This window comes from uncultured Vibrio sp. (genome assembly GCF_947488985.1).
Lineage (GTDB): Bacteria > Pseudomonadota > Gammaproteobacteria > Enterobacterales > Vibrionaceae > Vibrio.
The window spans coordinates 1-57671 of the sequence record NZ_CANLBV010000001.1 but is presented as its reverse complement, the minus strand read 5'-3'; the positions used below and the strand labels follow the sequence as shown (position 1 = coordinate 57671).

Here is a 57671-nt window from a genome sequence, read left to right as displayed (position 1 = left end):
TACTTACGCAATTGAAGCAACAAAAGTGTTCCTAGAAAAAGGCTTACCAATCTTTGGTATCTGTCTAGGTCACCAGATTCTTGCTCTTGCGTCAGGCGCTAAGACAGTGAAGATGAAGTTTGGTCACCACGGTGCAAACCACCCAGTTAAAGACTTAGATCGTGATGTCGTGATGATTACTTCACAAAACCACGGCTTTGCAGCTGACGAAGAAACGCTTCCTGAAAACCTACGTGCGACGCACAAATCACTATTTGATGGTTCTCTGCAAGGTATCCACCGCACAGACAAACCAGCATTTAGCTTCCAAGGTCACCCTGAAGCAAGCCCAGGTCCAGAAGACGCAGCGCCGTTATTCGACCACTTCATTGAACTAATTAAACAGCACAAAGCTTAATCCGGAGTAGTAGACAATGCCAAAACGTACTGACATTAAAAGTATTCTTATTCTAGGTGCTGGCCCGATCGTTATCGGCCAAGCATGTGAGTTCGATTACTCTGGTGCTCAAGCTTGTAAAGCGCTTCGCGAAGAAGGTTACCGAGTTATTCTTGTAAACTCGAACCCAGCGACTATTATGACTGACCCAGATATGGCGGATGCAACTTACATCGAGCCTATCCAATGGGAAGTTGTACGCAACATCATCGCGAAAGAGAAGCCAGATGCGGTTCTACCTACTATGGGTGGCCAAACTGCATTGAACTGTGCTCTAGACCTAGAAAAGCACGGTGTTCTTGAAGAGTTCGGTGTTGAAATGATTGGTGCAACGGCTGACGCTATTGATAAAGCAGAAGACCGTTCACGCTTCGATAAAGCAATGAAAGCAATTGGCCTTGAGTGCCCAACTGCTGATACAGCGAAAACCATGGAAGAAGCTTACAAAGTTTTAGACATGGTTGGCTTCCCTTGTATCATTCGTCCATCGTTCACGATGGGTGGTACTGGTGGCGGTATCGCTTACAACAAAGAAGAATTTGAAGAAATCTGTCGTCGTGGTTTGGACTTATCTCCAACTAACGAACTTCTTATCGATGAATCACTTATCGGTTGGAAAGAGTACGAGATGGAAGTGGTTCGTGACAAAAACGACAACTGCATCATCGTATGTGCGATTGAAAACTTCGACCCAATGGGTATTCACACAGGTGACTCAATCACTGTGGCTCCAGCTCAAACGCTGACAGACAAAGAATACCAACTAATGCGTAACGCATCTCTAGCAGTACTGCGTGAGATTGGTGTTGAAACTGGTGGTTCAAACGTACAGTTTGGTATCAACCCGAAAGATGGCCGTATGGTTATCATCGAGATGAACCCACGTGTATCTCGCTCTTCTGCACTAGCATCTAAAGCAACAGGTTTCCCAATCGCTAAGATTGCAGCGAAACTGGCTGTTGGCTTCACGCTAGACGAGCTAATGAATGACATCACTGGCGGCGCAACGCCAGCATCATTCGAACCAACAATCGACTACGTAGTAACTAAGATTCCTCGTTTTAACTTCGAGAAATTTGCAGGTGCTAACGACCGTCTAACGACGCAAATGAAGTCTGTTGGTGAAGTTATGGCTATCGGCCGTAACCAACAAGAATCTCTACAAAAAGCACTTCGTGGCCTAGAAGTTGGCGCGACTGGTTTTGACGAAATGGTAGACTTAGACGCACCTGATGCGCTAACGACTATCCGTCATGAACTTAAAGAAGCTGGCGCAGAGCGTATTTGGTACATCGCTGACGCATTCCGTGCTGGTATGTCGGTAGATGGTGTATTCAACCTAACGCAAATCGATCGCTGGTTCCTAGTTCAAATCGAAGACATCGTTAAGCTAGAGCAAGAACTGAAAGCGAAAGGCTTTGCTGGTCTTAACAAAGACGAGCTAAACAAGCTTAAGCGCAAAGGTTTTGCTGATGCACGCCTATCTAAGATTCTAGGTGTAGCAGAAAGCGAAATCCGTCGTCTGCGTGACCAATACGATATCCACCCAGTGTACAAGCGTGTAGATACGTGTGCGGCAGAGTTCTCTTCAGATACGGCTTACATGTACTCATCTTACGATGACGAGTGTGAAGCGAACCCAACAGACAAAGACAAGATCATGATTCTAGGCGGCGGTCCAAACCGTATCGGCCAAGGTATTGAATTTGACTACTGTTGTGTACACGCATCACTAGCACTACGTGAAGATGGCTACGAAACTATCATGGTTAACTGTAACCCTGAGACAGTTTCTACAGACTACGATACATCTGACCGTCTGTACTTCGAACCAGTAACACTGGAAGACGTACTAGCAATCGCTCGTGTTGAGAAGCCAAAAGGCGTTATCGTTCAGTACGGTGGTCAAACACCACTTAAACTGGCTCGTGCTCTTGAAGCTGCTGGTGTACCAATCATCGGTACTAGCCCAGACGCAATCGACCGTGCAGAAGACCGTGAGCGTTTCCAAGTTGCGGTAGACCGTCTAGGCCTACTTCAGCCAGAAAACGCAACAGTAACAACAATGGAGCAAGCGGTTGAGAAATCTCGCGAAATCGGCTTCCCACTTGTTGTACGCCCTTCTTACGTACTTGGTGGTCGTGCGATGGAAATCGTATACGACGAGCAAGATTTACGTCGCTACTTCAACGAAGCAGTTAGCGTATCAAACGAATCTCCAGTACTACTTGATAGCTTCCTAGACGACGCTGTTGAAGTAGACGTAGATGCGATTTGTGATGGTGAGCGCGTTGTTATCGGCGGTATCATGGAGCATATCGAGCAAGCGGGTGTTCACTCAGGTGACTCAGCATGTTCTCTTCCTGCATACACGCTAAGCCAAGAAATCCAAGACGTAATGCGCGAGCAAGTTGAAAAGCTAGCGTTCGAGTTGGGTGTTCGTGGTCTGATGAACACGCAGTTTGCTGTTAAGAACAATGAAGTGTACCTAATCGAGGTGAACCCTCGTGCAGCACGTACGGTTCCATTCGTATCTAAAGCAACGGGCGCGCCAATCGCTAAGATTGCAGCTCGTGTAATGGCGGGTCAATCGCTAGAGTCTCAAGGCTTTACGAAAGAAATCATCCCACCTTACTACTCAGTGAAAGAAGTTGTACTTCCATTCAACAAGTTCCCTGGTGTTGACCCACTGTTAGGCCCAGAAATGCGCTCTACTGGTGAAGTTATGGGTGTTGGTGCGACGTTCGCAGAAGCATACTCTAAAGCTGAATTGGGTTGTGGCAACATCTACCCAGAAGGCGGCCGTGCACTTCTTTCTGTTCGCGAAGGCGATAAAGAGCGTGTTGTTGACCTAGCATCTAAGCTATCTAAGCTTGGTTACCAGCTAGACGCAACACACGGTACGGCGGTTATCCTTGGCGAAGCGGGTATCAACCCACGTCTAGTAAACAAGGTACACGAAGGTCGTCCTCACATTCTTGACCGTATCAAGAACAACGAGTACACGTACATCGTGAACACAGCTGCTGGTCGTCAAGCGATTGAAGATTCTAAAGTACTTCGTCGTGGCGCATTGGCTGAGAAAGTTAACTACACGACTACGCTAAACGCTGCATTCGCGACTTGTATGGCGCACACTGCAGACGCGAAGACGTCAGTAACCTCAGTTCAAGAACTGCACGCACAGGTTAAAGCTTCTCAAGCTTAATCGCCTAAAGTGTATCGCTGTTAAGCGGATATAAATGCTCAAAGCCCACTCTTCGGAGTGGGCTTTTTTATGCCTGTTATCTAGCATGAGTTAAATGATGAAAATCAGGAATAGGTTAGAATCTTGTGTTTCGTTGTTGATCGTTTGCTCAGGGTGGTAACTTGTCGCTACACGAGAATTTAAGGCGTTGGGTATATGGAAATCACTCTAGAAATATTGGCTATCTTGTTTGTTGTTGCAACTGCAGCAGGCTTTATTGATGCAATGGCTGGCGGAGGTGGGTTGTTGACTCTACCTGCATTGCTCGCGGCTGGAGTGCCACCCACGCAAGCACTGGCGACCAACAAACTCCAAAGCTCATTTGGCAGCTTCTCAGCGAGTTGGTATTTCGTGCGTAATGGTATCGTTAATATCAAGGAGATGCGCCTCGCTATCTTTTGCACTTTTATCGGTTCGGCTATTGGTGCGGAATTAGTGCAGTACATTGATGCGAGCCTTTTGACCAGCGTGATCCCACTGCTGCTTATCGCTATCTCTCTCTATTTCCTGTTAGCACCACAAACTAGAGCTTCTGAAGGCAAACAAAAGATCTCTGAGGCGATGTTTGCGCTATGTGTGGGTGGCGGTGTTGGTTTCTATGATGGTTTCTTTGGCCCAGGCACAGGCTCAATCTTCACGGTTTGTTTTGTAGCGATTGGTCATTTCTCATTAGTTGATGCTACAGCACGTACCAAAGTACTGAACTTCACCTCGAACATCGCTGCACTGATCTTCTTTATCTTGGCTGGCTTGCCAATTTGGGAATTGGGATTAGTGATGGCAGTTGGTGGCTTTATGGGAGCTCAGCTTGGCGCTAAAGTGGTGGTGACAAAAGGGCAGAAATGGATTCGCCCCCTTGTGATCGTAATGTCGATGCTGATGGCTTCTAAACTGCTTTGGGAACAGCATCAACAATGGATTCTATCAGTGTTCTAACTCTTGGAGACTGGTAGCTATTCGGTCTAACACAGACATGAATCGGTCGAATTAAGCCTGCTAATTCTGGAAAGCTATACAGGTATTGAGGCTCAATATTGAGTGTTTTTACGATAGAGAGTGGGATTAACGCTGGCCCAGTCCCGCCCAATGCAAGCTGCGCTGCTGCGGTGTAGGCATCCATCTCCATCAAGGGTTTTATGCCGAACTTTTCTAACACTGAGAGTTGATAAGAGTTGGCTGGGTTGGTCATATCGTTGGTAATGACCAATGGAGGAAGGGCCTTGAGTGGCTGCTTACTCACAATGTAAAATGGCTCATCAAACAGGTGGAAAGTCATCAATCCATGATGCGGTGGCAATAAGCCTGCGCACAATCCTAGAGTTGCTTTACCTGATTGCACTCGCTCTATGATTCTCGGCGTGTGGTTGGTGGTAATGGTGATGTATTTATCCTGCTGGATAAATTGCCCCATCATCTCACCTAAGTAGCCCGCTATCAGAGATTTAGAGCTGTCTAGGGTAATTAGAGTGGTATCTTCCAACTCTTGCTGTTCATAAATAAGACCACGAAGTTCATTGAACGTAGGGCCGATACTCTCGATCAATGCAACCGCATCTGGCGTCAGTTTTATCTGTCGGCCACTCGGCTCGATGAGCTTTTTACCTAGCTTCTTTTCTAAATTCGCAATCCGTTTGCTGACCGCTGATTGGCTGATATAAAGCAAACTGCCGGTACGGCTCATCGTCTTTGCTTTACTCAATACCAATAGAGTTTCGATTCCTTCGAGTAGCATTTAGTAATATTCATGAAAGTTGGGAATGATTGAATCAAGTTACCTGAAACGACAGTCATTCTCTAGTCTTGAGCTCATAGATATCACACAAGCTACGAACTTTGAACCAAGCTCGCGATGCGTTGACCAAAATAGAAAGCGGTTTTTAGGTCATTCGCATTAACGTTGTTGTTTGTTGAGTCCTCGTCGACACTGGCGACCAAGCCAATGCTCGAACCAGTACGATTCAAACCTAGGTCGTCGATGTGTTTAGATACATCAAGCCCCGCCCAAATCATGCCATGTTGGCAAGCTAGAGTGAAAAAGCTGAGTAGGGTTTGTTGTTGTTCTCCGTTTAGGCTGCCACCGGTGGTAAAGCCTGCAGCAAGTTTGTTCCTCCATGATTTCTTACCGTAGGTATCACTGGTCGCATCCATAAAGCTCTTAAACTGGGCTGCGGGTGACCCCATGTAAGTTGGCGCGCCAAAGACAATCGCATCACAGTGGTCTAATGCTGTGAGCTTATCGTCATTGTCATACCTTCCTTCAATGATTTCAGACGAGAGAACCTCGATGAGCAATGCCGAGCTAGGCAGTTGAGAGTTTACGCCCTCTGCGAGCAGCTCTGTTACTTGCTTGGTTGCCCCACATTTAGAGAAGAAAACAATTCCAATTTTATTACTGCTCATCCTTAAACCCTCGTAGTTAGCATTAGTAAGTAAATGTCTTTATAAAGTAATTTGTTTACTAATATAGTATGGTAATTATATAAGTAAACTAAAAACATTATTAACTGGGTTGGGATTTGGAAACGAGCGAGGGACTTTGGAAAGTAAAATTTAGGAATTCGTATTTAATGACTGATGTTTATGAGTGAATTAGTAGGTGAAGTAGAATTAAAAAAGGCTCCTTACGGAGCCCTTTATCAATTGTGTAGCGCTAGCTTATTTGATGGCGAACGTCGGCAGTGATAAGTGCCAGCGAATAGCCCCAAGCCTAATCAGCAGTGTTGATAACACACCGGCTAAAAATGCGGTTTCCGAATCATGGCCCATAGTAATCGCCAACGTATGGAAACTGCCACCAATGATACAAGCGGTCGCGTAGACTTCACTTCTTAGTACCATCGGCACTTCTCTGGCAAGTACGTCACGGATAATACCGCCACCACAGCCAGTAAGAACTCCCATGATAATGGCGACTAATGGTGAGTCTTGATACATTAGTGCTTTTTCTACCCCAATACCCACGAATACCGCTAAGCCAATGGCATCACAAACAGGGAGGATCCACCAAGCTAAGCGCTTGGGGCGTCTTACGATGAGCATAGTCAGTAGGCAGGTAATGAGAATGACCCACAGGTAGGTGGTGTCGGTGATCCAAAATACGGGCGTCGCGCCCAGTGCCATGTCACGGATAGTACCGCCGCCAATCGCGGTGACACTGCCCAAAACGGCGACGCCAAAGGGATCCATTTTAAGACGGCCCGCAACAAATACGCCAGAGATAGCAAAGATGGCGGTGCCAAATAAATCGATAAAATAAAGCAGCATGGAGTCCATGATACTGGTGCTCTTATGGTTGAAATTGGTGGAATAGGTTGGTGGCGAATTGTACGTAAAAACGCAGTAAAAAGTTAGTAATTTTGCCTAGCTCTATCGAAGTAATCGCACACCTGTTGAATCGCTTTCAACGTTCTTGTTGTTGGGCGATTAATCCAGTCTGAGTTGAGTGCCCAAATCTGGTTTTGAGCGATAGCTGGGATCTCATCTTGCCACGTTTGCCACATGGTTCCATTCTCAATCGCGTGCTGAGAAGTGAAGATCACTTGCGGTTTCCTTAGTACAACTTGTTCAATGCCCACTTGTGGATATGGAGAGGCACTGTCTTCAAAAATATTGCGTCCCCCACAAAACTCAAACACCTCACTTGGCCAGTGCCCTTGAGCCACAGTGATGATCGGCTTCTCACTGAGTTGGTAGAAGTAGTTTACTGGCTCGGCATCTTTGTATTTTTTCCTTAGCGCGTTGAGCTGCTCCCTGTATTGCTGAGCGTTACTTTCGCCGATACTTGGAGCGCTGGCGTATTGGCTCAGTTGTTCAATATTGGTGGCAATACTGTCTAGGCTCTTGGTTTGTGAGTAGTAAATAGTAAAACCAAACTGCTCTAACTTCGCGAGCTCTCTGGGCGGGTTTCCTGCTGGCCATGCGAGTATTAGATCGGGCTGCAATGCGATGATCTTCTCAACCTTGATGCCTTGATAGTTGGCCACTTTTTCAAGCTGGTCGGCGTGTGGCGGGTAATCACTTCGCTCACTAACTGCAATCAAGTTTTCCCCCAAACCTGCGTTGTACGCAAGCTCCGTCGCGTGAGGAGCAAGGCTTATCACCCGTTGAGCGGGTTGCACTTTTTCTTGAGTCAGCGATGTTTCTTGTGCAAATGATAGAGACAGCCATAAGCTGGAAGACACAGCAGTAAGGCTGGTAACAAGTGCTGAAGGTTTCACTTTAAATCCCTTGGTGAATAAAGAGTAAGGCTAGGCTTTGTAACAATACCCAGATAGCGATGCGACCAAAAAGTAGCTTTTGAACCTGAGATAAATGCAGCGCTGATGGGGCGATTCTGCCGCCTAATTTTGCACGAATGGCTTTGGTGTTGTCATAAATCGCAGGGCCACCCAATGATAACTCCAGCTTGTTCCCTACGGCGGTAATTAACCATGCCGGGCCAGGTAGAGGCCAAGAGCGACTTTGAACGAGCATCATCTTAAATGTATGAGACGCTTTATCACCACAGACGATCATTAAGGCAAATAAGCGCATTGGTATAAATTCTAGGGTAGCGACAATCTTGATTGCCGTTGAGCCAAAAGGAGAGAACTGCTTGCGGCTTGGTGACCAAGCTCGAGCTAACTCGACAATCAGGCGATACATCAAAGCGGCGATACCACCACCGATGGCGAACCAGAACAGTACACAAACCACGTTGCGAGCGTAACCCATGATGATGGTTTCTGTGGCGGCTTTGCCTAAACCAAGTGATGAAAGTGATTCGGTCTGACGATTGACAATTGGAGCCAGTAACTGACGAGCGGCAGCTTTATCTTCTCGACCAAGTGCCTTGATCAACTGATTAGCCAGCTTTTCATTATTACGCCAATCAATTGCGAGTAATAGCAGTGCTAACTCAAACAGCTGAGATTGCCAAACCAAAGGTTGCAAGGCCAACAGAATAATCAGAGTTGGCAGCACCATTAATCCCCAGGCTAATGTGCCCGAGATTAAGCTTTGAGAATAGTTTTGGTTGTTATTAACCTTGCTTGCTAAAAGCTCAGCAAACTTATGCCATAAGGTCGTGGGGTGTGCGGCATGAGGGATAGGTAAAATTAAATGAAAAAGCAGTGCTCCCCACATTACAAGGAGCACGCCATTTGCAAATACCTGATCAAACAGTGTTTGCATGTCTAGTCGCTTATTTTAGTAGGGCAACCATTTTGATAACCATTTCAGAAGAGCTTTGTGCTGCTAGCGGCAGGAACTCTTCGAAGCTCATTGGTGATTCTTTGTCTGCAACGTCAGAGATTGCACGTACAACCACGAATGGAACTTGGAATTGGTGACAAGCTTGAGCAATCGCAGAAGCTTCCATCTCTACAGCAACCACTGATGGGAAGTGCTTACGGATGAACTCTTGGCGTTCAGTTGTACATACAAATGCGTCGCCAGTACAGATAAGGCCGCGAACCGCGTGCTTATCTTCCATTTGAGATAGCGCTTGTTCAGCAACTTGCATCAGCTTGTCGTCAGCTTTGAATGCTGCAGGTTGACCTGCCATTTGACCGATTTCGTAACCGAAAGCCGTAACGTCTGCATCGTGGTGACGAACTTCAGTCGAGATAACGACATCGCCAAGGTTCAGTGTTGAATCAAAACCGCCAGCAGAACCAGTGTTTAGAACGACATCTGGTTGGTACTCACTTAGTAGGATTGAAGTACCAACTGCTGCAGCTACTTTACCAATGCCAGATTGAAGCAAAACAACGTCAACACCATTTAGCTGACCAGAGAAAAAGGTACAACCGCCTTTATTAACTTCAGTAATGTCTGAAATTGCTGCTTTTAGGATCGCAACTTCTTGCTCCATTGCGCCAATGATGCCGATTTTCATGTGTAGTCTCTTAATAAAAATATTTAAACAGTAGAGCGAAATTGTAGCATGGAAGAGAAGTGTCGAGCGACAGCCCTGAGGCACTTCTCATCCGAATACAGACGATTTATCTGCGTATTCTTTTATCTATTTGATTAGGCCTTCGCTTTTTAGGCTTGCGCGAAGTTGTTCAGCACGTTTACGGTTCACACCAAAATCAGAATGGCCAGTACGAGACTCAGAACGCACGATCAGTTTGTCATCGGTGATTTTAAGTTCTAAGTCATCGACAAAGCGCATGATGCGAGAGGTACATTCAACACGCAGGTAATCATCGGTTTTGTTGGCCGTTTTCGCGCCCGGCAAGGTCAGAGCTACTTGCTCAATGGCATCAAGGCTTGCTGAATCTGATAACTCAAACGCGGCCAATGTATGCTGCTCACGGTCATCTTGAGTTGATACGCAGTTTGGTTTGTCTCCACAAGGTGATGAAGTTCTGTCTTTCATGTCCGTGATTCCTTGGCTGCAAGCGGTTAACGTTAAAAGTGATAGCGAGAGGAGAGCGGTTTTTTTCATAGTGTTTCCTATGGCGTTTTAGTTCTAATTATAGTTATCGGCTTGTTTGCGATTGTTTTACGTATTTTCGTTATGCTTGTGATAAACGTATCTAATTCAAAAAAGGATCCATGATTGGATCCTTTTTTTATAGTAACGGCTTGAGCAATAAAGGAAACCTTATACTAGGGCGTGTTGACCTTTCGTGGTTAAATTTTGTTCGAGATAAAAGCGTTTTAATCGCGGCGAGGGGGAAGTAGCCTAGTCACACTTCTAGGTAATCCAATATCCCTTCCGCTGCTTTGCGGCCTTCATCGATAGCGGTCACTACCAAGTCCGATCCTCGAACTGCATCACCACCGGCAAAGATCTTGCTGTTGGTGGTTTGGTACTGAAATTCTTGTTTACCGGATGCCTTGATGCGTCCCCATTGATCCAATTCGACACCGAAAGGTTCTAACCACTCCATGGCGTGCGGTTGGAAACCAAATGCCATGATCACGGCATCCGCTTCAAGCACATGCTCACTGCCTTCGACAGGTTCTGGACGACGACGGCCTGCTTCATCCGGTTCACCCAAGGCTGTTTTCACCACTTTGACCCCAGTAACGTGACCTGATGAATCAGTTTCCAGTGCTAATGGTTGAAGGTTGAACATGAACTTCACGCCTTCCTCTTTCGCATTTTTAACCTCACGGCGAGAGCCGGGCATGTTGGCTTCATCTCGGCGATAAGCACAAACAACGTTAGCTGCGTGCTGGCGAATAGATGTTCGGACACAGTCCATCGCCGTATCACCACCACCAAGCACCACCACTTTTTTGCCTTTCATGTCGATGAATGGCGTGGGGTTATTGAGTTCCATGACCTTGTAGGTATTGGAAACAAGGAATGGTAGGGCATCATAAACGCCCGGTGCCTCTTCATTATCCAACCCAGCACGCATGTTTTTATAGGTACCGACGCCTAAGAAGACAGCGTCGTAATCATCGACAAGCTGCTGAAGTTGTATATCTTTGCCGACTTCGGTATTCATTTGGAACTCAACGCCCATCTCGCTGAAGATACGGCGACGATTTTCCATGATGCTTTTCTCAAGCTTGAACGATGGAATACCAAACGTCAGTAGGCCACCGATTTCTGGATAGCGGTCAAATACAACAGCTTTCACGCCATTACGAACTAGGATATCAGCGGCCGCTAGACCTGCAGGTCCCGCACCGATGATCGCCACCTTTTTATCGGTCCATTCAACGTGAGACATGTCTGGCTTCCAGCCCATCTCAAAGGCTTTGTCGGTAATGTACTTTTCAATGTTGCCTATGGTGACTGCGCCGAAATCGTCATTGAGGGTACAAGAACCTTCACACAGTCGGTCTTGAGGACACACTCGTCCACAAACCTCAGGTAAGCTGTTGGTCTGGTGAGACAGTTCAGCTGCTTCGATAATACGCCCTTCATTGGCAAGCTTAAGCCATTGAGGGATATAGTTGTGGACTGGGCACTTCCATTCACAGTAAGGGTTACCGCAATCTAAACAGCGGTCAGCTTGCGCCTTGGCTTGCTGTTTAGTGAAAGGTTCATAGATCTCTACAAACTCAATCTTACGTATCGTGATGGGTTTCTTCGCTGGGTCTACGCGATTCACATCAATAAATTGGTATACATTCTGGCTCATTATGGGCTCCTTCCAATTATTGCGCTTGAACACGAAGTTCAGCTGAGCTGCGGCTTTGGTGGCCGAGCAAGGTGCTGAGATCCGCCGTTTTTGGCTTCACTAAGTAGAACTTCGGAATCCATCCATCAAAGTTCGCCAGAATCGCTTCAGCGTGTACTGAGCCTGTTTCTTCTAAGTGTTCTGCAATTAAGCCACGCAGATGCTCTTGGTGGATAAATAGGTCAGACAGAGAAAGCGCCTCAACTGACTCGTTGTTCACTCGGCCTTGGAAGTCTTCGTTCTTATCCATCACATAAGCAAAGCCACCTGTCATACCGGCACCGAAGTTCACTCCAGTTGCGCCAAGAATGGCAACAATACCGCCTGTCATATACTCACAAGCGTTATCACCTGCGCCTTCAATTACAGCAACGGTACCAGAGTTACGCACGCCAAATCGTTCGCCAGCAGTACCTGCTGCAAATAGTTTGCCTCCAGTTGCGCCATACAGACAGGTGTTGCCTATGATGGTCGCTTCGTTACAAACAAATGCTGTGCCTTGGTGAGGCTTGATAACCACCTTGCCGCCTGCCATGCCTTTACCGACATAGTCATTGGCATCACCCGTGAGGTAAAGCTCTACGCCACCTGCGTTCCAAACTGCAAAAGACTGACCTGCGGTACCGTCGAGGTACAACTTAATTGGTGAACCTGCCATCCCTTGGTTGCCGTATCGCTTAGCAATTTCGCCAGAGATACGCGCGCCAATCGAGCGGTCTGTGTTGATCACGTTGTAGTAAAGGCTGGTGGATTGACGTTTTTCAATCGCATCGAGTGCATCATCAAGGATCTGTTGGTTGAGTTGCCCCTTATCAAATGGTGCGTTTGGCTCGCTCCAATACAGAGGGTGCCCCTCAGGTGATACCGGAGCTTCCAGTATCGATGAGAGATCCAATTTACTCTGTTTCGCTGTGAGGCCTTGAACGACTTCAAGCAAATCAGTACGGCCAATCAAGTCGGTGAGTTTTTCTACACCAAGCTCTGCAAGGTATTGGCGAACTTCATCGGCTAAGCCAGTAAAGTAATTCACCACCATGTCTGGTAGCCCTTTGAAGTATTCTCGGCGCAATGTTTCATCTTGAGTCGCGACGCCTGTCGCACAGTTATTGAGGTGGCAGATTCTTAAGAATTTACAACCCATTGCCACCATCGGTGCGGTACCAAAACCAAAGCTTTCAGCCCCTAAAATCGCGCCTTTAATTACATCGAGACCGGTTTTCAGACCGCCATCGACTTGCAGGCGGATCTTATGACGAAGCCCGTTAGCAACCAGTGCTTGTTGAGTTTCGGCTAAGCCTAGCTCCCAAGGGCAACCTGCGTATTTCACAGAAGTCAGTGGGCTTGCTGCGGTACCGCCATCGTAGCCAGAAATGGTAATCAGATCGGCATAAGCTTTTGCTACGCCAGTTGCAATCGTGCCTACACCCGGCTCCGATACTAACTTCACTGAAACCAAGGCGTTAGGGTTCACTTGCTTAAGGTCGAAAATAAGCTGCGCTAGATCTTCGATAGAATAAATATCGTGGTGCGGAGGAGGGGAGATCAGAGTGACACCTTGCACTGAGTATCTCAGCTTAGCGATTTCTGCCGTCACCTTATGACCTGGCAGCTGGCCACCTTCACCGGGCTTAGCGCCTTGTGCGACCTTGATTTGCAGAACATCGGCATTGGTTAGGTAATGTGGCGTTACACCAAAACGACCGGAAGCGATCTGCTTGATACGAGAGTTTCGATCAGTACCAAAGCGTCGTGGTTCTTCCCCTCCTTCACCAGAGTTGGAGTAACCACCCAAGCGGTTCATCGCCATGGCCAGTGCTTGGTGCGCTTCGGGGCTCAGAGCACCGATTGACATTGCCGCAGAGTCGAAGCGTTTAAACAGATCGCTGTTAGGTTCTACTTGCTCCAGTGGTAGAGGCTGTTCGGCTTTTTTAAGACTCATTAAGTCACGCAGCATCGCGGCAGGGCGAGCATTCACTTGCTTAGCAAAAGAGAGATAATCCGATGTTTCTCCGGTTTTTACTGCGGTTTGCAGAGTGCCGACTACATCTGGGTTATAGGCGTGGTATTCGCCGCCATGCACGTATTTGAGCAGACCACCGTGCTCGATTGGCTTACGTTTAGTCCATGCCTTACGAGATAGGTTATAGATATCTTGTTGGAAATCGCTAAAGCTAGCACCTTGGATTCTAGTGGTCACGCCACGGAAGCAGAGCTCAACAACGTCGGAATGGAGGCCAACGGCTTCGAAAAGCTGCGAACAACGATATGAAGCAATCGTAGAAATACCCATCTTCGACATGATCTTATACAGACCTTTGTTGATGCCGTTTTGGTAGTTTTGCATCGCGGTACGATAGTCTTTATCTAAAGAGCCATCATCCAACATTTTACCTAACGCTTCATAAGCCAAGTATGGATAAACCGCGGTCGCACCGAAGCCAAGTAGCACTGCGAACTGGTGTGGGTCACGAGCAGTAGCTGTCTCAACCACGATGTTGGCATCACAACGCAGACTGGTATCAGCCAGTCTTGTTTGCACCGCACCAACCACCATGGCTGCAGGGATTGGTAGTTTACCTTTCTCTAATCCTTTGTCCGATAGCACAACCAAAACGGCACCTTCGCGGATTTCTTGTTCTGCGCTATCACATACTGCTTTGATTGCTTGCTCAAGGTCTTGATGATTTGGGTCGTAGTGCATGCTGAGAATGGCATGACGGTAATGTTTTTGACTTAACTGCAGAAGCTGCTGCATGTCTGAGTAAAGCAGTACTGGTGAATCAAACGTGACACGATAGGCGTGACCGTCTGTTTCGCAGAACACGTTCATCTCTTTACCAATACTGGTCGCTAAAGACATCACGCGTTTTTCACGTAGTGGATCGATCGGCGGGTTGGTGACCTGTGCAAATTTCTGACGGAAATAATCCGTGATGAGACGCTCTTTCGAAGAGAGCACCGCCATTGGCGTATCATCGCCCATCGAGCCTACCGCCTCTTGTCCCATATCACCAAGCACTCGCAGCACTTGGTCCGACTCTTCGTTGCTCATTGCAAACTGTTTTTGGTAGGTCTTGAGCGTGTCGTTATCAAAACTGCGCTTACCGATTTGCTCATCGGGCAGATCGGAAAATGGTGTCAGTCTGTGAACGTTCTTTTCCATCCACTCTTTGTAGGGGTGGCGACTTTTGAGATCGTTATCTATTTCGTGAGATTGCCACAGCTTACCGCTACGGGTATCGATAACCAGTAGCTCACCGGGGCCCACTCGGCCTTTTTGGGCGACTTCATCGGGTGCATAATTCCAAATGCCAACCTCTGACGCCAATGTGATCAAGTTGTCTTTGGTGATCACATAACGCGCTGGACGCAGGCCGTTTCTATCTAGGTTACATGCAGCGTAGCGGCCGTCAGATAGGACGATACCTGCGGGGCCATCCCACGGTTCCATGTGTTTGGAGTTGAAGTCGTAGAATGCTCGCAGATCTGGATCCATATCTGGGTGGTTCTGCCAAGTGGGCGGAACCAGCATACGCATCGCTCGGAACACATCCATACCACCGGCTAGGAATAGGTCGAGCATGTTATCTAGGCTTGAGGAGTCAGAGCCCGTTTCATTCACGAAAGGTGCGGCCGTTTGTAAATCGGGCAGCAGTGGTGAAGAGAATTTATAGGCACGGGCCTTAGACCATTGGCGGTTACCTTCGATGGTATTGATCTCACCATTGTGCGCCAAATAGCGGAATGGTTGCGCCAGTGGCCAGCGTGGCTGAGTATTGGTTGAGAAGCGCTGGTGGAACAGACATATCGCTGATTCCATGCGTAAATCAGCAAGATCGAGGTAAAATCGCGGAAGATCGGCTGGCATACACAAGCCTTTGTAAACCACGACTTGCGTCGAAAGGCTACAAATATAGAAATCGTTGTCTGTGGTGAGCTGTTTTTCAATTCTACGGCGAGCGATATAAAGGCGTCGTTCAATATCACGTTCACGCCAACCTGCTGGGGCGGAAATGAAGGCTTGCTGAATATTGGGAAGTGAATCTTTGGCGATAGGGCCTAATACGTCGCTGTTTGTCGGTACTATTCGCCAACCTGCAACGGTTAAGGTCTCTTGTGCGAGCTCTTTATTGATGATGTCTTGCGCTGATTGCGCTTTGATTGGATCCTGGCTGAAGAAAATCATGCCGACAGCGTATTGCTTGCTGAGCGTAAAGTTATTCTCTTGGGCAATAATTCTGAGATATGAGTCGGGCTTCTGTAGCAATAAGCCACAGCCATCTCCAGTTTTACCGTCTGCAGCAATGCCGCCACGGTGTGTCATACGGTCGAGGGCTGAAATAGCAGTTCGTACCAACTTGTGACTCGGTTGGCCTTCCATTTGCGCTATTAAACCAAATCCACAGTTGTCTTTTTCAAAACTCGGATCATATAGAGCCATTGCAATTCTCCCTTTGCTGTCATCCAGACAGTAAATGACTAACTATTTATGTGCTTGTTATTGTCTATACTTGTTGTTTACAAAACATTTTTTATAAAATCATCGTTTGTTTTTCTAGTTAACTATCACGCTAAATTATGCATTGGTGATTTTAACAAAATTGATTCATTTTGTTTTCATGAGCCTTACAACGTATAGCGAATTGTGTTTAAGGTCAAGTTGGTGGTTAATTATCATGCAAAAACGCGATTAACCATGTAATAAACTACAATTATCTTTTATATCAATGGGCTACAAATGGTTGGGGCTAGTGGCTTTAACATTTGAATGAAGGGGGAGTTCTGTGGTACTTAAAATAGAGATAGAAAAAAGGCTAGCATCGAGTGCTAGCCAAATATAAAAGTTAGGAAGGGTTTTGCTTTTCCTCTAGGCTAACGTCATTGACGCTAGCCCGAGAAATATTATGCGGAAAGCATGAGTGAATCGGCTTTCGCTTCTAAGTTAGAGTTACCCATTAAGAAGTCATCAATGGCAATGGCACACTCACGACCTTCATTAATACAACGTACAACCAGAGACTGACCTGTACGCATATCACCAGCTGCAAAAACGCCTTTCTGGTTTGTTGCGTAACCTTCAGAAGCAACGTTACCGCGCTCGTCCAGTTTGATATCAAGTTGAGCAAGTACACCTGTCGGCTCTGGGTGTAGGAAACCCATCGCTAGGAATGCTTGGTCACATGGAATCACACGCTCTGAGTTTGCTACTTCATCAAAAGTAGGGCGCTCACCTGGAGCTGCGTCTTTCCAAACGATATCAGCAATACGTAGACCCGTCACTTGACCTTGATCGTTACCGATGAACTCTTTAGTCAAGATGTTCCAGTGACGTTCACAGCCTTCTTCGTGAGAAGTCGTGGTCTTCATGAGCATCGGGTATTGAGGCCAAGGCATGTTTGCTGGGCGTTTCTCTGGAGGGATCGGCATGATCTCAACCTGAGTAATGCTCGCTGCTTTGTGACGGTTTGATGTACCCACACAGTCAGAGCCAGTATCACCGCCGCCGATAACCACAACGTGCTTATCTTTAGCGTGAATCTCTTCTGTTTTTAGATCTAGGTTGTTAGCACGGCGGTTATTTTGGCCAAGGAATTCCATAGCAAAATGAACGCCTTTCAATTCACGACCTGGGATTGGTAGGTCGCGAGGAACCGTAGAACCACCGGTTAGCAATACCACATCAAACTCTTGGCGCAGTTGTTGAGCGTTAACATCAACACCGATGTGTTGGTTAACTTTAAACTCAACGCCAGCTTCAGCCATTAGGTTGATTTTACGATCAATCACGTCCATCCCCAGCTTGAAGTCTGGGATACCGAAACGCAGTAGGCCGCCAACTTTCTCGTCACGTTCAAATACCGTCACCGAGTGACCAGCGCTGTTTAGCTGCTCAGCTGCGGCTAGGCCAGCAGGGCCTGAACCGATAACAGCCACTGTTTTACCCGTGCGAGAGCGAGGTGTTTTTGGTTTTGCGTACCCTTCACGGTACGCAGTTTCTACAATCGTTTTCTCGATATTACAGATAGTGATTGGGTCTTGGTTAATACCTAGTACACAAGCACTCTCACAAGGAGAAGGACACACACGACCTGTAAATTCAGGGAAGTTATTGGTAGAGCTTAGGATGTTCCAAGCCTCTTCCCAGCTGTCACGGTAAACCGCATCATTGAATTCTGGGATGATGTTACCAATCGGACAACCGCTGTGACAGAAAGGTACGCCACAGTCCATACAACGAGATGCTTGAGTATTGATCTTGTCACCAAACTCTTCGTTAAGTACGAACTCTTTGTTGTCTTCGATACGAACTGACGGGTCGAGCTTCTTTGGAAGCTCGCGACCGTGTTCTAAAAATCCAGTAGGCTTACCCATTATACTGCCTCCACTTCTTCCGTTTGTGCCTGTTGTGCTTCAGCTTTACGCTTCTCAAGAACTGCTTTGTAGTCGCGTGGCATAACTTTAATCAGTGATGCAACACTTGCTTCAAAGTTGTCTAGGAAAGACTGAGCAACTTCACTTCCTGTGAATTCAACGTGCTTGGTTAGCATATCTAGTAGAAGATCTTTATCTTCTTGTTCAATTGGATCTAGGTCTACAAGTTCTGGGTTAAGCTTGGTTTCGAAGTCACCTGCTTTGTCCCAAACATAAGCAACACCGCCACTCATGCCCGCGGCAAAGTTACGACCCGTTGAGCCAAGGATAACGGCAACACCGCCAGTCATGTATTCACAACCGTGGTCACCAACGCCCTCAACAACAACCTTCGCACCTGAGTTACGAACACAGAAACGTTCGCCAGCCATACCGCGAATGAAAGATTCACCTGAGGTTGCACCGTAGAAACATACGTTACCAACCACGATGTTATCTTCAGCAACGATAGAAGATTTCGCATCTGGGTACAGTACCAAGGTACCGCCAGACAGACCTTTACCCCAGTAATCGTTCGCGTCGCCTTCTACTTCGAACTTAACGCCTTTCGCAAGGAACGCACCGAAAGATTGGCCAGCACTACCGTGGAACTTAACGTTCATTGGTTGTGGTAAACCTTGGTCTTTGTAAACCTTCGAGATTTCGTTCGACAGCATGGTACCCGCAGAGCGGTCAGTGTTGATGATAGGGAAGGTCGCATTTACGGCTTCACCTTTCTCAAGTGCAGGAATCGCAGCTTGGATCAACTTACGGTCTAGAACATCTTCTAGGTTGTGGTTTTGTTGTGTCTGGTTGTAGATACCATCTTCTGCACGCGCCTGCTCAATGTGCAGTACTGGTGTTAGATCTAGGTTTTTGTACTTCCAGTGGCCGATGTCGTCACGAACTTTAAGTTTGTGCGATTGACCCACCATCTCATCAATAGAGCGGAAGCCAAGTTCAGCCATTACTTCACGTAGGCCTTCAGCCATGTATTGGAAGAAAGTCACTACGTCTTCTACGCGGCCGTCGAAACGCTCACGCAGAGTTTTGTTTTGTGTTGCGATACCAACAGGACATGTATTCTTGTGACACTTACGCATCATGATACAGCCTTCAACAACCAATGCTGCTGTTGCTACGCCCCATTCTTCAGCGCCAAGTAACGTTGCTACTGCAAGGTCACGTGGCGTTTTCATCTGACCATCAGACTGAACAACGATACGGTTACGTAGGCCGTTTTTCAGCAGTGTTTGGTGCGTTTCCGCTAGACCAAGCTCCCAAGGTAGACCAGTGTGACGGATAGAAGACATCGGAGATGCACCCGTACCGCCATCAAAACCTGCGATAAGTACTACGTCAGCTTTCGCTTTCGCTACACCCGATGCAATCGTACCTACGCCAGCTTCCGATACTAGCTTCACGTTTACACGGCCGTTACGGTTCGCGTTTTTCAGATCGTAGATTAGCTGAGCCAAATCTTCGATTGAGTAGATATCGTGGTGTGGCGGTGGAGAGATAAGACCTACGCCCGGAGTCGAGTGACGCGTTGCGCCGATCCAGTCATCAACCTTATCACCAGGTAGTTGACCACCCTCACCAGGTTTCGCACCTTGAGCCATCTTGATTTGCAGCTCATCAGCGTTAGATAGATAGTAAGACGTTACACCAAAGCGACCCGAAGCCACCTGTTTGATTGCTGAACGTTCCCAGTCGCCGTTTTCTTTACGTTCGAAACGTGCTGGATCTTCACCGCCTTCACCTGAGTTTGATTTCGCGCCAATGCGGTTCATCGCGACAGCCAGTGTTGAGTGAGCCTCATGCGAGATTGAACCAAAGCTCATTGCGCCGGTTGCGAAACGCTTAAGGATGTTCTCGATTGGTTCTACTTCTGCTAGAGGAATAGAGCCTGCAGGGTTCTTGATGAAATCAAGTTGGCTACGTAGCGTTGCTGCGTTGTCGCCTTGGTCATCGACGGCTTTTGCGTACTTCTTGAACTGACCGTAATCTTTGTTACGCGTCGACTCTTGAAGTAGAGAAATCGTTTCTGGGTTGAATAAGTGCTTCTCACCACGTTGTTTCCACTGGTAAACACCACCAACATCAAGGATCTGAGCTGGGATCTCACGAGCTGGGTAACCAACACGGTGACGAACAAGTACTTCTCGCGCGATATCGTCGATCGTTAGACCTTGGATACGAGAAACAGTACCTGTGAAGTATTTTTCAACTACAGATTTGCTTACACCAAGCGCTTCGAAGATTTGTGCACCGTGGTAAGACTGCAGCGTAGAGATCCCCATCTTAGAGAAGATCTTCAGTAGACCGCCGTTGACACCTTTACGGTAGTTATCGAAGAACTCACGTGGGTGTACGTTTGGAGCTAGCTTCTTAGTGCGTTGCAGTTCAACAATCGTTTCAATCACTAGGTATGGGTTAACTGCGTTTGCACCGTAACCGATAAGCGTTGCAAAGTGATGTGTCTCACGAGCGTCGCCCGTTTCAACCACGATGTCACACTTAGCACGTAGGCCTTTACGGATTAGGTGGTGGTGAACCGCACCAACCGCCAGCATTGCTGGGATAGCGGCGTGGTTAGAGTTAACTGCACGGTCAGTCAGTAGGATGATAGAGTAGCCATCAATCACTGCGTCTTCTGCGTATTGGCAGATACGCTTAAGTGCGCGCTCTAACTTACCTTCATCACCATTTGCTTGGAATACGATATCCAGCGTCTTCGCTTGCAGGTGCTCATTATCGATGGCACGTAGCTTTTCTAACTCAGAGTTAGACAATACTGGAGACTCAAGTTCTACTTTTTGACAGTGCTCAGGTGTTTCAGCAAGTAGGTTCTGATCCTTACCTAGGTAAGTGTTCAGAGACATAACCATACGCTCACGAATCGGGTCGATTGGCGGGTTGGTTACTTGTGCAAACAACTGTTTGAAGTAGTTTGAAAGGTGCTGCGATTGGTGAGAAAGAATCGCTAGCGGCCAGTCAGCACCCATTGCAGAAAGTGGCTCGTAGCCTGTTTTCGCAAGAGGTAGAATGATTTCGTTTACTTCCTCAGAACTCACACCAAACGATTGTTGTTTGTGCAGGAGCTTTTCTGGAGAAGGTTGGCTAAATTCGTTGCTCGCATCGGGTAGCTTTTTCAAGCTCAACAGGTTCTCTTCAACCCATTTTTCGTAGGGTTGAGCTTTAGCAATGCTGTCTTTCACTTCTTCATCAGAAATGATGCGGCCTTGCTCAAGGTCAGCTACAAAAATACGACCTGGTTGTAGACGACCACGGTACTCAACGTTTTCAGGTGCGATCTCAACAACACCAGACTCAGACGCCATCACTAGGAAGTCGTCTTTCGTTACTGTGTAGCGAGAAGGACGCAGACCGTTACGGTCAAGGGTTGCACCTACTTGAACACCATCGGTGAAACAGACAGATGCTGGGCCATCCCATGGTTCCATTACGTTTGCGTGGTACTGGTAGAACGCACGACGAGTTGGATCCATGTTTTTGTTTTCTTGCCATGCTTCCGGGATCATCATCATTAACGCATGTGGCAGAGTACGACCAGAAAGAACAAGTAGTTCAAGTGCCATATCGAAGTTTGATGAATCCGAGCTACCTTCCTGACAGATAGGCAGTAGCATGTCGATTTCTGCTTGTGTAAACAGATCCGATTCTAGGATCGCTTCACGTGCTTTCATCCAGTTCAGGTTGCCGCGAACCGTATTGATTTCGCCATTATGCGCGATGTAACGGAAAGGCTGAGCCAGACGCCAACGTGGGAATGTATTGGTAGAGAAGCGTGAGTGTACCAGGGCTAGAGCTGTCACCATGGTTGGGTTTTGCAGATCTAGGAAGTACTGAGGAACTTGCTCAGTGGTTAGCTGACCTTTGTACACTAACGTCTTGTAAGACATTGAGTTGATGTAGAAGTCATCACCGATGTTTGACACGCTTTCTAGGCACACGCGAACCGTGTAGTTACGTAGAACATACAGTTTACGCTCAAGCTCTTCTGGTGTAATACCAGGGCCGCCTTTAATAAAGACATGCTCAAACTGAGGTTCAGTGCTTAATGGATCGGCACCGATCATTGAGTTGTCCGTTGGAAGCTCACGGTAACCGATAACTTCTAACTCTAGGCGTTGTGCATTACGTTCTAGAATGTCACGACACTGTGCTCGTTTGTGTTCATCTTTCGGGAAAAGTACAACACCTACGCCATATTTTTCAAAAGATGGCAGTTTGATTCCAAGCTTTACCGCTTCTTCTAGTAAGAATTCGTGCGGCTTCTGCAGCAGGATACCTGCACCATCACCAGAACACGGATCGCAGCCTTGGCCGCCACGGTGTTCCATACGTGCAAGCATATCGAGTGCTTGAGTTACGACATCATGAGATTTGCGATTCTTTAGATGCGCAACAAAACCGATACCACAAGCGTCATGCTCCAATTCAGGAGTATACAGACCCTGTGAGTTCTGCTCTTGATCTACCATAGATACATCCTTCCAGTTAAATCTAGGCACAACTTATTTGTATTTAAGTCAGCCTTGTCCTTTTATATTTATGGGTCTAAACCTGCCTATGCTGGCGGTTTGAATCCTTTCCGTATCTCGCAGGAAAAGTATTGCGAGAAAAACAATCCTTAGTGATATCTGTTTATTTTTAGCCACAAGCTAGTGGTTTGTATAGGTGGGAGCTAGATATCACCGATTTATTAGCAATTTTTATTGTGAGTGAATACGCAATAACCGCTAATATGTGTAAGTATCCTACAATTTTGTCTAGGCGAATTGCAATGAAAGTTGACCTATGTAGACCATTTTTTTCGTTTTATTTTGAGTTTTATGTATAACAAATGCGCAACAATAGGCAAATAGCGCCGATTTTTTGCATGTTTATTGATATTTGTTAGGTTGATCGCAAAAAGTCTTACGTAAACTAATGGGTCGAATTTTGCAGGGATGTAGTTTTTTTCAAACAAAGATTGATATTCATTCTTATTTACTGAGCACTTTGAAAATATGCAATTACACGAGCTAGTCAATACTATTGGCCAAGACCTACAACGTCGCTATGGCGAAAAAGTTCATAAGTTGACGCTTCACGGTGGTTTTAGCTGTCCAAATCGAGACGGAACCATTGGTCGCGGAGGTTGCACTTTCTGCAACGTCGCCTCTTTCGTTGATGAACAAACTCAGGTTCAAAGTATTGCTGACCAGCTGAACGATCGCGCGGGTGAGATAGCTCGCGCTAAGAAGTATCTCGCGTATTTTCAGGCATACACAAGCACTTACGCTGAGGTGCAGGTGCTCAAGAATATGTATGAAGAGGCACTAAAAGCACCCGGAGCCGATATCGTCGGTCTGTGTGTCGGTACCAGGCCGGATTGCGTGCCAGATGCGGTGTTGGATCTGCTCGCGGGGTACGTCAAACAAGGCTACGAGATTTGGCTCGAGCTCGGCTTGCAAACTGCCAATGATACCACCCTGAAACGGATTAATCGTGGCCATGACTTTGCGGTGTATCAAGCGATCACCCAACGCGCACGGGCTTTAGGGATTAAGGTCTGTACTCACCTTATTGTCGGCCTGCCAAAAGAAACCAAAGCGGACAACCTTGAAACGTTAGACAAGGTATTAGCGGTGGGTACCGATGGCATCAAGCTTCATGGTCTGCATATTGTTGAAGGCAGTACCATGGCTAAAGCGTGGAAGGCCGGTAAATTAGAAGCCCCAAGCCTAGAAGAGTATGTTGATATCGCCACTGAGATCATTCAACGTACGCCAGCCAGTGTGGTTTACCATCGAGTATCTTCTGCTGCGAGACGCCCGACCTTGCTTTCGCCTTTATGGTGTGAAAACCGTTGGTTAGCGATGACTGAGATTGGCCGCTCACTGGATAAAACCGGTGCGCAAGGTGTAAAAACGGACTCAACATTTGAATATACGCTACCCGTTTTAAATGCGAGTAAATAATAGAAATCTCTGAGCATAAGCGCGAACAGATAAAAATGCCGAATGATGTTAGTATTTTCTCTAACAGATTGTAGGGTATAGATTGAGAATAAATGGAATTAGCAATGACTTGGTTGTGGGATAGAGCAGATGGCTACGGTATTTATATCGTTCTCATGTTGCTGATTGCTCTCATCTGCTGGCATCTTTATTCACGTTATCAGTCGCATATTGAACAGCTTCTTCTTTCTACTCCGTCACCACTTTATTTCGTCGATGTGCGAAGTGGAGAGACTCTCTATGCCAATCGCCAAGCGATGCAGTTGCTTGGCATCCGCCAAATCGGTGTTAATTTTCGCTTTCCTACCGTGGAGAGTGAGAACAGCTTTCGCCACGATTTAACCAATCACATCAACTCTCGAGCCTTCGAGCAGGTCTCCCTGTGGGCGCTTTCTGAATTTGAGTCGTTTAAGATCAACTTAGTCGGTCGTAAGATCCATTTTAGAAATAAGCAGGCTTGGATGATTCACGCCTCACCTTATAAAAACACCAACGAAGAATTGTCCCGAGAAGTTCGAGAATTGAATGTTGCTCGTACCGCTTTGGATTCTTTGTCTGAGTTGATCTACGTGAAAGATCAAAAGGGTGAGTTGGTCGCAAGCAATCGTTCGTTTAAAAAGTTTTGGCATGGTCGTCCTGAAGAGGGCACTTTGAGTGTGTCTGGCGGTGCATTAAAAGGTCGTGTCAGTGAACGTTCTTGGACAACCGATCAGGACGGCAAAGGGTGTTTGCTCGAAACCTATCAAAGTGTGCTGCTTTCCCAAGATGGAGAAACAATCGGCACGCTCTCTATTAGCCATGATGTGACCGATTGGCATGACATGCAGCAGAAACTGCGTGGCGAAATGGAGAAGCGAAAAGATACCGAGGTGGCTTTAGCGCAGCGTGATACGATTTTACAAAACATCTTAGAGGCGAGTCCGGACTCGATCGGTATTTTCAATCAGAATATGGTGTACCAAGCTTGTAATAAGCCGTTTGTGACAGCGTTGGGTATCTCTCAGGTTTCAGATCTGGTCGGAAAGCGTCTGCAAGATGTGGTGCCAAATAATATTTATTCACGCTTAGCAGACACGGATCATCAAGTACTTCATCAAGGCAAGTCTCTGCGTTATGTCGATAAACTGGTGTTGAGCAGTGGCGAATTGAGTTGGTATGACGTTGTAAAATCACCATTTAGAGATCCGGCATCGGGCACCAATGGTGTGTTGATCATGGCGAGAGGCATTACCGAGCGATACCTCGCGGAACAGAAATTGGAAGAAGCGAATTTTGAGCTTGAGCGCTTAAGCTTTATCGATAGTCTGACTCAGGTTGCGAACCGTCGCCGTTTTGATGAGCAGCTTTCGATCTTGTGGCCTCACCATGTGCGAGAGAAGTTACCGCTAACGATTATGCTGTGTGACATCGATTCCTTTAAAGGCTATAACGATTTTTATGGACACCAACAAGGCGATGATGCGCTGGTACAGGTCTCTCAAGCGTTCCAACAGGTTGTTAGTCGCTCATCCGATTGCGTGGCGTGTTACGGGGGGGAGTTTGGCTTCATTCTACCGAACACGAACTCGGAAGGGGCTTTGCAGGTAGCCACTCGTATCCATCAACAAGTGCAAGCACTTGAAATTGAGCATAAGCAATCAGCGGTGTCTGAATTAGTGACGGTCAGTATGAGGATTATTTCCTACATACCCACGTGTGATGATCAAATTGAATCAGCCATCGCATTGGCCGACAGTGCACTTTATCAAGCAAAGTCTGAAGGGCGAAATCGCTCCAGCGTACATCCATTCTCCATTCTCCATTCTCCATTTGATTCAGGCTGCGTCTTCATTTCCCTCCCTCTCTGTTTTAAACAATACCGTGCCAGTCTCTTGTTGCGTGTGATGAAGCTAGCTTACCTCGTTTCCTTAAACAGGGTAGAATATTGCTAGTCTTATCGCATGGAGCGCTAAATGAAACCAATGAAAAATCTTGCCCAGTATTACGTTGATCTACTCGTAAAATTGGGGATTGTCCGCTTTTCTATTTTACTCGCTCTAGCGCTGGTTGCTTTAGCTGTAGTCGTACAGGTTGGTATTACCCTTGTACTCAAAGGCAATGTTGATGACAGCGATATTATCCGTTCTGTTTTCTTCGGTTTAGTGATCACACCTTGGGCGGTCTATTTTCTGTCCGTGGTGGTTGATCAGCTAGAAGAGTCTCGTCAAAGGTTGGCGAAGCTGGTGTCTAAACTGGGTGATATGCGTGAGCGAGACCAAGAGCTAAATAATCAATTACAGCTGAATATTGAGAAGCTCAATCAAGAAATTGAAGAGCGTGAAAAAGCCGAGGAAGCGCGTGCTGAAGCGATGCAGGATCTCGAGAATGAGGTGTTTCAGCGTGAACGAACGCAAGTTGAATTGGCTGAACGTACGGCACTGCTGCGCTCATTTATCGATGCATCACCCGATCTGATTTACTATCGTAATGAAGAGGGTGTGTTCTCCGGTTGCAACCGTGCTGTGGAAGAGCTCACAGGTAAAACCGAAAAAGAGTTGGTGGGTTTAACCCCATGGGATGTCTACAGCAAAGAAGTGGCACAGCAGGTGGTCGATACCGATGAAAAAGTGTTTGTCGACAACCAGGCGGTGACTTATGAACAGTGGCTAGAGTATCCGGATGGTCACAAAAATTACTTTGAACTGCGTAAAGTCCCTTTCTATAGCAAGGATGGTCGCCATTTGGGCTTAGTCGGTTTTGGTCGTGACATTACCGAGCGTAAAGAGCATCAAGAATCTCTAGAGAAAGCGAGTCGTGATAAAACCACCTTTATCTCAACCATCAGCCATGAATTGCGCACTCCACTCAACGGTATCGTCGGCTTAAGCCGGATGCTGCTAGATAGTCCTTTGACGGATGAGCAGCGTAAGCAGTTGCAAACCATTAAGGTTAGCGCGGTAACGCTAGGTAATATCTTTAACGATATTATTGATATGGATAAGTTTGACCGTCGCAAGCTGGAATTACTCCCAACGCTGATTAACTTTGAAGATTTCGTGGTTGAGATGGAGAGTATTTCAGCGCTGATGGCTGAACAAAAAGGACTAAGGTTCGACCTAGAAAGGTTATCCGATCTGCCAACGGCCGTTAAGGTGGATGGTACTCGCCTTAGACAAGTACTGTGGAATTTGATCAGTAATGCAATGAAGTTTACTAAGGATGGTGGGGTGGTCATGACGGTCAGCGCTGAGCTAGACGGTGACTTTACTAATATTACGCTGGAGGTAGAAGACACCGGAATTGGCATTCCTGACAGTGAAATCGATAAGATCTTTGGATTGTACTATCAGGTGAAATCAGGCTCTGACAACTTACACGCGGTTGGTACTGGCATTGGCCTTGCTGTGTCGAAGCAGTTAATCAACATGATGGAAGGTGATATTGAAGTCACCAGTGAAGAAGGCTTTGGCAGTACCTTTACCGTGTCGATCCGTGTTCCGGTTAATCATGACACGCAAGCCCTGAATAAGACCCCAAGAAAGCAATCGAGCCTCAAGATTTTCATGGTTGAAGATATTGAGCTCAATATTACCGTGGCTCGTTCTCTTCTGGAAAGCTTGGGTCACGAGGTTACGGTAGTGATGACGGGCAAAGAAGCGCAGATTGTTTTCAATCCACAGGATTATGATTTGGTGTTGTTGGATATCCAACTGCCAGATATGACGGGCTTCGATATTGCTCAATACTATCGCGAGCAATACAGCGAGTTGCCACCCTTGGTAGCCCTAACCGCTAACGTATTGAACAACAAGCAAGAGTACCTAGAAAAAGGGATGGATGATGCGATCAGCAAGCCACTGTCGGTTCGCGCAATTCAAGATGTGATCACTCAGTTGGTTGAAGATACATCGCCAAGCCTTGAGAGCGGTAAGCGCATTAAGAAAGAAGAGGACATCAATACACAGTCAGCTTCTATTGGCCCTGTTTCTAGTCACATTACCTCTAGTCATATGGCTTCGATTGACACCACTTTGCTTGATATTGATATGCTAGAGTCTTATGTAGATATTGTTGGCCCGAAACCGGTTTTGGATAGTATCGTGATGTTTGAAAAGATGATGCCGGAATATATGGCAATATTAAACGCCAACATGGCGGCGAAAGATCATGCCAGTATCGTTTTAGAGGCGCACAAGATTAAAGGCGCAGCCGGCTCCATTGGTTTGAAACGCATCCAGCAAGTTGCACAGAAAGCCCAGTCTCCAGATATGCCAGCTTGGTGGGAGCATATTTCAGATTGGGTTAATGAAATAAATAATGAATACCGGAATGATATTGAGGTATTAAAGAGTTGGTTAAACCAAAGGTAGAAGAGTAATGAAAAAATTAGCATTCGCCGCATGCATAGTGGCATTAGCGGGTTGTTCTGCATCGCAAGTAGAATGGCAACAAGATAATCAAGTCAAAGTGTCTTCAGCGACAGTCACCATGAAAAGCAACCTTTGGCTGAACAAGATGCCGTCTATTGGAGAGGCTCAAGATAAGACGCTGCATGGCTCCATTTACCTAGAGTCTGATTCGCAATTACCGGCTACGCTTGCGGTTGAGAGTGTTACGGTTAAACAGGGTGCAGACACCTTGTTGGTAACGGCTGACGATCTTGATTTAAGAACACACAGTGAAACTCAATGGGAAGTCGCGTTTGTATGGCAGCTAGAGATCGACAGCGACAAGTCTGTTGATGTAGCGGTTGAATTGAAAGATGGCGAAACCGTGAAGTGGCTAGTCGAGAAAGACGTTAAGGTGGATACGGTTTACTAAAACCTTATTCAATTAAGAACAATAAAAAGGGAGAATGCGTAGGCACTCTCCCTTTTTAATAACTATTGATGACGTTTCTATTGTTCAAAACACTTACTGGTTAGCAGTGCAAAACGGCAGAAGCGCGAATCGAATTAGTCTTCTAGGTCACCACAAAAGCGGTAGCCTTCACCGTGAATCGTTGCGATGATTTCTGGTGTACCAGAAACTGATTCAAAGTGCTTACGAATACGACGGATTGTTACGTCTACTGTACGATCGTGTGGCTTAAGCTCACGGCCAGTCATCTTCTTAAGAAGGTCTGCACGTGTTTGGATCTTACCTGGGTTCTCACAGAAGTGAAGCAGAGCGCGGAACTCTGAACGAGGTAGCTTGTAGCCTTCGCCATCAGGGCTAACCAGAGAGCGGCTGTTGATATCTAGTACCCAACCGTTGAACTCATACTTCTCAACGCTACGCTTCTCTTCTTGAACAGAGTTTGTGCTCATTGAACGATTAAGAAGGTTACGTGCACGGATAGTTAGTTCACGAGGGTTGAATGGCTTAGTGATGTAGTCATCAGCGCCAATTTCTAGGCCAAGGATCTTATCGACTTCGTTATCACGACCCGTTAAGAACATAAGCGCTACATTTGCTTGCTCACGCAGTTCACGTGCAAGCAGTAGGCCATTCTTACCAGGAAGGTTGATGTCCATAATTACAAGGTTAACTTGGTTGTCAGAGAGCACTTGGTGCATCTCTTCACCGTCGCTAGCCTCAAAAACAGCATATCCCTCTGCTTCAAAAATACTCTTTAGAGTGTTACGAGTTACTTGCTCATCTTCAACGATCAGAATCTGCGGGGTTTGCATTTGGCGGTACCTAAATTTGTGACGACATTGTGCTAATAGAATAAATTCTAGGCAAAAACATAACATAAAGGTAATGTATTTTAACGATAACTTAAAGTTTTCAGAAAAATACTTACTTCTAGCTATCTGCCTTCCTTGAAGTATTGCCCAACAACGTAGATCCAGTACGCCTTTTCATCATTCTGTTAGTGATTGCCGAGGATTCTATAATTTTAACAGCATGCTAACAACGCGAGAATGTTAATTCCATTCACTTTATTGATTTACATCAATTGCCGGATTGCAACAAACTTTAATAGTATGGCTACAACTTGACTAGTGTTAAGGTGATTATTTAGTAGCTAAACTAGAATGGTTATTCGAGACAGCGGTTATATGTGGCCTGCGAAGTAGCTCATTATGAGTCAAGGAGGCGGAAATCTGGCCCTAGATTCTAGTATCTAAATATGTGTAATCTATTTTTTGTTCAGTATTAAACTGGGCGTATATTTATGAAAACAAAGGATTAATTTTAACAACCTATAAAAGCATAGAGGCGAACCTGACTTAACGGGTAATGCCTACTCACGGAGGATATATGCAAGATATAACACCAGACCTATGTGATGAATTTGGGAGCAAAGTCAACTTACTGAACATGCCACTACAGAGCTTCGGTCAGCGTAGTGCGTTTTGGGGGGAAATTGTAACAATTCGTTGCTATCACGATAACTCTAAGGTTCGCGAGGTTTTAGAGACTGACGGACGAGGTAAAGTTCTGGTTGTGGATGGCAATGGCTCATGCCAGAAGGCGCTGCTTGGTGATCTACTTGCCGTTCTTGCGATAGAAAATGGTTGGGAAGGTGTCATTGTGAACGGTGCAGTGCGTGATGTGGTTATGATGTCGCAAATGGATCTTGGCGTTCAGGCGCTGGGTACATCGCCATTCAAAACAGAGAAGCGCGGTGTCGGTCAAGTTAATGTCACTCTCTCTATACATAATCAACTGATTCAGCCGGGGGATTATATTTATGCTGATTGGAATGGTGTGTTAATTTCATCAGAGTTGTTAATTAAGTCGTAACGATATTAAAAGCGAAACCCTAAGCCCAATTCAACCCCTTGCTGCCACTCTTCATAGTCGAGGGTGGCATGCAAGTCGAGATTATCGGTCAGTTGTAGTCGGCTGGAAAGCTCTGCGGCCACCGACTGCTCACTGCCTTCTGTCTCATCTTTATAGGTATGAAGAGAACTGTTAAAAGAGACCCTCTCTGAAAACTGGTAGCTGACACCACTCAGTAACCCACTCTCATATTTCAGTGAAGCGCTGTTGATACGAGTACCCACATAAAGATCGACATCACTAAACAAGCTATAAGCATAGCCGCTATCCACTTTCCAAGTATCAAAGCTTTCATTCGATGCATTTTGCGTTGAGATAAAGAACTTATGGGAGGAGCGATCGCTCTGGCTGGAGAGCTGAGGCAAACTATTCGCTGAACAAACAACAGGCATAGCAAAGGCTAAAAGAATTAGTAATCTCTTCATTTCCCACTCCTGATGTCATTATTATTGTTCTTCGAACGTTATCGTTCAATTAAAGCACAGAACCTGCATGCCCGCTGTACTATCAATATAGCATTTAGTTATGTACATATATAAAATTGATTGCACTTGGTGCAATGGCGCGCAATCTCGACCTGAATTGGAGGTTTGTGTCGGTGTTTTATCCTTGAAATGACGGTTTGCACTAAAAAACGATACGAATGTAAAAAAAACGCAACTTTTCGTTGACGTATAGTACTAAAAATTGATACACGTAGAGTAAAGCACAAGCAGAGTATTTAAGATGCAGCACGTAAGCCACTTAGTAATGACCACGACCATTATTATTACCGACATTAATATTGTTGGGGCAGGCTGCTAAGTAACGGATTTTAAAAAAAAGGCCTGTATCCAACAAGATACAGGCCTTTTTTTGTACCATTTTTATGACTTATGGAGAAAGGGATGCGCGTTTTAAAGTTTGGAGGTTCATCATTAGCTGATGCCGATCGTTTTTTACGAGCGGCTGATATCATTGCTAATAATGCCCAGCAAGAAGAGTTAGCTGTTGTACTATCGGCTCCAGGTAAAACAACCAATAAGTTGGTCGCTGTTATTGAAGCGGCACTGCAAGAAGGTGAAGCCGACCAGCAAATTACAGAGATCGAATCATCATTTGCTGAACTATTTACCGAGATCAAAGCCGTTGTTCCTACTATCGATGGTTCGGCGTTCCAACAACAAGTCGATACCTCTCTTGCACAGCTGAAGCAGTTTGTGAATGGCATTAACTTATTGGGTATGTGCCCGAATCATGTGAATGCTCGCATCATCAGTAAAGGTGAGCGCATCTCCATCCAGTTGATGAAAGCGGTACTTGAAGCCAAAGGTCAACCAGCGAGCCTGATCGACCCCGTTCAATACCTCTATGCTAAAGGTGACCACCTTGAGGCTATGGTTGATGTGGACGTTTCTACTCAGAACTTCCGTCAGTCACCGCTTCCACAAGGTCATGTCAATATCATGCCGGGCTTTACAGCAGGTAACGATAAAGGTGAGCTAGTAACGCTTGGTCGTAATGGATCTGACTATTCAGCTGCGGTTCTTGCGGCATGTCTGCGCGCGGATTGCTGTGAGATCTGGACGGATGTAGACGGTGTTTACAACTGTGACCCACGCTTGGTCGATGATGCTCGCCTTCTTAAATCACTCAGCTACCAAGAAGCAATGGAACTCTCTTACTTTGGCGCATCGGTTCTCCATCCGAAAACCATCGCGCCGATTGCGCAATTCCATATTCCTTGTCTAATTAAAAACAGCTTTAACCCACAAGGTGCGGGAACGTTGATCGGCCAAGACACAGGCGAAGACAACCTAGCGATCAAAGGCATTACAACGCTAAGTGATCTCACCATGGTTAACGTATCAGGCCCGGGTATGAAGGGCATGGTCGGCATGGCGAGTCGTGTCTTCGGTGCGATGTCTTCTGCTGGCGTTTCTATTGTCCTTATTACTCAATCTTCTTCTGAGTACAGCATCAGCTTCTGTATTGAATCAGCTGACAAAGTGAAAGCGAAGCAAGTGTTGTCAGACGCGTTTGAACTTGAACTGAAAGATGGCCTATTAGAGCCAGTTGAGTTCATGGATGATGTGGCCATTGTCACGCTGGTGGGGGACGGTATGCGTACTTCACGTGGCGTAGCATCTCAGTTCTTCTCTTCTTTAGCGGAAGTGAACGTCAACATTGTTGCGATTGCTCAAGGCTCTTCAGAGCGCGCTATCTCCGCAGTGATCCCTGAAGATAAAATCTCAGAAGCGATCAAGGCGTGTCACGAGAACCTATTTAATTCTAAGCACTTCCTTGATGTATTCGTGGTCGGTGTCGGTGGTGTCGGTGGTGAACTGGTTGATCAGATCCAACGTCAACAAGATAAGCTCGCTGAAAAGGGCATCGTGATCCGCGTTTGTGGTTTAGCAAACAGCAAAGGTTTGTTACTCGATGGTGACGGCCTACCATTAGAGCAGTGGCGTGATCGCATGTCGAGCGCAACGGAAGAGTTTAGCCTAACGCGCTTGAGCGCTCTTGTTCAGCGTAACCACATTATCAACCCAGTCTTAGTTGACTGTACGTCTAGCGAAGGTATTGCTGCGCAATACGCGGATTTCCTAGCGGCTGGTTTCCACGTGGTTACACCAAACAAGAAAGCCAACACAGCGAGCATGGCTTACTACCATCAGTTGCGTGAAGTTGCCCGTAATTCACGTCGTAAGCTGATGTACGAGACAACGGTCGGCGCAGGTCTTCCGGTCATCGAAAACCTACAGAATCTAATCTCTGCAGGTGATGAGCTTGAGAAGTTCAACGGCATTCTTTCTGGTTCACTGTCTTACATCTTCGGTAAGCTGGATGAAGGTATGACACTGAGCCAAGCAACCAACATTGCTAAAGACAACGGCTTTACTGAACCGGATCCACGTGATGACTTATCAGGTATGGATGTAGCGCGTAAGCTACTTATCCTTGCACGTGAAGCCGGCATGGCACTTGAGCTTGAAGACGTTGAAGTCGACCAAGCATTGCCACCGGGTTTTGATGATTCAGGCACTGTGGCAGAGTTTATGGCTCGCTTGCCAGAAGCGGATGCTTACTTCCAAGAACAGTCAGCTATCGCAGCAGAAGAAGGCAAAGTACTTCGTTATGTTGGTGAGATTACCGATGGTAAATGTAAGGTTCGTATCGCAGCTGTTGATGGCGATGACCCAATGTTCAAGATTAAAGATGGCGAGAACGCGCTGGCATTCTACAGCCGTTACTACCAACCAATCCCGCTAGTACTTCGTGGTTACGGTGCGGGTACTGAAGTAACAGCAGCAGGCGTATTCTCTGATGTGATGCGTACTCTTGGTTGGAAATTAGGAGTTTAGGAATGAGTTCAAGTGATATGGATGTTGTCGTTTATGCTCCTGCATCAATCGGTAATGTCAGTGTAGGGTTTGATGTGCTGGGGGCCGCTGTGTCTCCAGTGGATGGCACACTGCTGGGTGACCGAGTTATGGTTAAAGCAGGTGATGAACCATTCTCACTTAAAACTGCAGGCAGCTTTGTTTCTAAGCTGCCAACGGAAGCCAAAGAAAATATCGTCTACGACTGCTGGGTGGTGTTCTCTAGAGAGCTTGATAAAAAAGGCGGTGCGCTAAAGCCTTTGGAAATGACACTCGAAAAGAACATGCCTATCGGTTCTGGTTTAGGTTCAAGTGCATGTTCAATCGTAGCGGCGCTTGATGCGCTTAACCGTTTTCATGGTCAGCCACTGAATGAAACTGAACTGCTTGCTCTGATGGGTGAAATGGAAGGTAAGATTTCAGGCGGTATTCACTACGATAACGTTGCGCCATGTTACCTTGGTGGCGTGCAATTAATGCTTGAAGAGCTAGGCATCATTAGCCAAGAAGTCCCATGTTTTGATGACTGGTACTGGGTGATGGCTTATCCGGGCATTAAGGTTTCAACGGCAGAAGCGAGAGAGATCCTACCATCTCAATACCGTCGTCAGGATATCATTGCTCATGGTCGCCATTTAGCGGGTTTCATTCACGCGTGTCACTCAGGTCAGCCTGAATTGGCGGCGAAGATGATCAAAGACGTGATCGCTGAACCATATCGTGAGAAACTGCTTCCAGGGTTTGCTGATGCTCGCAAATACGCCTTGTCGGCCGGTGCGCTGGCGACGGGTATTTCTGGTAGTGGTCCAACCCTATTTAGCATTTGCAAAGAGCAAGATGTCGCCGAGCGTGTTGCACGCTGGTTAGAACAAAATTACGTACAAAATGAAGAAGGATTCGTTCACGTTTGTCGCCTAGATAAACAGGGTTCGATCGTTACAGGAAGTGAGTTATGAAGCTGTACAACATCAAAGAAAATGATGAACAAGTCTCTTTTGGTCAAGCCGTTCGTCAAGGCTTAGGCCGTAATCAAGGTCTATTTTTTCCATCTGAACTGCCTAAGTTTAATGATATCGATGCGCTGCTAGCAGAGGACTTTATCCCTCGTAGCGCAAAGATCCTATCGGCGATTATCGGTGATGAGCTACCGAAAGAGACGATCGATCAGATGGTGGATGCGGCATTCCAATTCCCAGCACCAATCAACCAAGTCAAAGACGGCGTTTACGCGCTTGAGCTGTTCCACGGTCCAACACTGGCGTTTAAAGATTTTGGTGGCCGCTTTATGGCTCAATCTTTAGCAACCGTGTCTGACGGTGGTCAAATCACTATCCTAACGGCAACCTCAGGTGATACTGGTGCGGCAGTTGCGCATGCTTTCTATGGCATGGAAGACATCAATGTGGTGATCCTGTACCCGAAAGGCAAGATCAGCCCGCTGCAAGAGAAGCTGTTCTGTACACTAGGTAAGAATATCCACACCGTCGCGATTGATGGCGATTTTGATGCGTGTCAGGCGCTAGTGAAAGATGCATTTGATGACGCTGAACTGCGTAAAGAAATTGGTCTTAACTCAGCAAACTCTATTAACATCAGCCGTCTAATGGCTCAGATCTGTTACTACTTTGAGGCGGCTTCTCAGCTAACCAAAGAGCAGCGTGAGAACCTGGTTATTTCTGTACCAAGTGGTAACTTCGGTAACCTAACTGCGGGTCTATTGGCTAAAGCGCTAGGTCTACCTGTAAAGCGTTTCATCGCAGCAACCAACGAAAATGACACGGTTCCTCGTTACCTAGAAACAGGCCAATGGGATCCAAAACCGACAGTTGCGACCACATCGAACGCGATGGACGTAAGCCAACCAAATAACTGGCCGCGAATTGAAGAGCTTTGCCAGCTGAAAGGTTGGGGCTTAGATACTCTCGGCAAGGGTAAAGTATCTGACGAGCAGAGCGCTGAATCTGTACGCGATCTAAAAGCACAAGGTTACCTGTGTGAGCCACATGGTGCGATTGCTTACCGTCTATTGGAAGAGCAACTGCAAGAGAACGAGACGGGGCTGTTCTTATGTACTGCGCACCCGGCGAAGTTCAAAGAAGTGGTTGATGATATCTTAGGTACGGATATTGAATTGCCAGGCCCGCTGGCTAAGCACGCAGCTATGGAATTGCTGTCTGAAGATCTAGATAATGACTTTGAAGCGCTGAAAACAGTACTTCGTCGAGTTCAACCGTAACGTACATCTGTATTGTTGAACAAATAAAAACGGCGCTCAATGAGCGCCGTTTTTGTATTCTAATTCAAGCTCTAAAAATTATAGAGACTCAGTGAACGTACGTGCGATAACGTCACGTTGCTGTTCAGTCGTTAGAGAGTTGAAACGTACAGCGTAACCCGATACACGGATAGTTAGCTGTGGGTAGTTCTCTGGGTGAGCAACAGCGTCTTCTAGCGTTTCACGCTTAAGAACGTTAACGTTTAGGTGTTGACCACCCTCGATGCGTGGTGCTGCTTCGATTGCAACTTCGCGGCTTTCGTACTCGCCTAGGTCTGCAGATGAGATCACTTGGTCAGCTTCGAAACCAGCGGTAGCAACAACACAACGAGCTTCATTCTTTTCGCTGTCTAGTAGCCAGATTGAGTTCAGTAGTTCATCGTTTGCTGCTTTAGTAATTTGAATACCTTGGATCATAACTATCTCCTAGTCCACTAAATGTGGTTTGATTATGGTGTTAACTTTTGATTTTTTATTGAGCTGGGTAATATATACCTGATGCCTGTAAGGTTATCATTGATTTAAGTCAAAGAACAACAAAAAACCACACTAAAGCAAAGACAAATATCTTGAGTAAAATCAATAAAACCTTTAAAAACAAGGCATTTAAATATATTTTAAGCTATAAAAAATTTTTAAATGGCATAATTGTTGTAAATTCACTACAAAATTTATGTTTTTGTTGGAAGATAGATGATATGGCCCCACGTTTATAATGCATTCTGAAAGTGTAAAGTGATTTAATGACAAACAATAATTCATCCTTAAAACCTCAAACAAACGTTAAGTTTATTGGGGCTCATGTCTCTGCTGCAGGCGGTGTTGATCAGGCGCCGATGCGGGCGCGAGAAATTGGTGCCAATGCTTTTGCGTTGTTCACTAAAAACCAAAGGCAATGGGCGGCTAAGCCACTCGAAGCGAAAACCATCAGTGCATTCAAAGCCAACTGCCAAATGTTGGGCTTTGCTGCAGAGCATATCCTACCTCATGACTCTTATTTGATAAATTTAGGCGCGCCAGAGCCAGAGAAGCTAGAGAAATCACGCGCCGCTTTTATTGATGAAATGGAGCGCTGTAACCAACTCGGGTTAACGCTATTGAATTTTCATCCTGGGAGTCATTTAAAGAAAATCTCAGAAAGCGAATGCTTAGCGAAGATCGCGGAGTCGATTAACTTAGCTCATCAAGCTGTGCCCAATGTTATTGCCGTGATCGAGAATACGTCAGGCCAAGGCAGTAACCTAGGTTGGAAGTTTGAGCATCTGGCAGAGATCATCGAGCAAGTCGAAGACAAAGAGAGGGTCGCTGTTTGTTTAGATACCTGTCATACGTTTACTGCGGGTTATGACTTACGTACAAAAGAGGCGTGTGAGCAGACGTTTGCTGAGTTTGACCGTATCGTGGGCATGCACTATCTAAGAGCAATGCACATCAATGATTCAAAAGCTGAGTTTGCCAGTCGAGTCGATAGGCATCATTCTTTAGGAAAAGGTGAAATTGGCTGGGAGTGTTTCGAATATATTGCTTCAGATCCACGCTTTAACGGTATCCCTCTGATCTTAGAAACCATTGATTCGACGGTCTGGAATGAGGAAATTCAACAGCTTAGAATGTTTCATCGGTCAGCAATGGTGGCGAGTGAAGCCATACAATCATAAAAAGCAAAATTAATTTTCTGATATTGCTCACAATTGGCATCTTTCTTTCATAGTCTTAAAGTGAATATGTAGTTCACGATGTCTTAGAGGAGGTGCCTTTTATGTATTCAATCGCCCAAACTTCATCTGTTGCTGTCGCCAGTCGTTTACCGACACCAAATCGCCATGTACATAGCCCGGGTCACCACCGTACTCAACAAAAAAGTGGTTAATTGACCTTACGTTGCAGGATTACTGTGATGATTTAAGAAGCTGCGACCATTTAAGAAATTGTGACTTATCAAGACGCGAGCCCTACACATCATGTTTATTGATAGCTGTATGAGGTATAACTAGAGCCTTAATTTAGGACAGTTAGCCGATACAGCTATTTTTTGTTTGACGGAAGACCCTAGAAACCTTGATTATTGGGAAGTAAAACGATGAGCGCAGCAAAGACTTGGGAATCCATTATTAATGATGAACGTGAGAAAGCGTACTTTCAGAGTATTCTCGCCTTTGTCGAACAGCAACGCAATAGTGGCAAAACCGTCTACCCGCCACAAGATCAGGTGTTCAGTGCCTTTGATATGACGCCTTTCGAGTCCGTGCGAGTGGTTATTTTAGGGCAAGATCCTTACCATGGTGCTCACCAAGCTCACGGCTTGGCATTCTCAGTGCTGCCTGGCGTGAAAATCCCCCCTTCTCTGCGCAATATGTATAAAGAGCTTGCACAAGACATCGAAGGCTTTGAGATTCCTAGCCATGGCTTTCTTGAGTCTTGGGCATCACAAGGGGTGCTGATGCTGAATACGGTCCTTACCGTAGAAGAGGCAAAAGCACACTCACATGCCAAGTGTGGTTGGGAAACTTTTACCGATGCGATTATTGCTGAGCTTAATCAGCGCTCGGCACCGATCATCTTTTTGTTGTGGGGCGCACACGCCCAGAAGAAAGGCCAAGCGATTGATGAAGATAAGCATCATGTGTTGGTTGCACCTCATCCATCGCCATTATCGGCACGCCGTGGCTTCTTCGGTTGTCAGCACTTCTCTACAACCAATAAGCTACTTTCTTCTATGGAGCAACAACCTATTGACTGGCGTTTACCAACAGAAGTGTAGGTTGGTGGTTCTCTGAGCAGGGTCAAATCATAAATGGGTATCTTCGTATACACTTATAAATAGTAGGTGTAATGGAGTGACATACGATGATGATTGAAAGGATAAGACGAGAGCATGGTTATATGGCTCGCTTGCTTGTGATTCTTAAAGATAAACTTGAGTGTCTTAAGCTGGAGCGAGAAATCAACTATAGCTTGATTGCTGAGGTGGTTCACTACTTGATGACTCACTCAGAAAAGGTGCATCACCCTAAAGAAGATCTCATTTATCGCTATTACCTCAAGCAGTATGGCAATGAACAAGCGATTGAAGACTTGGAGTTAGAGCACCAATTACTGTCTGAGAAAACGGCAGTTTTTTTAGGTGTTGTGGATATGATTCTGCAAGATGCAGTGGTTCCGCAGCAAGTGTTTATCGAACAGCTTGAGGCTTTTATTCAGGGTCAACGAAAGCATATGGAATATGAAGAGAAGCATGTGCTACCGATGATTGTTGAGGCGTTTACAGTTAAAGATTGGCAAGAGGTGGAATCGCAGTGGCTCCAGCCTGAAGATGATCCTGTATTTGGAGAGACAATCGCAGACCAATATCGTCAGCTCGCTGAGCGTGTGCGTAAAAATGAACAAGAATGTGTATAGCAGCAGTGCTTTGATCTAAAATAAACCACAAAAGGCACCGTTAACAAACGTTGCCTTTTGTGGTTTATTTTAGATCAAAGGTTTATGTCATCAATACTAAAATCGAGCCCTAAATTCATATCCATCAGTTCTTTTTTGAGTCGACGTCTATCGTTGATCTCTTCGATCTCACGCCATTTACGTTTAACGGGTTTAGAGCGTACTTTTTGAGTGACACGCGGCATCTCTAGTTCTGATATTTCATCGAATTGAAAGTTATCCATAAGCTATATCTCCTTCCGTGGGACTAGTTCTTGCGAACCATTAAATATCATATTTGAGCCTACAATAACCTTGATTTATTTCTCATTTGTTTCGGTAAAGTGAAGCTTTTGTTTGTATCTTTCTGCTCGCTCACAGATTGTAGTGGTTTTTGTGCGTAAAAATTAAGCGAACGAACTTAGGTGAGCTTTGAGATTAAGGGGGATTGAAGGCGAACATTGAGTTTTATTATGAAGTTTTTGTTAGTTAAAGGTGTATTGTTTGTTGTGTTTTATTCTGTTTTAGGTGATGTTGCATATTGATTTTTCGGTTGTGTCACTGCATTATCCGCCCGTCAAAAAGACACCGATACGTAAAATGGATGCATGCCGCGACATTTACAATCTAGATCACAGCAAATAAACCCATGCCAACCCGACAACATTGGCACTGGCATCGATGATCTAGCGCAAGGCTTGGAGCATGATCGGTGCTTAAACTCAATTACGAGGTTCGCGTGACAGACTTAATCAATTTAATGAACGATCTCCTTTGGGGATCTATCTTAGTTTACTTACTGGTTGGTGTGGGTATCTACTTCACCGTACGACTAGGCTTCATTCAATTCCGCCATTTCGGCCACATGTTCTCTGTTCTAAGAAACAGCCGTAAAGCAGACAGTGCTGGTATCTCTTCTTTCCAAGCTCTTTGTACTAGTCTCGCAGCTCGCGTAGGTACGGGTAACATGGCAGGTGTTGCTGTAGCACTAACCGCTGGTGGCCCTGGTGCTATCTTCTGGATGTGGCTAATCGCGATGCTAGGTATGGCGACCTCGTTTGCTGAAAGTACGCTTGCCCAACTGTACAAAACACGCGATAACGACGGTAATTACCGTGGTGGTCCGGCGTACTACATGGAGAAAGGTCTAGGCATGCGTTGGATGGGGGTTCTATTCTCTATCTTCTTGATCATTGCCTTTGGTCTGGTGTTTAACGCGGTTCAAGCAAACGCGATTGCAAGCGCAATGAACACAGCATTTGATCTTGAGCGTAGCTACGTTGGTGTTGGTATCGTAATTATCTCTGCATTCGTTATCTTCGGTGGGATTCGTAAGATCGCGCGTACAGCAGAAATCATTGTTCCAGTCATGGCATTGGCTTACCTCGTTATCGCGATATACGTGATGTTTGCCAATATTGAGAAAGTACCTGACGTATTAGCTCTTATCTTCAAGAGCGCATTCGGTCTGCAAGAAGCTGCTGCGGGCGGTCTAGGTTACGCAATCGCACAAGCGATGATTAACGGCATCAAACGTGGTTTGTTCTCGAACGAAGCGGGTATGGGTTCTGCACCAAACGCAGCGGCTTCTGCTACGCCTTACCCACCGCACCCAGCATCACAAGGTTATGTGCAAATGCTTGGCGTATTCATGGACACTATTGTTATCTGTTCTGCAACTGTCGCCATCATCCTGATGTCCGGTGAGTATGTACCACACAGTGAAGTCACCGGTATCGAACTCACGCAGCGTGCACTCACAGCACAAGTGGGCGAATGGGGCGGTATTTTTGTCGCGGTCGCGATTTTCTTCTTCGCGTTCACTTCAATCATTGCCAACTACTCGTACGCTGAAACCAACCTTATCTTCCTTGAGCACAACAACAAAAAAGGCCTAGTGCTGTTCCGTATTGTGGTTCTGGGAATGGTGATGTTTGGCTCTCTAGCCACATTGCCAACGGTATGGGCATTGGCTGATGTATCGATGGGTCTAATGGCGATTGTTAACTTGGTGGCGATTATCCTGCTATCAGGCATCGTGATTAAGCTGGCCAAAGACTACAACCGTCAGCTAGACGAAGGTAAAGTGCCGACATTCGATTCGAATGATTTCCCAGAGCTTAAGTCTCAACTGGAAGACGGTATTTGGGACAACAAGAAGTGATCTTGTTAGAGCGATGAAAGGCTCATTCTAAAGTGAGCAGAAAGGCTAAGGTTTCGACTTTAGCCTTTTTGTTTGTATGCGATGTGGTTCGATCTCTCTATCAAAGTAATAGGAATAGCCATAAAGACAAGTTGATGTTTTTTCTATACTCTAGCTGCATCCAGTTAGATAACCGATTAGGGTAAAGTTATGTTAGTTGTCGTTTCTCCAGCCAAAACATTAGATTATGAATCACCTTTAGCGACACAACGCTTTAGTCAGCCTGAGCTTATTGAACACTCTGCTGAGTTGATTGAAGAGTGTCGTAAGCTGACGCCAGTAGACATCTCTGCATTGATGAAAGTCAGCGATAAAATTGCAGGATTGAACGTCGCGCGTTTTGAGCAGTGGAGCGAAATCTTTACCCAAGACAACGCCCGCCAAGCCATCTTAGCCTTTAAGGGCGATGTATACACAGGCCTAAACGCTGAGACGCTATCGGATGAAGAGTTTGACTATGCACAAAAACACCTGCGAATGCTTTCTGGATTGTACGGTTTGCTTAAGCCGTTAGATTTGATGCAGCCTTACCGCCTAGAGATGGGGACCCGCTTAGCCAATGTTCGTGGTACTAACTTGTATCAGTTCTGGGGCAACATTATCACCGATAAGCTCAATGAAGCGTTGGATGCTCAAGGTGATAATGTGTTGATCAATCTAGCATCGAACGAATACTTTAAAGCCGTGAAGCCGAAGAACTTGGATGGTCAAGTGATCACCCCAGTATTTAAAGACTGTAAGAACGGTCAGTATAAGGTGATCAGTTTCTACGCCAAGAAAGCGCGTGGCATGATGGCTCGCTACATTATCGAAAACAAAGTGGATTCAGTAGAAGCACTGACCAAGTTCGATACCGCGGGTTACTACTTCGTTGAAGAAGAGTCGAACGCGAAAGAACTAGTCTTTAAGCGTGAAGAGCAAAACTAAGCGAGTTTGATTTGTGGTCGTTACGCTCTATGGCGCGATACCACCCAGATAGAAAAAGCCCCATGCAGCGAACTGCATGGGGCTTTTTATTGAATCGTTGAAAGCGTTAGATTACTTGTTTTTAACCGCTTTCTTTTTCTTAGCGATTTTCTTCTTCTTAGCGATTTTCTGTTTCGCTACCGCTTTCTTATCTTCTTTCTTCGGCTTCTTCTTCTTAGTCACGGCCGCTTTCTTGTGCGTTGGGCGCATGCCTTCGATGAAGCGCTCTTTAATTGGTTCGTCTGTGTAACGAGCCACACGCTCAATCATTAGTTGATCGTGCGCTTCAATGATAGAAACTGCGTTGCCTTTTTTACCAGCACGAGCCGTACGACCAATGCGGTGAAGGTAGACGTCAGCGGTACGTGGCATGTCGTAGTTGATGACGTGGCTTACGTCTGGAAGATCGATACCACGAGCAGCAACGTCAGTCGCGAGTAGGACGTTTACCGAACCGTCACGGAAACGAGCGATTGCGTTATTACGACGATCTTGAGGCATTTCACCTTGGATCCATGCACATGGAATTTGCGCACTTTCCAGTTGAGCACGAAGATCACCTAGGCGATCACGTGTCTTTAAGAACACGATGCTGCGCTCAGCTTGTTCTGTGATGATGTGCTTCAGGATGTTTAGCTTATGCTCTGCTGTGTCTGCACGGTGGTACCACTGAGTGATCTTCTTACGCTCACGAAGTGATGATTTCGCATCGATCTCCGCTGGGTTTTTCAGTAGATCTTCAGTGAAGCCTTCAATGCCTTTACCTTCTAGCGTTGCTGAGAACAGTAAAGTTTGCTTACGCCAGCGACACTCTGCAGACAGACGGTCAACAACAGGACCAAAGCCCATATCTAGCATACGGTCGGCTTCATCTAGAACCAGCCATTCAATTGCACGACAGTCAAAACGCTCGCCTTCAATGTACTCCATAAGACGGCCAGGTGTTGCTACGACGATGTCTTGAGTTGTACTTAAGATATCGGCGTGCTCTTGGTACATCACACCGCCCGTGATCGTGAAGATGTTTAGCGCAGTGTATTTCGCAAGCTCACGAGCTTGTTCGGTAATCTGCATTGCTAGCTCACGCGTTGGCGTCAGGATAAGCATACGAGCAGGGCCCGCTTTCTTGCGTGGGAAATCCAGTAGGTATTGCAGTGCTGGCAATACAAATGAAGCGGTTTTACCAGTACCTGTTGGCGCAGAAGCCAAAACGTCTCTTCCATCTAACGCTTGTGGGATTGCTTCAGCTTGTATCTGTGTTGGGCGTTCGTAGCCCATTTCGTCAATTGCTTTAAGCAGCTCTTGGTTTAGATCGAGTTCTGCAAAGGTTCTGATCACTGTTGTTTCTCCACAAGCAATAAATGTTTCTGCCTCAAAAAGCAGACGATAAAAAAGAGTAGTCGGACATTATAGAAGCATTAGTGATTAGGATCACATGGTATTTGCTACATCTTGAGATAAAAATCTTTGGTGAGGGCAATAAATGCTTCGCTATAACCCTGTTGGTGGTGGATTGTAAGCGATTCGCGCTGCAAATCTTGCTCGCAAGCAGGATCTTTAGATAGCTCAAATAGAATTCGACTTGCGGGCTTCTTGTCTGTTGTCCTCACATCAAGACGCTTTGCTAGATACCAACCACATTGCTCGGCAAGCTTAATAAAACCTTCTCCTTCGGGCGTTGGCAGTATAAAGCTCGCTGTGGCGGTATCTGTTGTCAGTGCGAAACAACGCTGAATAAGAGCAAGGTGATCTAAGCTGTCGCTGTGTCTGGCGGTGGCTCTTTGGCTTTGCTGCGCCTGCTCTCCAGAATTGAAGTAGGGTGGGTTGCAGATGATCGCATCAAACCGCTGTGGCAAATCTGTTGTTAATACGCTGCCATGATGAAGGGAGATACGATCTTGCCATGGCGACTGTTCAATGTTGATCGCAGCGGCAGCAATCGCGTGCTGATCAATATCGATCGCAGAGATGGAAGTATCCTCAAAACGCTGTGCTGCCATCAAGGCCAGCAGACCGGTCCCTGTTCCAATATCGAGTACACATGATCTTTGTGGCAGGCTTACCCACGCACCAAGCAACACGCCATCGGTACTGACTGGCATACCGCTTTGCCCGCCGTAAATTGAGAATTGCTTAAAGTTGAAGCTTTTGGTTAGTACGGATTTCTCTTTCATTAATATTCTGACTATCGGTGTATTTTAAGTGATTAGCACTAATGTTAACTGGCTGTGTAAATCAATATTCTGCTTGATGGTGCATTGTTGCTACTTATGAGTAGTGTGTAATTATGCTTATTTTGTATATCTAGTTCAAATCACAGCATTAGCTGGTTGAGTTTGAATTTATATATCGTATTTTTGTCGTGGCTTGCAGCTGGCTCAGTGTTTCGTCATTATGCGCGGCTATTTTATAGAATGCTTTACAGTCTTGGTTGATAGCATTCATATAAATTCCAACACAACATGAGCTCATAAATATAATTAAGGAATTATCTGTGAAACAGAGTCTAAAAATAACAGATATAATGGCATTGGGCTTTATGCTTTTTGCGTGTTTCTTAGGTGCGGGTAACATCATTTTCCCACCTCTAGCTGGTCAATTGGCTGGTGATCATTTTCTTCCCGCAATGTTTGGTTTCCTGCTGACTGCCGTTGGTCTGCCACTGACCACCATCATTGCTGTCGCTGGTGGCTCTTGGGGGCATTTAACCAAAGATCTTCTTAAGCGAGCTGCCACGATCATGGCAGTGTTGATCTTCATTATCATTGGCCCTTTATTCGCTGCACCACGTACCGGTCTTGTTGCTTATGAAGTCGCTGTAAAACCGTTCTTTGCAGATGTGTCTCAAGTGCACCTTACGCTTTGTTCTATTGCGTTTTTTGTGGTCGCGATGTTTTTCTCATGGTCACAGGGCAAGCTGATTGATGTGATTGGTAAGGTTCTGACCCCAGCACTGTTTATTGGCTTGGTGGTACTCGGTATTTCTGTGTTTGTTAACCCTCAGGGCGACGTTCTTGCCGCTCACGGAGAGTACATAACTCAGCCGTTGACCATATAACACCATGGATACTTTTGGTGCGTTGATGTTTGGTATGTTGATTGTGGATGCGATTCGCGGCAAGGGGATCACCGATCGCGCTGCGACGACTAAGTACCTGATTAGCGCGGGTTGCATTGCGGCAGCAGGTCTTGCGTTTGTGTACGTGTCTCTGTTTTTCTTAGGCGCAACCAGTGTCACGGTTGCTGCAGGAGCGGATAATGGCGGCGCGATTTTAAGCCTTTATGTTCAATCCTTGTTTGGTCCTTCTGGTCAGGTTGCACTCTCTATTATTGTGCTATTGGCGTGTCTAACCACCGCGATTGGTCTGGTTTCAGCGTGTTCTGATTACTTTAGCTCACTCACCCCGCTGTCATACAAAACTTGGGTTATTATCAACGGCGTGGCTTGTGCAACGGTCGCCAATGTTGGCCTTGCTCAGCTTATTTCTCTTTCGGTACCAGTACTTTTTGCACTTTACCCAGTCGCAATCGCGCTTGTCGCACTGACATTCTTACGCAACCGCTTCCCGAATCCAAGAGTCGCTTATCGTGTGGTGGTTTTGGTATCGCTGATGTTTGCTCTGATTGATGCTGTCAAGGTTGCAGGTGTTGATGTTTCTGCGTTGAACATGCTGCCATTGTTCGACATTGGTATGGGTTGGTTGCTGCCAACAACCACTGCCATCATCTGTATGTTGTTTGTTGGACATTCGGCAGAGCAAGAGATAGCGACTGAAGAGACGCTTTAATCTTCTGTTGAGATTAGATTACCCTTCGAGATGACATAGAAAAGGCCTCATTACTTCGCAGTCATGAGGCCTTTTTGTATTCTATAATGTATTTTGGATATTAACTAAAAGCCAGTTCGTCACTTTAGGAAACTAAACCTAAAGCTTTTCGCTGTACTCAACCAGTACTTGTTCAACCCAGCTCGCAATGCGCTCGTCGCTCAGCTCGTATTGAGAATCTTCATCCAGAGCCAGACCAACGAATTGTGATTGATCTTTGGTTAGGGCTTTCGATGCTTCGAACTGGTAGCTGTCATCGTTTGGCCAGAAACCAACAAATTCAGCACCAGCGGTTTTCAGTTCGTCGTGCAATAGCCCCATCGCATCTAAGAACCATTCGCCGTAGCCTTCTTGGTCACCTAAGCCAAACAGGGCCACAACCTTGCCTTTTACTGGCGTGGTGGCGATGTCATCCCACAGGTCATTCCAATCTTCTTGGATTTCACCGAAATCCCACGTTGAGATCCCCAGTAGTAAAAGGTCGTAGTCTGCCATTAATGAAAGCGGGGTTTCTTTGACGTTATGGATATCAACGAGTTCTTCACCGATAATGCCGCGAATTTTTTCTGCTGCCATTTCTGTGTAGCAGGTGGTTGAGCCGTAAAACAATCCAATTTTCATAGCAAACGTTCGATTTTAATTGTAGATGACGAATTCTAACCATAAATCGACTTCGATTGCAGCGATTATCCGCTCTGGTGGTAATTTTTATGGCATTCGTATTTGCTCTGGCATACTCTCAAAACAGTTTCCAATATTGTGAGTAACACTATGCAGTCGCCTCAAGGGCAGAGCGCAGACCACGGTCTCGTTGAACAGTTTTTAGATGCTATGTGGATGGAGCGAGGGCTATCCGAGAATACGCTTGTTTCGTATCGTACCGATTTGTCTAAGCTATTAACGTGGATGGAAAAGAATAATTATCGCCTCGATTTTATCAGCCTTTCAGGATTACAGGATTATCAAAGCTGGTTAGCCGACGCCGATTTTAAACAGACTTCTCGTGCGCGTATGCTATCGGCGATTCGTCGTCTGTTTCAATACTTGCACCGCGAAAAAGTAAGAGGTGATGATCCCAGTGCTCTGCTGATCAGCCCTAAGCTGCCACAGCGCTTGCCGAAAGACTTAAGTGAAGAACAAGTCGATGCACTACTAGAGGCTCCGGATCCCAATGATCCTATCGAACTTCGCGACAAAGCGATGCTTGAGTTACTCTATGCAACTGGACTTCGTGTCACCGAACTGGTTAGCCTGACCATGGAAAACATCAGCTTGCGCCAAGGTGTGGTTCGTGTTATTGGTAAGGGTGGCAAAGAACGCTTGGTCCCCATGGGTGAAAATGCAGTCGATTGGATCGAAACCTTTATTGAACAAGGCCGTCCACAGTTACTGGGTGAAAAGAGCTCTGATGTGGTTTTTCCAAGTAAACGCGCTAGGCAGATGACTCGTCAGACGTTCTGGTATCGTATCAAGCATTACTCGGTTATCGCAGGCATTGATACTGAGCTGTTGTCACCACACGTATTAAGACACGCTTTTGCGACGCATTTATTGAACTATGGTGCCGATCTCAGAGTCGTACAAATGTTGCTTGGGCATAGTGACTTATCGACAACCCAAATTTATACTCACGTGGCGACCGAGAGGTTAAAGCAAATTCATACCCAGCATCACCCGCGTGCTTAACTCCATTTATTTTTAAGGTGAACCTAATGAGCGTATTACGCCGTCTTCCTCTATTAGCGCTTCCGCTAATGATCACTGCATGTAATGCATCAGAAGCTGAAGTCGAACAAACATCAACGGCCGCAGAAATGGCTCCAGTTCAAGCGATTGATCGCGAAGCATTAACTCAGCGTTTTGACAAGATTGGTATTAAGGTCGATAAGATCGTGCCTTCGGATATTGATGGTCTTTTGGAAATTCAAACCAGCAGTGGCACTGTTTTTTCTTCTCTAGAGGGCGATCATTTTCTGGCCGGTACACTTTATTCTTTGGATGATAATGGCAAATTCAGTGATGTATTGGCTGAGCGTCAAGCGCCAATCAACGCGGAAAAAATTGCTGCAATGTCGGATAGCGTTATCGAGTACAAGGCGGACAATGAAAAATACGTTGTGACGGTATTTACTGACATTACTTGTGGTTACTGTGTACGTCTGCACAGTGAAATGCAGGGCTACAATGATCTCGGCATCACCGTTCGCTATATGGCTTATCCGCGCCAAGGTGCAACCGGCCAAGTCGCTGATCAAATGGCAGCAATTTGGGCGTCTGATGACCCTAAAACTGCCATGCATGATGCGAAGCTGAATCGCCAGATGCCAGAGCCTGGCAAAGACCTTTCTGAGCTGAAACAGGTCATCGCTAAGCAGTACCAACTCGGTCGTGAGCTTGGAGTCAATGGTACACCAGCTATTGCGCTAGAAAGTGGTGAGATGGTGAGTGGTTACTTACCGCCAGACCAGCTTCTTCAGCGCATCGAGCAGTAACAATAGCTTTACCGTTGTCATCGCTAAATATCGTGTACTGTATTTGCCATAGATTCCCCATGTTTTTTGATTTAAGGAGTGGCTTGATGGATATCGGGCCCATTTTTATATGATAGAGATCCAACGCCGTCCTGAGGTCGATACTTTAGTCCTACCTGCTCATTTACCTGACTTGTTAAAACGCATTTATGTGAGCCGAGGAATAAACAGTGCTGACCAATTAGAGACGGCCGCGAGAGGCTTGCACTCCTATCAAAAACTGGGCGGTATTGATGCTGCGGTTGAGCTGTTGTTCAAAGCGATTCAGCAGCAAAAACGCATTATCATCGTCGGGGATTTTGATGCCGATGGCGCGACCAGCTCGGCGTTGTCTGTTTTAGCGTTACGTATGCTCGGCAGCTCTAACGTCGATTATCTGGTGCCGAACCGTTTTGAGGATGGCTACGGCTTGAGCCCAGAAGTAGTCGAACAGGCAATCGAGCTTGGCGCTGAGGTGATCATGACGGTCGACAACGGTGTCTCTTCGATTGACGGTGTTCGCTTTGCCAAAGAGAGAGGGCTAGAGGTTCTGGTTACCGATCATCACTTGCCGGGTAATGAACTGCCGATGGTCGATGCGATGGTTAATCCAAACCTTGAGAGCTGTGCCTTTCCTTCGAAAGCCCTTGCGGGGGTTGGTGTGGCGTTCTATCTGATGATGGCACTGTGTGTTCACATGCGTAAGTTAGGGTGGTTTGCCCAGCGTGGTATGACCGAGCCAAAGCTAATGGAGCTGATTGATCTTGTGGCATTGGGCACGGTTGCCGACGTGGTGCCACTCGATGAAAACAACCGAATTTTGGTCCATCAAGGGCTGCAACGCATTCGTGCCGGTAAAGGACGTCCGGGCATTCAAGCCTTGATCGAGATTGCGAAGCGAGACGCTAAGCGTTTGGTGGCCTCTGATTTTGGTTTTGCACTTGGCCCGCGCATTAATGCAGCAGGTCGATTGGATGACATGTCTTTTGGTGTTGAGCTGCTAATGAGCAATAACATCCATGCAGCGCGTCGAATGGCGAGTGAACTGGATGGCTTAAACCAAACTCGTAAAGAGATCGAAGAGGGCATGAAGCAAGAAGCGATGGCTTTTTGTGAGCGCCTTGAGTTTGGTAAAGACGACCTACCTTCTGGATTAGCCCTGTTCCAACGGGATTGGCATCAAGGGGTGATTGGTATCTTGGCTTCGCGTATCAAAGATAAATACCACCGCCCGGTGATTGCGTTTGCTGATGGCGGAGAAGGAAGCATTAAGGGCTCTTGCCGTTCGATTCCTGGTCTGCACATGCGTGATGCACTGGACCGAATCGACACTCAAAACCCCGGGTTAATCCTTAAGTTTGGTGGTCACGCAATGGCGGCTGGTTTAACCATCATGGAAAAGGATTTTGAGCGTTTCAGTCAGCTGTTCAATGATGTTGTGAAGAATGAACTTGGAGAAACAGCACTTAAGGGCATTATCTTATCTGATGGTGAGCTGTTACCAGAAGAGTTCTCGATGCACACCGCTGAAACATTGCGTTCAGGTGGCCCATGGGGGCAAGCCTTCCCTGAGCCCATCTTCGACGGTGAGTTTAAAGTGCTGCATCAAAAGCTGGTGGGCGAAAAGCACCTTAAGTTGATGCTCGAGCCACTCTACAAAGGTCACCCTACCAATGTGATGATTGATGGTATTGCGTTTAATGTCGATCTGCGTCGCTGGCCTGATGCGTCGGTGAAAACGGTACACCTTGCATTTAAGCTCGATATCAACGAATTTCGTGGCAACCAATCGCTGCAGTTGATGATTGATCATATTGAAGCCAAATAGCCTGAATAATGTTAAACCTTTCGTACTAAATTCAACAAGCTCTGTACATCATACCGGGCTTGTTTCCCCTTCCTGAGAATGCCTCAATAGCAGGATTTTCAAAGCAAGCAAAATTATATTTCTGTAAGTGATTGAATCTTGTTTTGAACCCCAAAAATTTCTGTATCTCCGTCACACTTTTGAGTACAATTCTCCGGTTAAATTCTACTCATAAATGATGAGCTAAAATGTTTGAAATCAATCCTATAAAAAACCGCCTACAGGATGTGTCTGAACGCACAAATATCCTGAGGGGGTATCTTTGACTATGACGCCAAGAAAGAGCGTCTAGAAGAAGTCAACGCAGAATTAGAACAACCGGATGTATGGAACGAACCTGAGCGTGCTCAAGCGCTAGGTAAAGAACGTTCTGCATTGGAAGCTGTAGTAGAAACCATCGACCAACTTGACCAAGGTGTTGAAGATGTAGATGGCCTATTAGAGCTTGCGGTTGAAGAAGAAGATCAAGAAACCTTCGATGAAATTGAACCAGAACTGGCCGAGCTTGAAGCTAAGCTAGAGAAGCTGGAATTCCGTCGTATGTTCTCTGGTGATCATGATGCATCAGATTGCTACATCGATCTGCAGTCAGGCTCGGGCGGTACCGAAGCTCAAGACTGGACGTCAATGATGTTGCGTATGTACTTACGTTGGGCAGATTCGAAAGGCTTCAAGACTGAAGTAATCGAAATGTCTGATGGTGATGTTGCTGGCCTTAAAGGCGCAACGATACGTATTTCTGGTGAGTACGCTTACGGCTGGTTACGTACAGAGACTGGTGTTCACCGTCTAGTTCGTAAGTCGCCATTTGACTCAAGTGGTCGTCGCCATACTTCGTTTGCCTCTGCGTTTATCTATCCTGAGATTGATGACAACATTACGATCGACATTAATCCTTCTGACCTACGTATTGACGTATACCGTGCCTCGGGCGCTGGTGGTCAGCACGTCAACACCACTGAATCGGCGGTACGTATTACTCACGTTCCAACCAACACAGTGGTTCAATGTCAGAATGACCGTTCGCAGCATAAGAACAAAGATCAAGCGATGAAGCAGCTACGTGCTAAGCTTTTTGAACTTGAGATTCAAAAACAAAATGCTGAAAAACAAGCGAGCGAAGAAACGAAATCAGACATCGGTTGGGGCAGTCAGATCCGCTCTTACGTACTGGATGATTCTCGTATCAAAGATTTACGCACTGGCATCGAAAACCGTAATACACAAGCGGTTCTTGACGGTGACTTAGACAAATTTATAGAAGCTAGCCTGAAATCAGGCCTGTAAGCTTACCAAGAATATTTGTAAAAATGTCTATATTTGCAAAGATATAGCGGTCCAAATTATAAAAGCAGGGTACATCTCTAATGACTGATGCTGTTCAAAACGAAAACGCACAAGAAGCTTCTTCACCTGAAGAGAACAAACTAATCGCTGAGCGCCGTAGCAAGCTGGATCACATCCGCCAAAACTGCAAGGCTAACGGTCACCCAAATGACTTCCGTCGTGAGCACCTAGCTGGCGATCTTCAAGCGGAATTCGGTGAGAAGACTAAGGAAGAGCTAGAAGAGCTTAACCACATCGTTGCGATCGCTGGTCGTGTTATGGCGAAGCGTGGTCCATTCCTTGCGATTCAAGAAACTTCTGGTCGTATCCAAGCATACGCAGCGAAAGACGTACAAAAAGTACTAAAAGAGAAGTACCAAGGCCTAGATATCGGTGACATCATCGGTGTTAAAGGTGCGCTTCACAAATCAGGTAAAGGTGACCTTTACGTGAACATGGAAGAGTTTGAATTGCTGACGAAAGCACTTCGTCCTCTACCAGAGAAGTTCCACGGTCTAACTGACCAAGAGATGCGTTACCGTCAGCGTTACGTTGACCTAATCGTGAACGAATACTCTCGCAATGCATTCATCGTGCGCTCTAAGCTTGTAGCTTCAATCCGTAACTTCATGAGCGCGAAAGGCTACCTAGAAGTTGAAACGCCAATGATGCACGTGATCCCGGGTGGCGCAACTGCGCGTCCATTCATCACTCACCACAATGCACTAGACATCGACATGTACCTACGTGTTGCACCTGAGCTTTACCTTAAGCGTCTAGTGGTGGGTGGTTTTGACCGTGTATTCGAGATCAACCGTAACTTCCGTAACGAAGGTCTGTCTCCACGTCACAACCCAGAATTCACAATGATGGAATTCTACCAAGCGTACTCTGATTACAAAGACCTGATGGATCTGACTGAAGAGATGCTAAGCACAGCAGCAATGGACGTTCTTGGTTCTACTTCTATGCCTTACGGTGACGAAACCGTTGAGTTCGGTGGCACTTACGCTCGTATGAGCATGTTCGATGCAATCAAACACTACAACCCTGAGCACGCAGAGATTCAAGCGCTAACAGAAGCAGACCTACAAGACCGTGAGAAGATGGTTGCTATCGCTAAATCTGTACACGTAGACGTAGAAACGTTCTGGACATGTGGTCAGCTTCTTGAAGAGATCTTTGGTGAAACGGCTGAGCCTCAGCTAATTCAACCAACGTTCATCACAGGCTACCCAGCGGACATCTCTCCTCTAGCTCGTCGTAGCGATGACAACCCGTTCTTCACAGACCGTTTTGAGTTCTTCATCGGTGGCCGTGAAGTAGCGAATGGTTTCTCTGAGCTTAATGATGCACAAGACCAAGACGAGCGTTTTAAAGCGCAAGTTAACGCGAAAGACGCAGGCGATGATGAAGCAATGTACTACGATGCAGACTACATCACAGCGCTTGAGCACGGCCTACCGCCAACAGCGGGTCAAGGTATCGGCATTGACCGTCTAGCAATGCTATTTACAAACACGCACACAATTCGTGACGTGATCTTGTTCCCGGCAATGCGTCCACAAGCGTAATTCTCGCTTACGGGGCATCCCAGCCTATCTAATTAAGAGAGCCACCTTCGGGTGGCTTTTTCTGTTTTTGGGCTTCAAAAACATAACCTGCACCGCACTCTTGATTCGAAAAATCGCTATTTTTGGCATAGTCTTACTATTGAGACTTGAAATCTAACATAGTCTTGCTTCTATACGTTTTGTGTTAAATACGAGCTCTTTATATTTCATAAAGTTATAAAGTTATAAAGTTATAAAGTTATAAAGTTATAAAGTTATAAAGGCGTGATTGGTATTGACCTATTTAAATAACAATGGAACAAGGAAGAACCATGGGAACTCAATTTAAGATCGATTCCTTACCAGGCTCTCTTATCGTAGTGGGGGGGGCGTACGAACCTTGGTTATCGGTATTAGAAAAAGTGGGTTGGCAGTGCAGCCAGTGTGGGGATTTGCGAAAAGCGGATGCTCTGATTGCTGACATTGGTCCGTGCATTGGGATCGTTGACCTCAGCCATGACGAATTCAGTCTTAATGGTGTGGCTAACCTAGTGAGCAATAACAAACAGGTGCGGTGGATCGCTTTTATTCGTGAATCGCAACTGAGTTCAGATACCATCTGCCAATTTATCGTTAACTTCTGTATTGATTTTTTCACAGCGCCTATTCCTGACGCTCAGCTACAGAGCACTATTGGCCACCAACTTGGCATGCTCAGACTTGAACAAAAAGTGTGGCCGAACTATGGCATCAACAATAACATGGGCTTGCTCGGCGATTCAGTGGCGGTAAAGCGCTTGAGAGACCAAGTCAGGCGTATTGGCTCAACGGATGTCAGCATTCTTATTTACGGTGAGAGCGGGTCAGGCAAAGAGACCATCGCGCGTTCGATTCACCAGCACTCTTCTCGCTCCCAAAAACCATTTTTAACGGTCAATTGTTGTGCTTTGTCTGAGGCGAGAATTGAAAGCGAAGTCTTTGGTATTACGGCTCAACAAGACGCAACACCGTGCGTGTTAGATGAGGCTGATGGCGGTACGATATTGCTCAATGACGTGCTCGCTTTGCCCCGCAGTCAGCAACTGAATTTACTCCGTTTCTTACAAGAAGGTAAAGTTGAGACCATCAACGGACCTAAGCGGGTCGATGTACGTATTCTCGCTGCCAACTCATCGGATATCGAAAAAGCGTTTATTGATGGAGACTTCAACGAGGAGCTCTACCATTACATCAATGTGCTGCGTATTAATGTCCCTAGCTTGAAAGAGCGTGTGAGTGACATCTCTGTTCTGGCACATCACTTTTTACGCGAATACTCGAAAGAGTTTAACGCTCAAGCCAAGAGGTTTTCAGATGAAGCGATCCAATCGATGAACCGTTACCATTGGCCGGGTAATGTGCGTGAGTTGATGAACCATATCAAGCGTGTTGTATTGATGTCGGACTCGGTGATCATTGAGCATCATCAACTTGACTTACCAAAGCTAAATGATCAACGCCGTAGCTTAAAAATCATCCGTGAGCGTTCAGAGCGCGATGCCTTACTGATGGTTTTAGAATCTTACAGAGGGCAAGTGTCACTGGCCGCCAAAGAGCTCGGAGTATCACGAGCAACCATGTACCGTTTGCTTAACAAACACAATCTTATCTCTGAGGGCGTTATTTGGAGCTCTTAGGGTTTATAGTCAGTGTCAATCACCAAGCCACGTATCAAACGTGGTTTAGTTATCTTTAGTCGCTCGGCTTACTATTGATCGCTTTATTTTCAATGAATGGCTTACTTTTTAATTCACGGCTCGATTTCAATGGCTGGTTGAGTCTATAAGGCGCTAAGCGAGTTCTGCTGTGAATAGATATAATTACAGTGAATGTGTTATACGCAACTACATATGCAACTCATCTTTTGGGGGAATGCATTGTTTTCAAAATCCCCATCATTTATCGGTTGAATAATATACTATCTTGGTTAGACTTTAACAGTGAAAGCAATGGTTTAACAAACAATGGTTTGCTTTTCCCCCCCCACTTTTTTTGGACTTTTTAGTTAGCTTGGAGGCGCAGATGAAAAATTTTGATTTTGAACAGCATATTTGCGCATCGTTTGATCTCTGTACTGACATTATGGCAGTTATGCCACGACGTTCAGCCATGGCCGATCGAAACACCCAAGATAAACCTAACTAACTGATCCGTACCTTTATTTGGCTGCGGAAAAATAGCAGCTAAATGAGTCACCCTCATACTATCTAACACGCTATTTTTCCTCAGTTTATTCAACAACTGGAGAGTTATTATGCGTCACTCAGTATATTTAAAATTAGCCACAATCCTTATCCGTGCAGACCTTCGTCGTGAAGAGCGTGAATGGCAACGAAAGGTTCGTCGTAGTTCATACCACCTACCTTGGAACAATACTCACTTATTAAAAGATATTGGTCTTGAAGCCGATGGTCGACCTATTGGTTTTTCTGAACCTGAAGCTGTCACGATTGAGCGTCGAGTACGTCACCTCCGTCGTGCCTTAAGTGCACGAATAACGACGTAATTTTCGGGGTTGATGACACCTTTCAACCCCTAGATAATTAACAGTGTTCGTTATGTTAACAGTGATAGTTATGGCGTCGAAAGTGCAAACTTTTGAACTGGAACTGGCCAAAAAAGAGAAGTACTAGCTTCTCTTTTTTGCTTTTTAAGCCGTGATGTACATTTTTTAAGTCGTTATCTAGTAAAGGAAAAGAGTTCGACTAAGCTTTATAGAGTGAGGGAGGATGGCTATGCAAAAGCATCAATTAGACATGTGGTTACATGGAGAGCATAAAGACTCTTATCAAACCCCTAAAGTGTACGTTATTGGTTGTTCTGATATCTCAGAATATCTGCTTGCTGTAGAGTACAAACATAAGTTAGAGCCGGTAAAACAAGATGGTGAGCCAATGCATTTTGGCTCCTTGGATCAAGTGAAAGAGGAGTTACTCCGGCTCGGCTTTGAAAAGGCGTATCTTCGTTTGCACAACGCGTACGATGAATTTGGCAGTGAACCAAGTCAAAGCTACTGTGATATTGAACTGGCACTTAAACCTCATTAGCGCTGATTTCTAATGATAAGCCGTTTAATGACCGGCAGTTCAATAACATACTGTTTACTAGCAGACAGCTTATAGCGCATGGATAGTTAGCAGGGCGGGATCGCACTTTGTTAACAAATATGATCTAATATTGCCAAATCCATAATCACACAGCCACTTTGAACTTAATCGAACACCTATCAGTCGTCCAAGATACTCGGTCAGACATTAACCAGAAGCATGATCTTATTGATGTTATGTTCCTTATAATTAGCGCCATCGCATCGGGGTG

General features: G+C 46.0%; 41 protein-coding genes, 3 pseudogenes and 1 other annotated feature (1 of these 45 running past the window's edge). Of the genes and pseudogenes, 26 read left to right on the top strand and 18 right to left on the bottom strand.

From position 1 onward, the window contains the following. From carA to Q1A70_RS00210, 3 genes are all read left to right on the top strand, one after another. Nucleotides 1-397, top strand: the 3' end of a protein-coding gene (gene carA, locus Q1A70_RS00220) for a glutamine-hydrolyzing carbamoyl-phosphate synthase small subunit (protein ID WP_299685387.1). Its footprint begins 758 nt before the window's first position; 397 of the gene's 1155 nt are visible here — the last part of the coding sequence; its start codon lies off the left edge, out of view; its stop codon occupies nucleotides 395-397. 16 nt (nucleotides 398-413) lie between these two features. Beyond that, nucleotides 414-3644: a carbamoyl-phosphate synthase large subunit gene (gene carB, locus Q1A70_RS00215; RefSeq protein ID WP_061019048.1), complete on the top strand. Its 3231-nt coding sequence runs from the start codon at nucleotides 414-416 to the stop codon at nucleotides 3642-3644. A gap of 195 nt (nucleotides 3645-3839) precedes the next feature. Next, nucleotides 3840-4619, top strand: a complete 780-nt coding sequence (locus tag Q1A70_RS00210) for a TSUP family transporter (protein WP_299685391.1) — start codon at nucleotides 3840-3842, stop codon at nucleotides 4617-4619. On the opposite strand, the gene Q1A70_RS00205 is transcribed toward Q1A70_RS00210, so the two are convergent. The 11 genes from Q1A70_RS00205 to gltB (Q1A70_RS00155) all read right to left on the bottom strand — a co-directional run bounded on the left by Q1A70_RS00205 (nucleotide 4570) and on the right by gltB (Q1A70_RS00155) (nucleotide 22731). Continuing rightward, nucleotides 4570-5415: a LysR family transcriptional regulator gene (locus tag Q1A70_RS00205; protein ID WP_299685394.1), complete on the bottom strand. Its 846-nt coding sequence runs from the start codon at nucleotides 5413-5415 to the stop codon at nucleotides 4570-4572. The two genes, Q1A70_RS00210 and Q1A70_RS00205, sit on opposite strands and share 50 nt — an antisense overlap. Nucleotides 5416-5507: 92 nt before the next feature. Then, complete coding sequence (locus Q1A70_RS00200; RefSeq protein ID WP_299685397.1) at nucleotides 5508-6083, bottom strand: flavodoxin family protein; 576 nt, start codon at nucleotides 6081-6083, stop codon at nucleotides 5508-5510. Nucleotides 6084-6338: 255 nt separating this feature from the next. Then, nucleotides 6339-6956: a TRIC cation channel family protein gene (locus Q1A70_RS00195; RefSeq protein WP_299685399.1), complete on the bottom strand. Its 618-nt coding sequence runs from the start codon at nucleotides 6954-6956 to the stop codon at nucleotides 6339-6341. A gap of 74 nt (nucleotides 6957-7030) precedes the next feature. Then, the gene (btuF, locus tag Q1A70_RS00190) at nucleotides 7031-7900 is read right to left on the bottom strand and encodes a vitamin B12 ABC transporter substrate-binding protein BtuF (protein ID WP_299685402.1); all 870 of its coding nucleotides are present in this window, start codon (nucleotides 7898-7900) and stop codon (nucleotides 7031-7033) included. Between the two features lies 1 nt (nucleotide 7901). Next, nucleotides 7902-8855 carry a cobalamin biosynthesis family protein gene (locus tag Q1A70_RS00185; protein WP_299685405.1) on the bottom strand — a complete coding sequence of 318 codons (954 nt, stop codon included), beginning with the start codon at nucleotides 8853-8855 and terminating at the stop codon, nucleotides 7902-7904. A 10-nt stretch (nucleotides 8856-8865) separates the two neighbouring features. After that, nucleotides 8866-9561 (bottom strand): 5'-methylthioadenosine/S-adenosylhomocysteine nucleosidase, encoded by a 696-nt coding sequence (mtnN, locus tag Q1A70_RS00180; RefSeq protein WP_299685408.1) that lies wholly within the window; start codon nucleotides 9559-9561, stop codon nucleotides 8866-8868. Nucleotides 9562-9687: 126 nt separating this feature from the next. Beyond that, complete coding sequence (locus Q1A70_RS00175) at nucleotides 9688-10116, bottom strand: DUF1499 domain-containing protein (RefSeq protein ID WP_299685411.1); 429 nt, start codon at nucleotides 10114-10116, stop codon at nucleotides 9688-9690. Between the two features lie 244 nt (nucleotides 10117-10360). Next, entirely contained in the window at nucleotides 10361-11773 is a 1413-nt protein-coding gene (locus tag Q1A70_RS00170) for an FAD-dependent oxidoreductase (protein ID WP_299685414.1), read from the bottom strand. A gap of 16 nt (nucleotides 11774-11789) precedes the next feature. Further along, nucleotides 11790-16253, bottom strand: coding sequence for a glutamate synthase large subunit (gene gltB, locus Q1A70_RS00165; RefSeq protein WP_299685417.1), 4464 nt, complete (start codon nucleotides 16251-16253; stop codon nucleotides 11790-11792). A 461-nt stretch (nucleotides 16254-16714) separates the two neighbouring features. Then, complete coding sequence (locus tag Q1A70_RS00160) at nucleotides 16715-18184, bottom strand: glutamate synthase subunit beta (protein WP_299685421.1); 1470 nt, start codon at nucleotides 18182-18184, stop codon at nucleotides 16715-16717. Further along, nucleotides 18184-22731, bottom strand: a complete 4548-nt coding sequence (gene gltB, locus Q1A70_RS00155) for a glutamate synthase large subunit (protein ID WP_299685424.1) — start codon at nucleotides 22729-22731, stop codon at nucleotides 18184-18186. The genes Q1A70_RS00160 and gltB (Q1A70_RS00155) overlap by 1 nt, the downstream gene beginning before the upstream one ends. Nucleotides 22732-23259: 528 nt before the next feature. Here gltB (Q1A70_RS00155) and Q1A70_RS00150 point away from each other — a divergent pair. The 4 genes and pseudogenes from Q1A70_RS00150 (at nucleotide 23260) to Q1A70_RS00135 (ending at nucleotide 29052) form a co-directional block, all read left to right on the top strand. Further along, on the top strand, nucleotides 23260-24213 hold the full coding sequence (locus Q1A70_RS00150) for a TIGR01212 family radical SAM protein (RefSeq protein WP_299685427.1): 954 nt from the start codon (nucleotides 23260-23262) through the stop codon (nucleotides 24211-24213). 92 nt (nucleotides 24214-24305) lie between these two features. Next, nucleotides 24306-26048, top strand: a pseudogene (locus Q1A70_RS00145) (diguanylate cyclase); the annotation flags it as partial. A 156-nt stretch (nucleotides 26049-26204) separates the two neighbouring features. Further along, complete coding sequence (gene arcB, locus Q1A70_RS00140; protein WP_299685430.1) at nucleotides 26205-28601, top strand: aerobic respiration two-component sensor histidine kinase ArcB; 2397 nt, start codon at nucleotides 26205-26207, stop codon at nucleotides 28599-28601. A 7-nt stretch (nucleotides 28602-28608) separates the two neighbouring features. Then, nucleotides 28609-29052 (top strand): hypothetical protein, encoded by a 444-nt coding sequence (locus tag Q1A70_RS00135; RefSeq protein ID WP_299685432.1) that lies wholly within the window; start codon nucleotides 28609-28611, stop codon nucleotides 29050-29052. Nucleotides 29053-29186: 134 nt separating this feature from the next. On the opposite strand, the gene arcA is transcribed toward Q1A70_RS00135, so the two are convergent. Then, nucleotides 29187-29903 (bottom strand): two-component system response regulator ArcA, encoded by a 717-nt coding sequence (gene arcA / locus Q1A70_RS00130; protein WP_299685435.1) that lies wholly within the window; start codon nucleotides 29901-29903, stop codon nucleotides 29187-29189. A 577-nt stretch (nucleotides 29904-30480) separates the two neighbouring features. Between arcA and Q1A70_RS00125 the strand changes: the two genes are divergently transcribed. Further along, the gene (locus Q1A70_RS00125) at nucleotides 30481-30966 is read left to right on the top strand and encodes a putative 4-hydroxy-4-methyl-2-oxoglutarate aldolase (protein WP_299685438.1); all 486 of its coding nucleotides are present in this window, start codon (nucleotides 30481-30483) and stop codon (nucleotides 30964-30966) included. 5 nt (nucleotides 30967-30971) lie between these two features. Here the strand turns inward: Q1A70_RS00125 and Q1A70_RS00120 are convergent, their stop codons facing one another. Continuing rightward, complete coding sequence (locus Q1A70_RS00120) at nucleotides 30972-31430, bottom strand: ribonuclease regulator (protein ID WP_299685441.1); 459 nt, start codon at nucleotides 31428-31430, stop codon at nucleotides 30972-30974. Nucleotides 31431-31744: 314 nt separating this feature from the next. Beyond that, nucleotides 31745-31863, top strand: a sequence feature (Thr leader region). 29 nt (nucleotides 31864-31892) lie between these two features. Here Q1A70_RS00120 and thrA point away from each other — a divergent pair. The 3 genes from thrA to thrC are packed head-to-tail and all read left to right on the top strand — an operon-like array spanning nucleotide 31893 to nucleotide 36606. Next, on the top strand, nucleotides 31893-34352 hold the full coding sequence (gene thrA / locus Q1A70_RS00115; protein ID WP_299685443.1) for a bifunctional aspartate kinase/homoserine dehydrogenase I: 2460 nt from the start codon (nucleotides 31893-31895) through the stop codon (nucleotides 34350-34352). A 17-nt stretch (nucleotides 34353-34369) separates the two neighbouring features. After that, complete coding sequence (gene thrB / locus Q1A70_RS00110; RefSeq protein WP_299685508.1) at nucleotides 34370-35326, top strand: homoserine kinase; 957 nt, start codon at nucleotides 34370-34372, stop codon at nucleotides 35324-35326. Continuing rightward, on the top strand, nucleotides 35323-36606 hold the full coding sequence (gene thrC / locus Q1A70_RS00105; protein WP_299685446.1) for a threonine synthase: 1284 nt from the start codon (nucleotides 35323-35325) through the stop codon (nucleotides 36604-36606). The genes thrB and thrC overlap by 4 nt, the downstream gene beginning before the upstream one ends. 78 nt (nucleotides 36607-36684) lie before the next feature. On the opposite strand, the gene grcA is transcribed toward thrC, so the two are convergent. Beyond that, on the bottom strand, nucleotides 36685-37062 hold the full coding sequence (gene grcA / locus Q1A70_RS00100; RefSeq protein WP_299685449.1) for an autonomous glycyl radical cofactor GrcA: 378 nt from the start codon (nucleotides 37060-37062) through the stop codon (nucleotides 36685-36687). 326 nt (nucleotides 37063-37388) lie between these two features. On the opposite strand from grcA, the gene nfo reads away from it, so the two are divergent. From nfo to Q1A70_RS00085, 3 genes are all read left to right on the top strand, one after another. Beyond that, the gene (nfo, locus tag Q1A70_RS00095) at nucleotides 37389-38303 is read left to right on the top strand and encodes a deoxyribonuclease IV (RefSeq protein ID WP_299685452.1); all 915 of its coding nucleotides are present in this window, start codon (nucleotides 37389-37391) and stop codon (nucleotides 38301-38303) included. Between the two features lie 422 nt (nucleotides 38304-38725). Further along, the gene (gene ung, locus Q1A70_RS00090; RefSeq protein ID WP_299685455.1) at nucleotides 38726-39406 is read left to right on the top strand and encodes a uracil-DNA glycosylase; all 681 of its coding nucleotides are present in this window, start codon (nucleotides 38726-38728) and stop codon (nucleotides 39404-39406) included. An 86-nt stretch (nucleotides 39407-39492) separates the two neighbouring features. Next, nucleotides 39493-40044, top strand: coding sequence for a hemerythrin domain-containing protein (locus tag Q1A70_RS00085; RefSeq protein WP_299685458.1), 552 nt, complete (start codon nucleotides 39493-39495; stop codon nucleotides 40042-40044). A gap of 74 nt (nucleotides 40045-40118) precedes the next feature. Here Q1A70_RS00085 and Q1A70_RS00080 read toward each other — a convergent pair whose 3' ends face one another. Beyond that, the gene (locus Q1A70_RS00080; protein ID WP_299685461.1) at nucleotides 40119-40307 is read right to left on the bottom strand and encodes a DUF3545 family protein; all 189 of its coding nucleotides are present in this window, start codon (nucleotides 40305-40307) and stop codon (nucleotides 40119-40121) included. A 494-nt stretch (nucleotides 40308-40801) separates the two neighbouring features. Here Q1A70_RS00080 and Q1A70_RS00075 point away from each other — a divergent pair, with 494 nt between their 5' ends. Both Q1A70_RS00075 and yaaA read left to right on the top strand, forming a co-directional pair. After that, nucleotides 40802-42226, top strand: coding sequence for a sodium:alanine symporter family protein (locus tag Q1A70_RS00075; RefSeq protein WP_299685511.1), 1425 nt, complete (start codon nucleotides 40802-40804; stop codon nucleotides 42224-42226). Nucleotides 42227-42415: 189 nt separating this feature from the next. After that, nucleotides 42416-43192, top strand: coding sequence for a peroxide stress protein YaaA (yaaA, locus tag Q1A70_RS00070; RefSeq protein WP_299685464.1), 777 nt, complete (start codon nucleotides 42416-42418; stop codon nucleotides 43190-43192). 111 nt (nucleotides 43193-43303) lie between these two features. Here yaaA and srmB read toward each other — a convergent pair whose 3' ends face one another. Both srmB and Q1A70_RS00060 read right to left on the bottom strand, forming a co-directional pair. Further along, on the bottom strand, nucleotides 43304-44569 hold the full coding sequence (srmB, locus tag Q1A70_RS00065) for an ATP-dependent RNA helicase SrmB (RefSeq protein WP_299685467.1): 1266 nt from the start codon (nucleotides 44567-44569) through the stop codon (nucleotides 43304-43306). A gap of 107 nt (nucleotides 44570-44676) precedes the next feature. Continuing rightward, a complete protein-coding gene (locus Q1A70_RS00060) occupies nucleotides 44677-45405 on the bottom strand; it encodes a methyltransferase (protein ID WP_299685470.1) in 729 nt (242 codons plus the stop codon). A gap of 320 nt (nucleotides 45406-45725) precedes the next feature. On the opposite strand from Q1A70_RS00060, the pseudogene brnQ reads away from it, so the two are divergent. After that, nucleotides 45726-47019, top strand: a pseudogene (gene brnQ, locus Q1A70_RS00055) (branched-chain amino acid transport system II carrier protein). A gap of 138 nt (nucleotides 47020-47157) precedes the next feature. Here the strand turns inward: brnQ and fldB are convergent. Continuing rightward, a complete protein-coding gene (gene fldB, locus Q1A70_RS00050; RefSeq protein WP_299685473.1) occupies nucleotides 47158-47679 on the bottom strand; it encodes a flavodoxin FldB in 522 nt (173 codons plus the stop codon). A 150-nt stretch (nucleotides 47680-47829) separates the two neighbouring features. Here fldB and xerD point away from each other — a divergent pair, with 150 nt between their 5' ends. From xerD to Q1A70_RS00005, 9 genes and pseudogenes are all read left to right on the top strand, one after another. Further along, on the top strand, nucleotides 47830-48744 hold the full coding sequence (gene xerD / locus Q1A70_RS00045) for a site-specific tyrosine recombinase XerD (RefSeq protein WP_299685476.1): 915 nt from the start codon (nucleotides 47830-47832) through the stop codon (nucleotides 48742-48744). Nucleotides 48745-48770: 26 nt separating this feature from the next. After that, nucleotides 48771-49550 (top strand): thioredoxin fold domain-containing protein, encoded by a 780-nt coding sequence (locus Q1A70_RS00040; protein ID WP_299685478.1) that lies wholly within the window; start codon nucleotides 48771-48773, stop codon nucleotides 49548-49550. A gap of 109 nt (nucleotides 49551-49659) precedes the next feature. Continuing rightward, nucleotides 49660-51396, top strand: coding sequence for a single-stranded-DNA-specific exonuclease RecJ (gene recJ, locus Q1A70_RS00035; protein ID WP_299685481.1), 1737 nt, complete (start codon nucleotides 49660-49662; stop codon nucleotides 51394-51396). Between the two features lie 227 nt (nucleotides 51397-51623). Next, nucleotides 51624-52722 (top strand): peptide chain release factor 2 gene (gene prfB, locus Q1A70_RS00030; protein ID WP_299685484.1). Its coding sequence is split into 2 segments (ribosomal slippage): nucleotides 51624-51698 and nucleotides 51700-52722, totalling 1098 coding nucleotides; the frame shifts between segments, so codons are not numbered across the junction. Between the two features lie 80 nt (nucleotides 52723-52802). Continuing rightward, nucleotides 52803-54335 carry a lysine--tRNA ligase gene (gene lysS, locus Q1A70_RS00025; RefSeq protein ID WP_299685487.1) on the top strand — a complete coding sequence of 511 codons (1533 nt, stop codon included), beginning with the start codon at nucleotides 52803-52805 and terminating at the stop codon, nucleotides 54333-54335. A gap of 311 nt (nucleotides 54336-54646) precedes the next feature. Further along, nucleotides 54647-55990 carry a cyclic-di-GMP-binding transcriptional regulator VpsR gene (vpsR, locus tag Q1A70_RS00020; protein ID WP_299685490.1) on the top strand — a complete coding sequence of 448 codons (1344 nt, stop codon included), beginning with the start codon at nucleotides 54647-54649 and terminating at the stop codon, nucleotides 55988-55990. Between the two features lie 617 nt (nucleotides 55991-56607). Next, a complete protein-coding gene (locus tag Q1A70_RS00015; protein ID WP_299685493.1) occupies nucleotides 56608-56859 on the top strand; it encodes a DUF1127 domain-containing protein in 252 nt (83 codons plus the stop codon). A gap of 229 nt (nucleotides 56860-57088) precedes the next feature. Continuing rightward, a complete protein-coding gene (locus Q1A70_RS00010; RefSeq protein WP_299685496.1) occupies nucleotides 57089-57400 on the top strand; it encodes a DUF6482 family protein in 312 nt (103 codons plus the stop codon). A 158-nt stretch (nucleotides 57401-57558) separates the two neighbouring features. Next, nucleotides 57559-57671 (top strand): annotated as a pseudogene (locus Q1A70_RS00005) (ISAs1 family transposase); the annotation flags it as partial.

What these genes read in the sequence shown, in the direction of transcription:
- carB (WP_061019048.1), top strand. Translation starts at nt 414, where the DNA reads ATGCCAAAACGTACTGACATTAAAAGTATTCTTATTCTAGGTGCTGGC.
- Q1A70_RS00210 (WP_299685391.1), top strand. Translation starts at nt 3,840, where the DNA reads ATGGAAATCACTCTAGAAATATTGGCTATCTTGTTTGTTGTTGCAACT.
- Q1A70_RS00205 (WP_299685394.1), bottom strand. Translation starts at nt 5,415, where the DNA reads ATGCTACTCGAAGGAATCGAAACTCTATTGGTATTGAGTAAAGCAAAG.
- Q1A70_RS00200 (WP_299685397.1), bottom strand. Translation starts at nt 6,083, where the DNA reads ATGAGCAGTAATAAAATTGGAATTGTTTTCTTCTCTAAATGTGGGGCA.
- Q1A70_RS00195 (WP_299685399.1), bottom strand. Translation starts at nt 6,956, where the DNA reads ATGGACTCCATGCTGCTTTATTTTATCGATTTATTTGGCACCGCCATC.
- Q1A70_RS00185 (WP_299685405.1), bottom strand. Translation starts at nt 8,855, where the DNA reads ATGCAAACACTGTTTGATCAGGTATTTGCAAATGGCGTGCTCCTTGTA.
- mtnN (WP_299685408.1), bottom strand. Translation starts at nt 9,561, where the DNA reads ATGAAAATCGGCATCATTGGCGCAATGGAGCAAGAAGTTGCGATCCTA.
- Q1A70_RS00175 (WP_299685411.1), bottom strand. Translation starts at nt 10,116, where the DNA reads ATGAAAAAAACCGCTCTCCTCTCGCTATCACTTTTAACGTTAACCGCT.
- Q1A70_RS00170 (WP_299685414.1), bottom strand. Translation starts at nt 11,773, where the DNA reads ATGAGCCAGAATGTATACCAATTTATTGATGTGAATCGCGTAGACCCA.
- gltB (WP_299685417.1), bottom strand. Translation starts at nt 16,253, where the DNA reads ATGGCTCTATATGATCCGAGTTTTGAAAAAGACAACTGTGGATTTGGT.
- Q1A70_RS00160 (WP_299685421.1), bottom strand. Translation starts at nt 18,184, where the DNA reads ATGGGTAAGCCTACTGGATTTTTAGAACACGGTCGCGAGCTTCCAAAG.
- gltB (WP_299685424.1), bottom strand. Translation starts at nt 22,731, where the DNA reads ATGGTAGATCAAGAGCAGAACTCACAGGGTCTGTATACTCCTGAATTG.
- Q1A70_RS00150 (WP_299685427.1), top strand. Translation starts at nt 23,260, where the DNA reads ATGCAATTACACGAGCTAGTCAATACTATTGGCCAAGACCTACAACGT.
- arcB (WP_299685430.1), top strand. Translation starts at nt 26,205, where the DNA reads ATGAAACCAATGAAAAATCTTGCCCAGTATTACGTTGATCTACTCGTA.
- Q1A70_RS00135 (WP_299685432.1), top strand. Translation starts at nt 28,609, where the DNA reads ATGAAAAAATTAGCATTCGCCGCATGCATAGTGGCATTAGCGGGTTGT.
- arcA (WP_299685435.1), bottom strand. Translation starts at nt 29,903, where the DNA reads ATGCAAACCCCGCAGATTCTGATCGTTGAAGATGAGCAAGTAACTCGT.
- Q1A70_RS00125 (WP_299685438.1), top strand. Translation starts at nt 30,481, where the DNA reads ATGCAAGATATAACACCAGACCTATGTGATGAATTTGGGAGCAAAGTC.
- Q1A70_RS00120 (WP_299685441.1), bottom strand. Translation starts at nt 31,430, where the DNA reads ATGAAGAGATTACTAATTCTTTTAGCCTTTGCTATGCCTGTTGTTTGT.
- thrA (WP_299685443.1), top strand. Translation starts at nt 31,893, where the DNA reads ATGCGCGTTTTAAAGTTTGGAGGTTCATCATTAGCTGATGCCGATCGT.
- thrB (WP_299685508.1), top strand. Translation starts at nt 34,370, where the DNA reads ATGGATGTTGTCGTTTATGCTCCTGCATCAATCGGTAATGTCAGTGTA.
- thrC (WP_299685446.1), top strand. Translation starts at nt 35,323, where the DNA reads ATGAAGCTGTACAACATCAAAGAAAATGATGAACAAGTCTCTTTTGGT.
- grcA (WP_299685449.1), bottom strand. Translation starts at nt 37,062, where the DNA reads ATGATCCAAGGTATTCAAATTACTAAAGCAGCAAACGATGAACTACTG.
- nfo (WP_299685452.1), top strand. Translation starts at nt 37,389, where the DNA reads ATGACAAACAATAATTCATCCTTAAAACCTCAAACAAACGTTAAGTTT.
- ung (WP_299685455.1), top strand. Translation starts at nt 38,726, where the DNA reads ATGAGCGCAGCAAAGACTTGGGAATCCATTATTAATGATGAACGTGAG.
- Q1A70_RS00085 (WP_299685458.1), top strand. Translation starts at nt 39,493, where the DNA reads ATGATGATTGAAAGGATAAGACGAGAGCATGGTTATATGGCTCGCTTG.
- Q1A70_RS00080 (WP_299685461.1), bottom strand. Translation starts at nt 40,307, where the DNA reads ATGGATAACTTTCAATTCGATGAAATATCAGAACTAGAGATGCCGCGT.
- yaaA (WP_299685464.1), top strand. Translation starts at nt 42,416, where the DNA reads ATGTTAGTTGTCGTTTCTCCAGCCAAAACATTAGATTATGAATCACCT.
- Q1A70_RS00060 (WP_299685470.1), bottom strand. Translation starts at nt 45,405, where the DNA reads ATGAAAGAGAAATCCGTACTAACCAAAAGCTTCAACTTTAAGCAATTC.
- fldB (WP_299685473.1), bottom strand. Translation starts at nt 47,679, where the DNA reads ATGAAAATTGGATTGTTTTACGGCTCAACCACCTGCTACACAGAAATG.
- xerD (WP_299685476.1), top strand. Translation starts at nt 47,830, where the DNA reads ATGCAGTCGCCTCAAGGGCAGAGCGCAGACCACGGTCTCGTTGAACAG.
- Q1A70_RS00040 (WP_299685478.1), top strand. Translation starts at nt 48,771, where the DNA reads ATGAGCGTATTACGCCGTCTTCCTCTATTAGCGCTTCCGCTAATGATC.
- recJ (WP_299685481.1), top strand. Translation starts at nt 49,660, where the DNA reads ATGATAGAGATCCAACGCCGTCCTGAGGTCGATACTTTAGTCCTACCT.
- lysS (WP_299685487.1), top strand. Translation starts at nt 52,803, where the DNA reads ATGACTGATGCTGTTCAAAACGAAAACGCACAAGAAGCTTCTTCACCT.
- vpsR (WP_299685490.1), top strand. Translation starts at nt 54,647, where the DNA reads ATGGGAACTCAATTTAAGATCGATTCCTTACCAGGCTCTCTTATCGTA.
- Q1A70_RS00015 (WP_299685493.1), top strand. Translation starts at nt 56,608, where the DNA reads ATGCGTCACTCAGTATATTTAAAATTAGCCACAATCCTTATCCGTGCA.
- Q1A70_RS00010 (WP_299685496.1), top strand. Translation starts at nt 57,089, where the DNA reads ATGCAAAAGCATCAATTAGACATGTGGTTACATGGAGAGCATAAAGAC.